The sequence below is a fragment of the Candidatus Halobonum tyrrellensis G22 genome (assembly GCF_000495475.1).
Classification (GTDB): Archaea; Halobacteriota; Halobacteria; order Halobacteriales; family Haloferacaceae; genus Halobonum; species Halobonum tyrrellense.
Window position 1 is genome coordinate 115,344 of record NZ_ASGZ01000064.1, and the last position, 57,671, is coordinate 173,014.

45 protein-coding genes and 2 pseudogenes (2 of these 47 cut by a window edge) are annotated in these 57,671 nt (G+C 69.5%); 20 read left to right on the top strand and 27 right to left on the bottom strand.

All coding sequences use genetic code 11. The annotated features are described in order from the left end of the window. A protein-coding gene (locus K933_RS15995; RefSeq protein WP_023395795.1) for a carbohydrate ABC transporter permease crosses the window boundary here: on the bottom strand, positions 1–402 show its 5' end (the start). It extends 426 nt beyond the left edge of the window; 402 of the gene's 828 nt are visible here — the first part of the coding sequence; its start codon is at positions 400–402; its stop codon lies beyond the left edge, outside the window. Beyond that, positions 399–1,331 carry a carbohydrate ABC transporter permease gene (locus K933_RS16000; protein WP_023395796.1) on the bottom strand — a complete coding sequence of 311 codons (933 nt, stop codon included), beginning with the start codon at positions 1,329–1,331 and terminating at the stop codon, positions 399–401. The genes K933_RS15995 and K933_RS16000 overlap by 4 nt, the downstream gene beginning before the upstream one ends. A gap of 223 nt (positions 1,332–1,554) precedes the next feature. On the opposite strand from K933_RS16000, the gene K933_RS16005 reads away from it, so the two are divergent. Beyond that, positions 1,555–2,700, top strand: a complete 1,146-nt coding sequence (locus K933_RS16005; protein WP_023395797.1) for an ABC transporter ATP-binding protein — start codon at positions 1,555–1,557, stop codon at positions 2,698–2,700. Positions 2,701–2,770: 70 nt separating this feature from the next. Here K933_RS16005 and K933_RS16010 read toward each other — a convergent pair whose 3' ends face one another. Further along, a complete protein-coding gene (locus K933_RS16010; protein WP_023395798.1) occupies positions 2,771–3,991 on the bottom strand; it encodes a mandelate racemase/muconate lactonizing enzyme family protein in 1,221 nt (406 codons plus the stop codon). Between the two features lie 53 nt (positions 3,992–4,044). After that, positions 4,045–4,914, bottom strand: coding sequence for an NAD-dependent epimerase/dehydratase family protein (locus K933_RS16015; protein ID WP_049947953.1), 870 nt, complete (start codon positions 4,912–4,914; stop codon positions 4,045–4,047). Positions 4,915–5,096: 182 nt separating this feature from the next. On the opposite strand from K933_RS16015, the gene K933_RS16020 reads away from it, so the two are divergent. The 5 genes from K933_RS16020 (at position 5,097) to sod (ending at position 10,265) form a co-directional block, all read left to right on the top strand. After that, on the top strand, positions 5,097–7,280 hold the full coding sequence (locus K933_RS16020; RefSeq protein ID WP_023395800.1) for a glycoside hydrolase family 3 N-terminal domain-containing protein: 2,184 nt from the start codon (positions 5,097–5,099) through the stop codon (positions 7,278–7,280). A 143-nt stretch (positions 7,281–7,423) separates the two neighbouring features. Continuing rightward, on the top strand, positions 7,424–7,765 hold the full coding sequence (locus tag K933_RS16025; RefSeq protein WP_023395801.1) for a cupin domain-containing protein: 342 nt from the start codon (positions 7,424–7,426) through the stop codon (positions 7,763–7,765). A 268-nt stretch (positions 7,766–8,033) separates the two neighbouring features. Then, entirely contained in the window at positions 8,034–8,801 is a 768-nt protein-coding gene (locus K933_RS16030) for an IclR family transcriptional regulator (RefSeq protein WP_023395802.1), read from the top strand. 472 nt (positions 8,802–9,273) lie between these two features. Beyond that, entirely contained in the window at positions 9,274–9,501 is a 228-nt protein-coding gene (locus K933_RS16035) for a DUF7385 family protein (RefSeq protein ID WP_023395803.1), read from the top strand. 161 nt (positions 9,502–9,662) lie between these two features. Further along, positions 9,663–10,265, top strand: a complete 603-nt coding sequence (gene sod, locus K933_RS16040; RefSeq protein ID WP_023393323.1) for a superoxide dismutase — start codon at positions 9,663–9,665, stop codon at positions 10,263–10,265. A 216-nt stretch (positions 10,266–10,481) separates the two neighbouring features. Here sod and K933_RS16045 read toward each other — a convergent pair whose 3' ends face one another. The 9 genes from K933_RS16045 to K933_RS16085 form a co-directional block, all read right to left on the bottom strand. Beyond that, the gene (locus K933_RS16045; protein ID WP_200862336.1) at positions 10,482–10,922 is read right to left on the bottom strand and encodes a DoxX family protein; all 441 of its coding nucleotides are present in this window, start codon (positions 10,920–10,922) and stop codon (positions 10,482–10,484) included. Positions 10,923–11,253: 331 nt separating this feature from the next. Beyond that, on the bottom strand, positions 11,254–15,816 hold the full coding sequence (locus K933_RS16050) for a glycoside hydrolase family 2 TIM barrel-domain containing protein (protein ID WP_023395805.1): 4,563 nt from the start codon (positions 15,814–15,816) through the stop codon (positions 11,254–11,256). A 130-nt stretch (positions 15,817–15,946) separates the two neighbouring features. Further along, the gene (locus K933_RS16055; protein WP_023395806.1) at positions 15,947–17,992 is read right to left on the bottom strand and encodes a beta-galactosidase; all 2,046 of its coding nucleotides are present in this window, start codon (positions 17,990–17,992) and stop codon (positions 15,947–15,949) included. 145 nt (positions 17,993–18,137) lie between these two features. Beyond that, positions 18,138–19,271 carry an ABC transporter ATP-binding protein gene (locus tag K933_RS16060; protein WP_023395807.1) on the bottom strand — a complete coding sequence of 378 codons (1,134 nt, stop codon included), beginning with the start codon at positions 19,269–19,271 and terminating at the stop codon, positions 18,138–18,140. Between the two features lie 10 nt (positions 19,272–19,281). Next, on the bottom strand, positions 19,282–20,118 hold the full coding sequence (locus K933_RS16065; protein WP_023395808.1) for a carbohydrate ABC transporter permease: 837 nt from the start codon (positions 20,116–20,118) through the stop codon (positions 19,282–19,284). Then, positions 20,111–21,136: a carbohydrate ABC transporter permease gene (locus K933_RS16070; RefSeq protein WP_023395809.1), complete on the bottom strand. Its 1,026-nt coding sequence runs from the start codon at positions 21,134–21,136 to the stop codon at positions 20,111–20,113. The genes K933_RS16065 and K933_RS16070 overlap by 8 nt, the downstream gene beginning before the upstream one ends. Positions 21,137–21,377: 241 nt before the next feature. After that, a complete protein-coding gene (locus K933_RS16075) occupies positions 21,378–22,790 on the bottom strand; it encodes an extracellular solute-binding protein (protein ID WP_023395810.1) in 1,413 nt (470 codons plus the stop codon). A 153-nt stretch (positions 22,791–22,943) separates the two neighbouring features. Continuing rightward, positions 22,944–23,696: a hydroxypyruvate isomerase family protein gene (locus K933_RS16080; protein WP_023395811.1), complete on the bottom strand. Its 753-nt coding sequence runs from the start codon at positions 23,694–23,696 to the stop codon at positions 22,944–22,946. Further along, positions 23,696–24,808: a Gfo/Idh/MocA family protein gene (locus K933_RS16085; protein ID WP_023395812.1), complete on the bottom strand. Its 1,113-nt coding sequence runs from the start codon at positions 24,806–24,808 to the stop codon at positions 23,696–23,698. The genes K933_RS16080 and K933_RS16085 overlap by 1 nt, the downstream gene beginning before the upstream one ends. A gap of 93 nt (positions 24,809–24,901) precedes the next feature. Here K933_RS16085 and K933_RS16090 point away from each other — a divergent pair, with 93 nt between their 5' ends. Both K933_RS16090 and K933_RS16095 read left to right on the top strand, forming a co-directional pair. Continuing rightward, positions 24,902–25,792, top strand: a complete 891-nt coding sequence (locus tag K933_RS16090; RefSeq protein ID WP_023395813.1) for a phytanoyl-CoA dioxygenase family protein — start codon at positions 24,902–24,904, stop codon at positions 25,790–25,792. 128 nt (positions 25,793–25,920) lie between these two features. After that, complete coding sequence (locus K933_RS16095; protein ID WP_023395814.1) at positions 25,921–29,187, top strand: glycoside hydrolase family 2 TIM barrel-domain containing protein; 3,267 nt, start codon at positions 25,921–25,923, stop codon at positions 29,185–29,187. A gap of 56 nt (positions 29,188–29,243) precedes the next feature. Here the strand turns inward: K933_RS16095 and dgoD are convergent, their stop codons facing one another. After that, entirely contained in the window at positions 29,244–30,404 is a 1,161-nt protein-coding gene (gene dgoD / locus K933_RS16100; RefSeq protein WP_023395815.1) for a galactonate dehydratase, read from the bottom strand. 394 nt (positions 30,405–30,798) lie between these two features. Here dgoD and K933_RS16105 point away from each other — a divergent pair, with 394 nt between their 5' ends. The 4 genes from K933_RS16105 (at position 30,799) to K933_RS16120 (ending at position 34,433) form a co-directional block, all read left to right on the top strand. Continuing rightward, positions 30,799–31,563 carry an IclR family transcriptional regulator gene (locus K933_RS16105; RefSeq protein WP_023395816.1) on the top strand — a complete coding sequence of 255 codons (765 nt, stop codon included), beginning with the start codon at positions 30,799–30,801 and terminating at the stop codon, positions 31,561–31,563. A 533-nt stretch (positions 31,564–32,096) separates the two neighbouring features. Beyond that, entirely contained in the window at positions 32,097–32,909 is an 813-nt protein-coding gene (locus K933_RS16110; RefSeq protein ID WP_049947954.1) for a DUF7847 domain-containing protein, read from the top strand. 83 nt (positions 32,910–32,992) lie between these two features. Continuing rightward, positions 32,993–33,463: a TRAM domain-containing protein gene (locus K933_RS16115; RefSeq protein ID WP_023395818.1), complete on the top strand. Its 471-nt coding sequence runs from the start codon at positions 32,993–32,995 to the stop codon at positions 33,461–33,463. 145 nt (positions 33,464–33,608) lie between these two features. Then, positions 33,609–34,433, top strand: coding sequence for an undecaprenyl-diphosphate phosphatase (locus K933_RS16120; protein WP_023395819.1), 825 nt, complete (start codon positions 33,609–33,611; stop codon positions 34,431–34,433). A 188-nt stretch (positions 34,434–34,621) separates the two neighbouring features. On the opposite strand, the gene K933_RS16125 is transcribed toward K933_RS16120, so the two are convergent. The 4 genes from K933_RS16125 to K933_RS16140 form a co-directional block, all read right to left on the bottom strand. Then, positions 34,622–37,705 carry a hybrid sensor histidine kinase/response regulator gene (locus K933_RS16125; RefSeq protein WP_023395820.1) on the bottom strand — a complete coding sequence of 1,028 codons (3,084 nt, stop codon included), beginning with the start codon at positions 37,703–37,705 and terminating at the stop codon, positions 34,622–34,624. 92 nt (positions 37,706–37,797) lie between these two features. Next, positions 37,798–38,631, bottom strand: a complete 834-nt coding sequence (locus K933_RS16130; protein ID WP_023395821.1) for a hypothetical protein — start codon at positions 38,629–38,631, stop codon at positions 37,798–37,800. Between the two features lie 2 nt (positions 38,632–38,633). After that, on the bottom strand, positions 38,634–40,133 hold the full coding sequence (locus tag K933_RS16135; protein ID WP_023395822.1) for an MATE family efflux transporter: 1,500 nt from the start codon (positions 40,131–40,133) through the stop codon (positions 38,634–38,636). After that, entirely contained in the window at positions 40,133–40,738 is a 606-nt protein-coding gene (locus K933_RS16140; RefSeq protein ID WP_023395823.1) for a TetR/AcrR family transcriptional regulator, read from the bottom strand. The genes K933_RS16135 and K933_RS16140 overlap by 1 nt, the downstream gene beginning before the upstream one ends. A 175-nt stretch (positions 40,739–40,913) precedes the next feature. Here K933_RS16140 and K933_RS16145 point away from each other — a divergent pair, with 175 nt between their 5' ends. Beyond that, positions 40,914–41,522, top strand: a complete 609-nt coding sequence (locus K933_RS16145) for a TetR/AcrR family transcriptional regulator (RefSeq protein WP_023395824.1) — start codon at positions 40,914–40,916, stop codon at positions 41,520–41,522. Positions 41,523–41,556: 34 nt separating this feature from the next. On the opposite strand, the gene K933_RS16150 is transcribed toward K933_RS16145, so the two are convergent. Both K933_RS16150 and K933_RS16155 read right to left on the bottom strand, forming a co-directional pair. Beyond that, positions 41,557–42,024, bottom strand: coding sequence for a zinc ribbon domain-containing protein (locus K933_RS16150; protein ID WP_023395825.1), 468 nt, complete (start codon positions 42,022–42,024; stop codon positions 41,557–41,559). A gap of 127 nt (positions 42,025–42,151) precedes the next feature. After that, a complete protein-coding gene (locus K933_RS16155) occupies positions 42,152–42,982 on the bottom strand; it encodes an aldo/keto reductase (RefSeq protein WP_023395826.1) in 831 nt (276 codons plus the stop codon). Between the two features lie 153 nt (positions 42,983–43,135). Between K933_RS16155 and K933_RS16160 the strand changes: the two genes are divergently transcribed. Beyond that, the gene (locus tag K933_RS16160; protein ID WP_080509306.1) at positions 43,136–46,825 is read left to right on the top strand and encodes a glucodextranase DOMON-like domain-containing protein; all 3,690 of its coding nucleotides are present in this window, start codon (positions 43,136–43,138) and stop codon (positions 46,823–46,825) included. Between the two features lie 135 nt (positions 46,826–46,960). After that, positions 46,961–47,734: an SDR family NAD(P)-dependent oxidoreductase gene (locus tag K933_RS16165; protein WP_023395828.1), complete on the top strand. Its 774-nt coding sequence runs from the start codon at positions 46,961–46,963 to the stop codon at positions 47,732–47,734. A gap of 42 nt (positions 47,735–47,776) precedes the next feature. On the opposite strand, the gene K933_RS16170 is transcribed toward K933_RS16165, so the two are convergent. The 5 genes from K933_RS16170 to K933_RS16190 all read right to left on the bottom strand — a co-directional run bounded on the left by K933_RS16170 (position 47,777) and on the right by K933_RS16190 (position 51,314). Next, on the bottom strand, positions 47,777–48,067 hold the full coding sequence (locus tag K933_RS16170; RefSeq protein WP_049947972.1) for a hypothetical protein: 291 nt from the start codon (positions 48,065–48,067) through the stop codon (positions 47,777–47,779). 232 nt (positions 48,068–48,299) lie between these two features. Then, positions 48,300–48,533, bottom strand: a complete 234-nt coding sequence (locus K933_RS16175) for a hypothetical protein (protein ID WP_023395830.1) — start codon at positions 48,531–48,533, stop codon at positions 48,300–48,302. 174 nt (positions 48,534–48,707) lie between these two features. After that, positions 48,708–49,370, bottom strand: coding sequence for a TetR/AcrR family transcriptional regulator (locus tag K933_RS16180; RefSeq protein ID WP_023395831.1), 663 nt, complete (start codon positions 49,368–49,370; stop codon positions 48,708–48,710). Position 49,371: 1 nt separating this feature from the next. After that, positions 49,372–50,298, bottom strand: a complete 927-nt coding sequence (locus K933_RS16185) for an ABC transporter permease (protein WP_023395832.1) — start codon at positions 50,296–50,298, stop codon at positions 49,372–49,374. Continuing rightward, positions 50,295–51,314 (bottom strand): daunorubicin resistance protein DrrA family ABC transporter ATP-binding protein, encoded by a 1,020-nt coding sequence (locus K933_RS16190; protein WP_023395833.1) that lies wholly within the window; start codon positions 51,312–51,314, stop codon positions 50,295–50,297. The genes K933_RS16185 and K933_RS16190 overlap by 4 nt, the downstream gene beginning before the upstream one ends. A 625-nt stretch (positions 51,315–51,939) precedes the next feature. Between K933_RS16190 and xacR the strand changes: the two genes are divergently transcribed. Beyond that, positions 51,940–52,695 carry an HTH-type transcriptional regulator XacR gene (xacR, locus tag K933_RS16195; protein WP_023395834.1) on the top strand — a complete coding sequence of 252 codons (756 nt, stop codon included), beginning with the start codon at positions 51,940–51,942 and terminating at the stop codon, positions 52,693–52,695. A 274-nt stretch (positions 52,696–52,969) separates the two neighbouring features. Continuing rightward, complete coding sequence (locus K933_RS16200) at positions 52,970–53,740, top strand: SDR family NAD(P)-dependent oxidoreductase (protein ID WP_023395835.1); 771 nt, start codon at positions 52,970–52,972, stop codon at positions 53,738–53,740. Between the two features lie 158 nt (positions 53,741–53,898). On the opposite strand, the pseudogene K933_RS19420 reads toward K933_RS16200, so the two are convergent. Further along, a pseudogene (locus K933_RS19420) lies at positions 53,899–54,386 on the bottom strand (enolase C-terminal domain-like protein); the annotation flags it as partial. Here K933_RS19420 and K933_RS16210 point away from each other — a divergent pair. From K933_RS16210 to K933_RS16220, 3 genes and pseudogenes are all read left to right on the top strand, one after another. After that, positions 54,382–54,582, top strand: a pseudogene (locus K933_RS16210) (fumarylacetoacetate hydrolase family protein); the annotation flags it as partial. The pseudogenes K933_RS19420 and K933_RS16210 overlap by 5 nt on opposite strands. Positions 54,583–54,667: 85 nt before the next feature. After that, positions 54,668–55,678 (top strand): SGNH/GDSL hydrolase family protein, encoded by a 1,011-nt coding sequence (locus tag K933_RS16215; RefSeq protein ID WP_023395839.1) that lies wholly within the window; start codon positions 54,668–54,670, stop codon positions 55,676–55,678. Positions 55,679–55,921: 243 nt separating this feature from the next. Then, complete coding sequence (locus K933_RS16220) at positions 55,922–56,863, top strand: endo-1,4-beta-xylanase (RefSeq protein WP_023395840.1); 942 nt, start codon at positions 55,922–55,924, stop codon at positions 56,861–56,863. Positions 56,864–57,389: 526 nt separating this feature from the next. Here the strand turns inward: K933_RS16220 and uxaC are convergent. Beyond that, positions 57,390–57,671 carry the end of a glucuronate isomerase gene (gene uxaC / locus K933_RS16230; RefSeq protein ID WP_023395842.1) on the bottom strand. It continues 1,086 nt past the right edge of the window, so 282 of the gene's 1,368 nt are visible here — the last part of the coding sequence; the start codon falls outside the window, past its right edge; its stop codon occupies positions 57,390–57,392.

The window sequence follows — 57,671 nt, forward strand, 5'->3', positions numbered from 1 at the left end:
TTCGTGCCAGAGGGTCAACAGCGGGATGATCAGCCCCACGATGGGGAGGAGCATGATCAGGACGATCATGTAGAATATCTTCCGGCGCCCGGGGAACTCCAAGCGCGCGAACGCGTACGCGCCGGGGATCGCGATGCCCAAGACGAGGATCGACACGCCAACCGCGGTGAACAGGCTGAACACGAGGTTCGGCCCGATCTGGTCGAGAACCGCGACGTACGGTTCGAGGGTCGGTTCGTACGGGATCAGGTGCGGGTCGCCGAACACCTCGCTCCGCGGCCTGACCGACACCGAGAAGCCGTAGATCAGCGGGAGCAGCGTCATCGCCGCGATGACGCCCGCGAGGAAGTTCCTGAACAGCGGCCACCAACTGAACCGGCGGGGTGCGGAATCGGTGCTCATCCCTGGAAGCTCACCCCCGAACTCCGCCGCTCGAACAGGACGATCAGGCCGATGACGACGGTGAACGACAGCAGCGCGAGGAACAGCCCGACGGTGAACGACAGCGCCATCTCCTGGCGGTTCCACGCCAGCCGGTAGAGGACGATGCCGAGGACGGACGTGTCCCAGCCGGGCCCGCCGCGGGTGAGCTGGAGCGGCTGTTCGATCTTCCCGAGGTTCCAGATCACCCGGAGGATCAGCGCGATGATGACCGCCGTCTGGATCTGGGGGAAGATGATCTTCCGGAAGCGCTGCCACCGGCTCGCGCCGTACACCTTCGCCGTCTCGATGTGCGACTTCGGGATGCCGCGCAGGGAGGCGACGACGAGCAGGAACACCAGCGGCCAGAACGTCCACGTTCCGACGAGGGTGATGACGGCGAGCGCCGCGTTGCCCTCGGAGGTCCAGTAGACGGGCTGGTCGAGGATTCCCCACTCCATCAGGTACGCGAAGAACGCCCCCGAGTTGGGGTCGAGGATCTGTTTCCAGAGCGTACCGATGATCAGCGGCGGGAAGACGTACGGCGCGAGGAACGCCCAACTCGCCGCGCCCTCGAACCGGTCCATGTCCCAGACGATGAGCGCCGCGACGACGCCGAGGACCAACTGCGGGATCGTCTGTAACCCGTAGACGACCGTCGCCCGCAGCGAGGTGTAGAAGACGTCCCACGAGAGGATGTACGCGTAGTTGTCCAGCCCGATGAACTCCACCTCGCCGAACAGCGGCCAACTGTGGAAGCTCATCCAGATCCCCCACAGGAACGGCACCCACCACAGGAACACCAAGTAGAACGCCGTCGGGAGGACGAACAGGTACGCCAGCCTGTGTTCGTTGAACGACTCCCGCGCCCGGGTGAGCCGTCCCGGAAGCGTCGTGCTCTCCAAGCTCATCTCGTCTCTCCCCCCTACGCGACCCTGCCGCCCGGGCCGAGGGGCGCTGTGCGCGTTCGTCGGCGACTGTTCGCATCTATCATGTGGATTCGTGTCGAAGCGGACTCCGCAGACACATGAATGTTTCTATGGGGGGGTCGGTCCGCCGACGGGTAGTCGAGCCCCGACCGACGAGCGAGCGTCGCTACGTTTATATCTCCGGTTACTATATTATCAGAGCAGTATGGCAACAGACAACGAGGGGCAGCCGACGGCGCACGCTCGCGCGTCCGCCCCCGAGACGGGCGGGACCGCCATCGAGATCCGGAACCTCGTCAAGACGTTCGCGGACGGGACCATCGTCGCCGTCGACGACGTCGACCTGGCCATCGGCGGAAACGAGTTCGTCGTGCTCGTGGGACCGTCGGGCTGTGGGAAGACCACGACGCTCCGGTGTATCTGCGGGCTCGAAGTGCCCGACTCCGGCAGCGTCACGATCAACGGCGAGGACGTCACCTACCACGAGCCGAAGGACCGCAACCTCGCGTTCGTGTTCCAGGACATCGCACTGTTCCCCCACATGACCGTCCGCGAGAACATCCGGTTCGGACTCGACATGGCGACGAAGCTCTCGGGCGAGGAGAAGGAGACGCGGGTGCGCGAGTCGGCGGAGATGCTCGGTATCGGCGAGATGCTCGACCGGCGGCCGGCGGAGCTATCCGGCGGCCAGCAACAGCGCGTCAGCATCGGGCGGGCGATGGTGACCGAACCCGCCGCGTTCCTCCTCGACGAACCGTTCTCGGCGCTCGACGCCAACCTCCGCGACCGGATGCGGACCGAGGTGAAGCGGCTCCAGCGCGAACTCGAACGCGCGATGATCTTCGTCACCCACGACCAGGAGGAGGCGATGACGCTGGGCGACACCATCGTCGTGATGAACGACGGCGACATCATGCAGCAGGGGACCCCGTACGAGATATACAACGAGCCGGCGAACCGGTTCGTCGCCGACTTCATCGGGTCGCCGTCGACCAACTTCTTCTCCTGTGTCGCGAGCCCCGAGGGCGGCCGGATCGCGGTGGAGTCCGACCTGTTCCGCACCGTCCTCGACGACTCCTGGCCCGACGAACTCCCCGAGGGCGAGACGGTCGAACTCGGGGTGCGGCCCGAACACTTCGTACTCGGCGGCGACGACCCGCTGTTCGAGGCGTCGATCGACGTGATCGAACCGCACGGGCCGAACGACGCCATCTACCTCTCCGCCGGGGGAACGGAGATGACGGCCATCGAGACGCAGAGTCGCGTCGACGTGACGGACAGCCCGCTCCCCGTCGGGTTCGACGAGGACCACGTCTGGCTGTTCGACGGACGCGGCCGCCGGGTGCGCTGAGCGCCGAGCGCGGCCGTCGGCCGCTTCGAGCCACGCACCGCGCGGAAAACGAGCCGGGGTCTCCTCCCTCTCAGTCGAACATCGTGCCCGGGTCGAGTAAGTGCTCGCGGGCGACGTCCTCGTCGAGTTCTATCCCGAGCCCGGGCGCCTCGGGCACCTCGACGTACCCCTCGTCGATCAGCGGGTCGTCGCGCGTCAGCAGGTCGTCCCACCAGTCGACTTCGAGCGCGTGGTACTCCAGGAGGTCGGCGGTCGGCGCGGCGGCACAGAGGTGGACGCACGCCACCGTCCCCACGGGGCTACAGACGTTGTGCGGCGAGAAGACGATGTAGTTCTCCTCCGCGCGGTCGGCGATCCGCATCGACTCGCCCAGCCCGCCACAGGTCGAGGGGTCGGGCGTCACGATGTCGACCGCCTGGTCGTACAGCATCTCCTTGAACTCGTGGACGCGGAAGCGGTTCTCGCCCGCCGCGACCGGCGTCGCCGTCGACCGGGTCACCTCCCGCTGGACGTCCATGTTCTCCGGCGGGATCAGGTCTTCGAGCCACATCAGTTCGTACGGTTCGAGCGCCGTCGCCAGCCGCTTGGCGCTGTCGAGCGAGTAGTCCCAGTGGCAGTCGAACGCCAGGTCGATCTCGTAACCGATCTCGTCGCGGACCGCCTCGACGATATCCGTCTTCAGGTGGATGTCGTCGTTCCGCAGGCGGCCGTTGTACGGGTCGGGGTCGTTGTCCGACTCGATGTCGAGGTCGAACTTGAGCGCGGTGAACCCCATGTCGGCGACCCGGGCGGCCTCGGCGGCGTACGCCTCGGGGGTGTACGCCTCGGCGTCGGCGTACGCCTCGTAGCCGTCGTCGGTCTCGAACGCCTCGCCCGCGTGACAGTCGCAGTAGATCCGCACCGCGTCGCGGTACTTCCCGCCGAGGAGTTGGTAGACCGGGACGTCGAGTACCTTCCCGGCGATGTCCCACAGCGCGATCTCGATGCCGGTGGCCGCGGTTACGACCTTGCCGGTGGTGCCGCCGTGACCCGACGTCTCCTGAACCATCCGTCGGAACAGTCGCTGGACGTCGAGGGGGTTCTCGCCGACGAGGAAGCGCTTCATGTACTCCATGATGCCGGTCACGCCGCCGCCGCGGTACGACTCGCCGAGTCCCGTGACGCCCGCGTCGGTGTGGACCCGCACGAAGTTCCACTCGAAGTTGCCCTCGACGACGCACGTCTCGATGTCGGTTATCTCGACGTCGCGTTCGGGCGCTCGGTTCACCGCGTGGTTGGAGAAGTCACGCATGCCACGCACTGGGTGAACGACCGTATTAATACTGTAGGTTCCGACGGGTCGGGCTACTCGGGCGGCGCGTCCCACTCCTCGGCGTTGTCCTGCGGGTCGTAGCCGACCACCTCCCGCGCGTGGTCGATGTCGAGCCACCGCCGGTCGTTGTCGCTCACGCCGTAGAACACGTCGAACGTCACGTCGTCGTCGCGGAGACAGCAGTCGAACTGGTGGGCGCAGTCGCGCCGCGACTGCCACGTCGACTTCATCCGGAGCACCTTCCGCCGGTACCGCTCGCTGTCGCGGTCGGGGTTCGCGTCCGCCTCGTCGGTGCCGAGCGTCGCCGACACCGAGAAGCCGCTCTCGGCGTCGCCGTACGGGTGGTCGTCGTCGGGCATCCGGACGCTGCCGATCCGGAGCGCGTAAAACCGCGTCGGGTAGTCGAAGTTCTCCGTGTAGTAGCGGCCGTACGCCTCGCCGAACACCTTCGTCGCGGCGTAGTGGGAGTCGGGCCGGACGGGGTCGGTGTGGTCTATCACGAGACCGAAGTCGGGGTCGTATATCTCCGGGGCGTTGTCCGTCTCGTACATCCCGACGACGTGGTGGGTGGAGCCGAAGACGAACGTCCCAACCTCGGCCTCCCGCGCCGCCTTCAGGACGTTGTTCATCCCGACCAGGTTGGGTTCGAACACGTCCTCCCACCTCCCGTCGGTGGTCGGGTACGCCGCGAGGTGGACCACGGCGTCCTGGCCGTCGAACGCCGGCCGGATCGCGTCGTAGTTCGCCACGTCGGCCACCACCGTGTCGTGGCCGCCGTAGGGGTGGTCGGCCGGCCGGTCCGACCGGTTGAGGTAGGTGAACTCGTACGCCTCGCGGTCGGCGAGGTGGTCTATCAGCGCGGTTCCCACCCGACCGTACGCACCCGTGACTAGGACCTTCACGCCGTCCGGTTCGGCGCGCTACTACAAGCTTCTTTCGTGTAGGTTCGGACGGGAAACGCGCCTCTCGACGGCGCTGGCGACGGCGACGGGGACGACGGCGGCCGGTGGAAGATGGACGGACGAGCCGGCACGGAGGTGGGGCAACCGAAACGGCTTTAGTAACGATCGACCGTGTGTGTCCTATGGTGACACGCCGGTTCGACCACCAGGTGGAGGAGTTGCTCGAACGGATGACGCTGGAGGAGAAGGTGGGGCAGATGGTGGGGACGCCGCCTCACGAGGACGTCGCGGAGATGGAGTCGGAGATCCGCGACCACCACGTCGGCTCGGTCCACTTCGGGGGGACGCCGCACAACACGCCCGAGGCGAAGGCGGAGGTGGCGAACGCGGCCCAGCGAGTCGCCGTAGAGGAGTCGCGGCTGGGGGTCCCGGTGTTCCTGCGCGCGATGGCCGAACACGGCCACGCGGCGGTCGCGGGCAGCACCGTCTTCCCCCAGCAACTCGGCATGGCGGCGACGCGCAACCCCGACCTGGCGCGCGAGGCGGCGAGCGTCGCGGCGACCGAGATGCGCGCGACCGGCGTCCAGTCGACCTCCAGCCCAATCGGCGACGTGGCGCGCGACCAGCGGTGGGGGCGGATCGCCGAGACGTTCGGCGAGAGTCCGTACCTCTCGGCGCGGATGACCGCGGCGATGGTCGAGGGGTACCAGGGCGACGACCCGAGCGACCCCGAGAGCGTGCTCGCGGTCACGAAACACTTCCCGATGTACAGCGAGGGCGTTCGCGGCGAGGACACCGCGCCCAACGAGGTGTCGACGTACACGATGCGACGGGTCCACGTCCCGCCGTACCAGGCGGGCATCGACGCGGGGACCGGCGGGGTGATGCCGTGTTACAACTCCATCAACGGCGAACCGGTCCACGGGTCGAAGCGGATACTCACGGGACTGCTCCGCGAGGAACTGGGGTTCGAGGGGTTCGTGCTCGCCGACTACCGCGGCGCCGAGGACCTCCACCGCGCGCACGACACGACCGCCGACCTCGAACAGTCCATCTGGCAGAGCGTCTCCGCGGGGATGGACCTCCTCCCTTCGGGCGGGAGCACGTACACCGACGCCATCGTGAACCTGGTCGAGTCGGGCGAACTCTCCGAGCGCCGGGTCGAGGAGAGCGCGCGGCGCGTCCTCCGCGCGAAGTTCGAACTCGGCCTGTTCGACGACCCCTACGTCGACGTCGACGAGGCGACGCGGACCCTCGGCAGCGACGACCACCGCGAGATAGCCCGGCGGGTCGCCCGCGAGACGATGACCCTGCTGAAGAACGACGACGACGTGCTGCCGCTGTCACCCGACCTCGGGGAGGTGCTCGTCACGGGGCCGAACGCGGACGACATCGCCCACCAGCACGGCGGCTGGGGGAACGTCCGCGACCCCGACCCGATGGGCGACACCGTCCTCGACGGCATCGAGGCGGCCGTCGGCGACGACACCACCGTCACGCACGAACCCGGGAGCGGGATCAACGAGGCGGGGGACGTCGACGCCGCCGCGGACGCCGCGGCCGACGCCGACGCCGCGGTCGTGGTGCTCGGCGAACCCGACTACGTCCACGAGTTCTCCCGGAGCACGCTCGGCGACACCGCCGACGAGTTCCCCAAGCGGACGCAACTCACGCTGCCGGACGCCCAACTCGACCTCGCGAAGGCGGTCCACGAGACCGGAACGCCGACCGTCGTCGTGTTCGTGACGGGTCGGGTGTTGGCGACGCCGTGGGTCGCCGAACACGTCCCGGGCGTCCTGATGGCGTACCAGCCGGGGTCGGAGGGCGGGGCGGTCGCGGACGTGCTGTTCGGCGCGTACAACCCCCACGGGAAGCTCCCCATCTCGGTGCCCCGGTCGGAGGGGCAGGTGCCGGTCAGGTTCAACTACCTCCCCCACCCCCGCCACCACGGCGCCGAGGAGTCGCACGTCGACAGCTACGACCCGCTGTTCGCCTACGGACACGGCCTGAGCTACACGGAGTTCGCGTACGACGACCTGACGCTGTCGGCCGAGACGGTCGGTCCCGGCGACACCGTCGACGCGGAGGTGACCGTCACGAACGCGGGCGAGCGGGCCGGCGTCGAGACGGTCGAGGTGTTCGTCCGGGACGTGTTGAGTTCGCGCGTCACCCCCGTGCGGGAGCTCGCCGGGTTCGCGCGGGTCGAACTCGACGCGGGCGAGACCGACGTCGCCACGGTCCCGCTCGCCGTCGAGGACGCCGGCGTGATAGGCGACGACGGCGACCGGACCCCGGAGGCGGGGACACACCGGGTGTTCGCCGGCGACCTCAGCGCCGAGTTCGACGTCGAGCGGCGCTACTCGTAACCCCGACCCGTGACGCGACCCCCCGACCACCCCGGTGACGGCTCTCCCACCGCGCGGCGCTCGGGGGGACCGGGCGGTCGCGATTGATTCCCGGATTCCTAACTGTTAATACAGATACTCGCGAAGGTGCGGTGGTGCTCTGAATGAAGAGCGAGAAATTCGACGGCGCCGAGACGTACGAACCCGACGAGGGGTGGCGACGGGTCGCACTCGCCGGCAGCGACCGGTTCAGCTTCGAGTGGTTCGAGAAGCCGCCCGGACACAGTTCGCCACTGCACGACCACGAGAACGAGCAGGTGTGTCTGGTCCTCGACGGGGAACTCACCGTCGCGACGGAGACGGACGAGGTGACCCTCGGGCGGTACGACTCGGTGTGGCTGGCGTCGGGCGAGTCACACCGCGTGGAGAACAGCGGCGACAGCCTCGCGACCGGTCTCGACGTGTTCGCGCCGGGTCGGTCGTTCGACTTCTGGACCGACCGGTAGCGCGGCCGGCGGGCGCGCGTTTCCGGAAACGAGACGATCGATCGTTCGATATATCGGAACTCGACCCCGGTGGCCCCGGACGCGGCGTTCACGACGGGAATCGAGTTCGGAACCAGCCCCGGCCGTCGAGCGACGGCCGTCTCACACGCGAGCCGGTAGGACGGGCGGCTACCGCCGCGTTCGTCCGGATCGCGCCGCGTTCCACGGGTGTGTGGTTTGGTAATACGGAACAATGCTTTTGTTCGCTCGGTCCCGACTCCCGGACGCGATGGGAGACCAAGCGAAGAACCCGATCAAAGGAACCGAGAAGACCATCCTCATCGTCGAGGCGTTGAAGGAGATGGACGGCGCGGGCGTGAGCGAGCTCGCGGAGCGGGTCGGACTCTCGAAGGGGACGGTCCACGACTACCTCAGCACCCTCAGACAGCACAACTACGTCGTCAAGGAGGGGAACACCTACTACGTCGGGTTGGGCTTCTTCGAACTCGGCGAGTACGCGCGCAACCGGCTCCACATCTACCACGTCGCCAAGTCGGAGGTGGACAACCTGGCCGCCGAGACCGGTGAGCTGGCGAACCTGCTATACGAGGAACACGGTCTCGGCGTCTACCTCTACCGCGCTCGCGGCGAGAACGCCGTGACGCTCGACACCCACACCGGGAAGCGACGCTACCTCCACAACACGGCGCTGGGGAAGGCGATTCTCGCGTACATGCCCGACCACCGGGTCGAGGCGATCCTCGACCAACACGGCCTCCCGCGGGCGACCGAGCGAACGATCACGGACCGCGAGGAACTGTACGAGGAACTCGCCGCGGTACGCGACCGGGGGTACGCCTACTGCAACCAGGAGCGCGTCGAGGGCCTGCAGTGTATCGCGACGCCGCTGATCAGCCGCGCCGACGGTGCGGTGCTAGGGGCGATCAGCGTCGCGGGACCGACGACCCGGATGACGAACGACCGAGTGGGCGAGGAGATATTGGACCGACTCCTCCAGGCCGCGAACGTCGTCGAGATCAACGTCAACTACGCGTGAACGGTCGTCCCCCGGCGTTCCCACTCCCATCGCTCGTGTCGTCGCTCAGAACGAGCGTTCGACATTCCGGAACGAACTGACCGACACCCTCTCGTCGTCCCGGTTCGTGGAGTAGACGCGTACGATTACAGACGTACGCGTGTAATCGTATGGGCGAGACGACCGTCGCGGCCGCAGGTGCTGCCCGGCCGGGTCGTTCTCACCCTCTCCGCCCCGGACGAGAACGACCGTCCGACCCTCCCGAATCATCAACGTCCGACACTGTAGGACCTAATATACGAAGTTCGATATGATTTCAGAACCGAACTCCCGTGTCCGACGCGGGAGCGGGTTCGTACAGAACCGGCGACAGAACTCGGCTGTGGCCGGCGGAACTCGGTGGATCCGGGCGGTTTCCGCGGTCGATACGGATGTCCGACCGATCCCGCGCGAGCGCCCGGAGATTGATAAGGGTTCGGCCGTAGTCGGACGCATGGACATCGACACCGAAGAACTCCGCGCCTCGCTCACCCCTCGCGAGGAGAACGAGGCCATCAAGTCGTACCAGAACACCGTCTCGGTCGCGTGTCCCGCGTGCGGGGAACCGTTCGACGACCTCGTGGTCTGTAAGCAGAACCCGACGAGTCTCGACCTCTCGAAGCGACTCGACCTGTGTGTCGGCGTCGACGACGACAAGGCGTACATCTTCACTCACAGCTAACCGGCCCCTAGCTCCGCCAGGGTGCCGCCCGCCGTTGGAGTTGGCCCGCGAACTGATATCGGGTAGTTGATATGACGGAACGGGATGCATGTATCGTATCTTTCTGAAATCGGTTCCAGCGAAAGTTCATACGGCTCCCGGCCCTGGGTCCGAACGCGCAAATGTCCGAATACGAACTGCCGCCGCTCCCGTACGACTATGACGCGCTCGAACCGCACATCTCCGAACAGGTGCTGACGTGGCATCACGACACCCACCACCAGGGCTACGTCAACGGCTGGAATTCCGCCGAGGAGACGCTCGAACAGAATCGCGAGGAAGGAGAGTTCGGTTCCTCGGGGAGCGCCCTGCGGAACGTCACCCACAACGGGTCGGGACACATGCTCCACACGCTGTTCTGGCAGAGCATGAGCCCCGAGGGCGGCGACGAACCTTCCGGTGAACTCGCCGACCGGATCGAGGAGGACTTCGGCTCGTACGACGCCTGGAAGGGCGAGTTCGAGGCCGCAGCCAAGAACGCCAGCGGTTGGGCGCTGCTCGTGTACGACTCGTTCTCGAACGAACTCCACAACGTCGTCGTGGACAAACACGACCAGGGCGCCCTCTGGGGCAGCCACCCCGTCCTCGCGCTCGACGTCTGGGAGCACTCCTACTACTACGACTACGGCCCCGCCCGCGGCGACTTCATCGACGCCTTCTTCGAAGTCGTCGACTGGACCGAACCCGCCGAGCGGTACGAGCAGGCCACCCAACTGTTCGAGTAGTCGAGCGATAGAACCGACGGACGACCGGTCCGTCGGGCAGTCGGCCCCGAACGCGGCACCCGACCGTGGGCACCGGAACCGGGTCCCGCACCCCGACGTTCGCGGTACCGTTCTCCGAGCCGCCGAACCGCCGTGAGCCGGGCGTCCGAGACGCGGCCCGGTGTTCGAACTCGACGGGGTCGACCGTCAGACGCGTGAACGAACGCGTCCGCGCCGTCAGTGCTGTTCGAGCCCCTGCCGCAGGAGGTCGATGACCGCGCCGAGGATGACGACGTTCTTCACGAACTGGTACAGTTCGACCTGTCGCTGCTGGTCGTCCTCCTCGTTCCAGAAGTCGTGCATCGTCGGGGTGACGCCGAGCAGGAACGACCCGACGGCCCCCGCCGCGAGGACGGGCATCCGCCAGAGCAGGACGCCGATGCTCCCGACGCCGAGCATCCCGCTCCCGAACGGAACCAGTTTGTCCGCGAGCGGGACCCCGTTCGCCTCGGCGTACCCTATCTGTCCCTCCAAGTCACGGAGATTCTCGAACGCGGTGTACGCGAGCAACCCTCCGACGAGGAGCCGTCCGATCCTCGACGGCGGGTTCCGCTCGGTTTTGCGCAGCGAGCGCCCCCCATCCGACTCCTCCTCTTTTTGATCGGTTTCGACAGCCATCGTCCCCCTTACGTCGGCGTTGATTGACAAGGCTGTCGGTCCCGTTCTCGTACTCGCGTCGTCACGTTCGGCGGAACATCGCCCCGATACGCCGTGACAGATAGTATACGATATCTGCCTGTTGTCGCATATCTGTCCCCGCTACGCCCGTGTACGCGCTGCTCGAAGGCCGGAGCGCTTCCCGGGATATTATTCGATGTCCGATAGGAGATGCGGTCTCGACGTACGCTCACGACGGCGAAACGACCCCGCCGGCCGGCCGTCGTCCGTGCGGTCGGGGGTCGGCGCGGCCCGGCCGGCCCGACGGCGGCGGGACCGCGCTTCGGGGTCGCTACTCGCTCGGCAGGTCGACGGTGACCGTGTGTTCGCCGGGACCGAAGGTTCCGGTCGTGCTCTCGAGTAGGACCTGTTCGTCCGCGGTGTCGGCGTCGAACGTCTCGTCCGACATCGAGTAGACTGCGAGCGACAGCGTCATCTCGTCGCAGCCGTCCGCGACGGTGAAGGTGACGCTCGCGGTGCCGTCGTCGTGTTCGCGGATGTGGCCGTAGTCGAGACAGTCCCGTATCTCAGCGCTCGGCCACGCGGTGTCCTTCTCCGTGATGCCCTCCTCGGCCGACCCGAACGCGAACCGCATCAGGCGGTCTTGGGCGGCGTACAGGCCGTCCTCGCCGAGTTCCTCGATCGGTTCGCCCGCGGCGAAGTCCACCTGGTAGTACGATTCGGCGTCGGTCGCCTCGGCGGCCCGGAGCGTCACGGCCGATTCGACCGTCTGGCCGGCTTCGAGCGTCGGCTCTTGGCCCAGGGCGGGCTGGCGGTTCATCCAGCCGTAGGGGTTGGTCCCCGAGATGGAGCGGTCGAGGACGAGCAGGTCGACCGACTCGGTCCGGGCTTGCGCGCGGACGTGCTGTTCGCGGTCGGCGTCCGACGCCGCGCGCAGGCCGGTTCCGGCGCCGTCGGTGAGGTCGACGCGGTGGACGTTCCGCTTCGTGCTCCGGAAGTCGTTCGACCCGTACGCCGTGGTGTCGTCCTTCCACGGCTGTCCCGTCTGGATGTCGATCGCCGGACTCTCCGGCCGCGTCCCGTCGGGGAACGCCGAGGCCGTCCCCGTCTCGCGGCCGACGTGGTCGGCGGGGTAGGCGCTCCAGAGACCGTCCCGGTCCCACGACAGCGTCGTGAACCCGGGGCGGGCGGGGAACGCGACGCCCGCCTCGCGTGCGTCGACCGCCTCGGTGAGCGTGAACGCGTAGCCCACGCGCAGGCCCTCGGCGGCGGGTTCGAGCGTGAACGTCCCCTCGGCGGTGTCGTACGCGACGTCGACCAACACACGGTCGCCGTCCCGGCGGACGCCCGTCACCGTCCGCCCCGACAGGCGGTGGTCGATGGCGGTCTCGTACTCGCGGCCGGCCTCGTCTTGGGTGGGTGTGACGGCGAACTCCAGGCCGTCGACGAGTGAGTCACCGTCGGCCGACCGGACCTCGACGGCGCCCGTCTCGCTATCGACGTGCGCCGCGACCGACCCGGCGTCGACGGTGAACGACCCGTCGCCGGTCTCGACGCCCGTGCCCTCGGCGCCGCCGTCGTCGGCCGCCGCTGCGTCGGCGTCGTCGGGTTCGGCGACGAACTCGTTGACCGTCCACCCGTCGTGGACCGCCTCGACCCGGACCGACTCGCCCGGTGCGGGGACGGTCACCCGCGTCTCCTCGCCGGGCGCGAGCGAGACGTCGAGGTCGGTTTCGTCCCCGTCGCTGTCGGCGGTCAGCGTCACCTCCGAGAGGTCGGTGAACTCGTAGCGGTTCTCGACGGTCAGCGTGACGCTCCCGCCGTCGGCCGCCCACGCGGCGTCGGAGAACGTGACCGGCGCGTACACCTTTCTGACGTGCCAGAACTCCGGGCGGTGCCGGCGGTTGCGGTCGAGCATCCCCCAGAGGTACTCGCCCCACTGTTCGAGGTGGTCGCCGCCGGCCCACAGCGCCGCCCCGGCGACCGACTCCGCGTTCCGGCACCGCTCCCAGATGGTCTCGAACACCCGCCCCCACTCGTCGCGCAGGCCGGGGTCCGTGACGAGTTCCTCGTCGTTGTAACAGTAGGTGTGGGCGTACTCGTCGTACAGCAGCGGCGCGTCGGTGCCGGAGTACTCCTCGACGGTCGACCCCGACCGCAGCGCCGGGTAGTGGTGCGCGCGGAGTTCGTACTCGTCGTGCCACGGGTCCGACGGGTCGTACACGTCGTGGTTGAATATCTTGGGTCGCGTCGGGTCGAACTCGTCGACCAGACCCGCGACCGTGTCGAACACGTCGTACCACTCCGACTCGTTGGCGATCGACCAGATGCAGACCGACGCCCGGTTGCGGTCGCGCTCGACCGTCTCCAGCGTCTGTTGGACCACCACGTCCGGATAGGGGTCGCCGCGGTCGCGCCCGACGAACATGTGCGGCGCCTCCATCTCGACGACGATGCCGAGTTCGTCACACGCCTCGAGGAACGCCTCCGAGGTGGGGTGGTGGGCGGTGCGGACGTAGTTGACGTTCGCCTCCTTCAGCCGGCGGGCGTCCTCGCGGGTGATCGCCGGCGGGATGGCCTGGCCGTACTGCGGGAGGTGGATCTCCTCCCAGTTGACGCCCCGGAGCGTCACGGACGTGCCGTTGATCAGGAGTTGGTTCCCGCTCACCTCCACGTCGCGGATGCCGACCGACTCGGTGACCCGTTCGGTCGTCTCCCCCGCGTTCAGTTCGACCGCGACGTCGTACAGTCGGGGGTGTTCGGGGTCCCACGTCCGCGGGTCGGAGACGGGAATCTCGACCGACAGCTCCTCGGTCGCGCCCGCAGCGAGCGAGGTGACCTCCGCCTCGGCCGACCCCGCGGTCGACCCGTCGGGACCGGTCAGCGTGACCGTGGCCGTCGCGGCGTCGAGGGCCGCGTCGCCCGCGTTGGTGACCGGGGCGTCGACGTGCACCGTCGCGCTCCCGGCGTCGAGGTCGGTCCGGACGACCAGGTCCGAGAGGTGCGCGTCGGGCAGGCCGACGAGCGTCACGTCGCGCGTGATGCCGCCGGTGACGTTCTGCCAGCCCATGTCGTCGGACGCCGACCGCTGGGCCACGCCGACCGCGAGGTCGGTCGACCCGTCGGGGTCGACGGCGTCGGTGATATCCACCTCGAAGGGGGTGTAGCCGCCGACGTGTTCGGTCACGAGCGTCCCGTCGACGTACACCCACGCGTGGCTGTACACCGCGCCGAAGTGGAGTTTGACCCGCCCCTCCCAGCCGTCGGGCACCTCGAACTCCCGGCGGTACCAGCCGCGTTGGCCCTCCGGCGGGTACCACTCCGAGGACCCACTGGGGACGTAGTAGTCCTCGTACGCCCACTGGCCGGGCACGGCCTCCTCGCGCCACTCGACGCTGCGGTCCTCCAGCGAGTCGTACGTCAGCCACAGCACCGCGTTCGACGGCACCGACGAGAACCCCTCCGCGACCTGCGCGTCGGTCAGCGCCGTATCGAGCGCCGCGGTCGACCTGACGGAGACGTCGAGGTCGTCGCCGCCGACCACGAACGGCGCGTCGCTGCTCGCCAGCCCCGACGCGCCGTGGGAAATCGCCCCGCGGAACTCGCCGTCGACGTAGATGCGGTTCTCGTCGGCGGCGACCACGACGGTCAGCCGGTGCCACTCGCCGGTCGAGACGTCGGTCTGGACCGAGTCGGGGTAGCTCCCGTCGGCGGTCTGCATGTAGAAGGAGGCGGTCCCGTCGTAGATGCCGAGTCCGAACTGCTCGGTGCCGGTGGAGACGGGACTGCTCCCCTTGTCGACGACGAGACCGCTCCCGCCGTCGTACTTGACCGTCGCTTCGAGCGTGAACCCGGTCGACGCGAGGTCCAGACTCTCCGGTGACCCCGCCGAGACGTACGGCGCGCCCGCCAGGTCGAGCGCCTGCCCGCCCTCGCCGGCGACGAACGCGGGGTCGCCGACGAGTTCGCCGTCGTTGCCCGACCCCGACTCGTCGGCGACCACGCCGCCCGACGCGGAGTCGAACCCGAGCCACGCCACCGCGCTGTCGGGCACCGAGTCGAACCCGCCGGCCACCTGCTCGGCCGACAGCGCCGCGTCGAACGCCGCGAACGCGTCGACCACCGGCGTCCCCTGCGTGCCGTCCGCGGAGTTGTAGCCGACGTGGAGCGGCGAGTCCGTGTGCGGGAGCGACGAGACGCCGTGTTCGAGCGAGCCGACCGCCTCGCCGTCGACGTAGAGACGCATCGCGTCCGGTCCCATCACGAACGTCGCGGTGTACCACTGGCCGGGAGTGAGGTCGCCGCCGGTCACCGTCGGCCAGTCGCCCTCGCCTTGCGTCCAAAAGGAGAGTTCGCCCCCGTAGACGCCCGCGGAGTACTGGCTCCCGCCTTTCGAGAACAGCAGCGTGTCCGCGGAGTACTTGAACGTCAACTGGACCGTGAAGCCGGGTTCGGTGAAGTCGAGACCCCCGGCGTCGCCGACCGCGACGTACGCGTCGCCCGCGAGGTCGACCGCTCGGGCCGACTCGTCGGTGACGACCGGCGGGTCGTTCGCGAGGGTCGCGTCGTTACCCGCGGGCGAGGAGTCGGGCGTGACGACCCGCGACCCGTCCGCGCTGCTCGGCGGGCCGTCGCTCCCCGAGAGCGCGAACTCCCACGTCCCGTTGAGCGACCGCGTCCCGCCCGCATCCGTCTCGGCCGGGCGCGGCGTCGTCCCGACCGACTCCACGATGTCGGCGTACTCGCCCTCCGCGGCGGCCCGTGCCGCCTCCTCGGCCGCGCTCGCCCCGACCGGTAGTGTCGATCCGAGCGTGATCCCAGCGACCCCCGAAAGGACCGTTCGGCGGGTCGGCGCTACCGCTCTCCGTGACGGTGTCTCGTGTTCCTTCGACATGCCAGGTGATTCCGAGTGAACATCTACGTGCCGGGACAATAACTTCGATGGTTGATCATACGGGTACTCCGTCGAATCTATTCCGGAGCGACAGGTGTCGCGGTGGTCCGCGGCGGGTTCGGCGGCCGACTTACGCGTCGTTCGGTCGGTCGCCGAACGCCAGCGACGAGGGGGCGGCGTCGGTGACGGCCACGTCGTACGGGTCGACGGCGTCGTCGCCGACGTGCCACGTCGCGCCGTCGGGGGCGTCGACGGGGACGGGGTCGGCGGAGAAGTTCGCCACCCACGTCAGACCGCCTCGGTTGGCGAGCCGAACCCCCGCGGGGAGCGGGTCGGTCGTCTCGACGCCCGCGCGGTCGAGCACGTCGCCCACGAGCGTCCGCGCGAGTTCCTCGCCCGGCCACGTGCCGACGTAGGTGGCCGCCCCCTCGCCGACCGCGTTCCGGACGACGGCCGCCTCGCCGTCCGCGCGCCCGCCGTCGTAGCGGGCCACCACCTCGGCGCCGTCGTCGGCCGGCGACAGCCACTCGTTCCAGACGCGGGCGTCGAACCGCTCGCCGTCGACGACGACGCCGCTCTCCAGCGAGTCGGGGACGCTCTCGTGGTCGTCCACCGTCGCGCCCACCAGCGTCGCGAGCGGCCCGGGCTGGGGGGCGTCGTGGAGCTTGTTGTACGGGTCCTTCACGCCCGAGCGCATCCCGACGAGGAGTTCGCCGCCGCCCTCGACGTACGACCCGAGCGCGTCGGCGAGGTCGTCGTCCGCGAGATAGAGGGAGGGGGCGACCGCCGCGTCGTACCCCGAGAGGTCGGCGGTCGGCCGCACCACGTCGACGCCGACGGACCGCTCGCGGAGCGCGGCGTAGTACGTCTCGACGTGGAGCCAGTAGTCGAAGTCGGGCGTCATCGGCTCGATTCCCAGCGCCCAGAGGTCGTCGTAGCTGTGCAGCAGCGCCACGTCCGCGTCCGGCACGGCGAGCGACTCCCCGTCGTCGGCGTCCCGTTCGCCCCCGATATCGTCGAACTCCGCGGCCGCGTCGCTCGCGTCGTGGTAGCCCGCGTCGGGTTCGCCGTCGCGTTCGAGCAGGCCCGCGTGGTACTGCTCTTGGCCAGTCAGACACCGCCGCCACCGGAAGTAGCTCACCACGTCCGCGCCGTGGGCGGCCGCGTACTGCGCCCACAGCCGCATCGCCCCCGCCGCGGGCTGTGGCGAGTAGGGCGGCCAGTTGATGTCGCCGGGCTGCTGTTCCATCACCCAGAACGGCTCGCCGGTCGCGCTCCGGTAGAGGTCGTGGTCGAGTCCCAGGTTGTCGGGGTTGCCCGCGCGGTACTCCGCCTCCGAGACGTGCTCGCGGCGCTCCTGGACGTGCCCCGTCGGGTAGGAGTCCCACGACGCGAAGTCGAGGTCCGCACAGACGTCGTACGCGTCGAGTTCGCCGTAGTGGGACATGAAGTTGTGCGTGACGAACCAGTCGTCGTCCGCCTCCCGCAGGAGGCGGGTCTGGATGCGGTTGTACTCGACGGCGGAGTCGCTACAGAACCGGTAGTAGTCGAGCAGCCGCGAGGGGTGGTGGTCGGCGGCGGTGTGCCGCGGCGGGTCCGCCTGCGCGAACGAGTTCAGCTCCTGACTCCAGAACGCGGTCCCCCACCGCCCGTTGAGCGTCTCCACGTCGCCGTACGTCTCGCGGAGCCAGCCCCGGAACGCGCTCGCGCAGTCGTCACAGTAACACCGGAGCGTGCCGTGACAGCCGTACTCGTTGTCGGTCTGCCAGCCCGCGACCGCGGGGTGGTCCGCGAAGCGTTCGGCGAGAGCGCCGACGATACGACGGGTCTCCCGCCGGTAGGTGGGGGAGTTGAAACAGTAGTGCCGGCGGCCGCCGTACTGGCGGGTCGTCCCGTCGGCCTCCGCCTGGAGGATGTCGGGGTGTTCGTCGACGAGCCACTTCGGCGGCGCCGCAGTCGGCGTACACAGCACCGCCTGCATGCCGTACTCGCCGACCAGGTCGACCGCGCGTTCGAGCCAGTCGAACTCGAACTCGCCGGGTTCGGGTTCGAACCGCGACCACGCGAACTCGCCCATGCGGACGTACTCGATGCCCGCCTCCGCCATCCGCTCGACGTCCGCCTCGGCTCGCTCGGCCGGCCAGTGCTCCGGGAAGTAACAGACTCCGACGTTCACGCGTGGAGGTCACCCCGGACCGCCGTAAGTCGATCGGTGGTCGACGGCGCGCGACCCCGTCGGCGTCCCGCGGGTCCGGGTCGGCTCGCCCCCGCGGCGGCGTCCCCGTCTCGGCTCGGAGTCGGACGCGGGAGCCGGGGCGGGCTCACTGGTCGGGTCCCGGCTGGACGTACTGCTCGTAGCTGATGTCCGTCTCGCTCGTCTTGGTCTTGATCGACTCACTCGTCTTCGGGTCGAACAGGTAGAGGTCCTCCTCGTCGAAGCCGAACGCGACGGTCACGCCCTCCTCGGGGTGGATCTCGCTTTCGATGCGCGCGGTCAGGTCGACGTCGCCCATCCGGGCGTACAGGAAGTTCTCGTTGCCCATCTCCTCGACGACGGTCACCTCGCTGGGCATCGCCCCGTCGACCTCCGGCCGGAGGTCCTCGGGCCTGACGCCGACGCGGACGCGGTCGTACCCCTCGACCAGCGAGGGGTCGTCGAGCGCGTACTCGAACCCGCCGGGACCGGTGAGCAGCCCCCCGTCGACGTCCGCGGTGAACGCGTTGATGCTGGGGCTGCCGATGAACCCCGCGACGAACTCGTTTGCGGGCGAGCGGTACACGTCGCTCGGCGTTCCCACCTGCTGGAGTTCGCCGCCCTCCAGGATGACGATCCGGTCGCCCATCGCCATCGCCTCCGTCTGGTCGTGGGTGACGTACGCCGTCGTCACGCCGAGTTCCGACTGGAGCTCCTGTAGCTCGGTACGCATCGTCGACCGGAGCTTCGCGTCCAGGTTGGAGAGCGGTTCGTCCATCAGGAACACCTCGGGGTCGCGGATGATCGCGCGGCCGAGCGCGACCCGCTGCTGTTGGCCGCCCGAGAGTTCGCGCGGCTTCTGTTCGAGCAGCGTGTCGATGCCGAGCAGACCCGCTATCTCCTCGACGCGGGCGTCTATCTCGTCGCTCGACTGCTTGGTCGACAGCCGCAGCGGGAAACCGATGTTCTTCCGGACCGTCATGTGGGGGTACAGCGCGTAGTTCTGGAACACCATCGCCACGTCGCGTTCGCGCGCCCGCCGGTCGGTCACGTCGCGGCCGTCGAACTCGATGGTCCCCGAGGTGACGTCCTCCAGTCCGGCGATACACCGGAGCGTCGTCGTCTTCCCACAGCCGCTGGGGCCGACGAACACGAGGAACTCCCCGTCCTCGACCGTCAAGTCGAGGTCGTCGACCGCGACTATCTCACCGTTCTCGTCGCCGAACACCTTGCGAAGTTTCGTGATGTCGATTGTTGCCATTCGTGGTCACCTACTGTTTGACCGACCCCGAGAGGATGCCCTTGATGAAGTACTGCTGCATCGTCAGGAAGACGACGAAGATGGGCGTCACCGCCAACGACGTCGCCACCATGATCTGGTCGAAGTACACCCGCTGTTGGCCGACCAGTTCGGCCAGCGCGAGCGGGATCGTGTACATCTGCGGGTCCTGCAGGATCACCAGCGGGTAGAGGAACGCCTGCCACTGGTTCAAAAACAGGATGATCGACAGCGCCGCCAGCGACGGTAGCATCGTCGGCAGCGCGATCTTGTAGTACAGCTGGAACTCCGTGGCGCCGTCCATCCGCGCGGATTCGAGCAGCGATTCGGGGATCGCCTGCATGTTCTGGCGCATCAGGAAGATCCCCAGCGGGTTCGCCGCCCACGGCAAGATCACGGCGAGATACGAGTTCGTCCACCCGATCTGCACCATCAGCAGGAACAGCGGGATGATCAACAGCTGGATCGGCAACACCAGCGTCGCGAGGATGAAGTAGAACAGCGGCTCCTTGAACCGGAACTCGTACTTCGCGAACGCGAAGCCGGCCATCGAACACAGCACCAGCGACAGCGCGGTGTACGCCACCGCGATGATGATGCTGTTGCCGATGCTGTTGAGGAAGTCGACGTTCTCCTGGAGCGCCTGGAAGTTGTCGAACCACTGGAGCCCCGGGATCAGCCGCGGCGGCCAACTGAAGAACTCCGACTGCGGGATGGTCGCGGCGACGATCATCCAGTACAGCGGGATCAACACGAGGACGACGATCACCATCAGGAAGATGTACGCGCCGAAGCGCCACAGCGCCTCGTTGCGCTCCTCCTCACGCATCCTGGTCACCCCCGTAGTGGATCTGGACGATGGACATCGCGCTCACGATGAGCACGAGGATGACCGAGACGGCGCTTGCGTACCCCAGGTTGAGCTGGAGGAACGCCTGGTTGTAGATGTACTGCACGATGGTTATTGTCGCGTTCGACGGGCCGCCGCCGGTGATCACGTACGGCTCCGAGAAGATCTGGAACGTCCCGATCGTCGACGAGACGACGACGAACAGCAGCACCGGCCGAAGCTGCGGGAGCGTGACGTAGCGGAACTTCTGCCAGCGGCTCGCGCCGTCGATCTCGGCGGCCTCGTACAACTGCTGCGGGACGGTCTGGAGCCCCGCCAGCAGGATGATCATGTTGTAGCCGAGCCAGCGCCACGTGACCGCGATCACGAGCGTTATCCGCGCGCCCCACGCGCTACCGAGCCACGCGACCGGCGAGAGCCCGAGTTGGACGAGCGCGTAGTTGATCAGCCCGACCTGGTCGTTGAACAGCAGCAGGAAGATGGTCGAGTACGCGACCAGCCCGGTGGCGACGGGCAGGGCGATGAGCGTCCGGAACAGCCCCTTCGCGCGGATGAACTTCGAGTCCAACACGAGCGCCGTCGCCAGCCCCAGGCCCACCATCAACGGCACCTGCACCAGGAAGATGAACGAGGTGTTGAACAGCGACGTGTGGAACAGCGAGTCGCGGAATATCAGCCGCTCGTAGTGGGAGAGCCCCACGAACTCCAGGTTCGCGATCGCGGGGATCGAGACCGTCAGCGGCCCCGCTTGGATCTGGAGCAGGATGTCGTTCGAGACCCCGACGTAGTTGAAAAATGACAGGTACAGCGTGTACAGCGTCGGGAACAGCAGGAAGACCCCGAACAGGATGAAGAACGGCGAGATGTACGCGTACGGCAGCCCCGGGATCGTGGGGACGTTGTCCGAGATGCCCTGCCGGGTGTAGCGGACCTGGTCGGAGAGCTGTCGGTACGCGGTCGACGAGCGGACGCGCGACTGGATGGCGGCGAGCACCATCCGCCGGTTACCCCCGCCTCCGGTCGGGGTCCGCGGACCCGGCTGGGTCGCGGGTCGGCTCCGTCGCTCGGGCGGTACGGGTTCGGCCGTCGCGTCGTCCGCGGCGGTGGTCGGCCGTCCCGGAACGGGGGCCGGCCCGCCGTCGCGGCCGTGGCGTGGTGGTCGGGTGTGGGGTGGGGCGTGTCATGAGGTCGGTGTCGTGAACACGGTGTTCGGGAGCGGTTGACGGGTCACCGTCGGCTCAGGCGACTTCCCGGTCGGTCCGGTCGGCGACGGTCTCGGCGGCGTCCTCCATCGCCCGCTGGGGGGACTTGTCGCCGTCGAGCATGTTGCCGAGTTCCGTCTCGATGGCGTCCTGCACCTCGGGAGTGTCGGTGGTGTAGTTGTACGGTTCGATCTCCTGTGCCACCTCGGCGAACAGGCCGAAGACGGGCTGGCCGCCGTAGAACTCCTGTTCTTGGTCGTAGATGTCGGCCTCGTACGCCGTCGTCAGCGACGGGAACAGCCCGTAGTCTTCGAGCATCCGGTTCTGTGCCTCGGGGGTCGTCATCGCCCACAGGCAGTAGTCGTACGCCCGGTTGACGACCGCGTCGTCGTCGATCTGTGAGGGGATCGCCATGTTCGACCCGCCGCGGTTCGACGCCCGGGTGCCGCCCTCCTCGAACGCCGGAAGCTTGTACACCCCCCAGTTGCCCGACGTGTCGGGCAGTTCCGCCCGTAGGGTGCCGTCCATCCACGCCGCGGTCGCGACCGACGCGAGCGTCCCCTCGGCGAACGCGGTGAACCAGCCGCCCGACCACGTCTCGATGCGGGTCGTGATGCCCGCGTCCTGCATGTCCATCATCAGTTGGGCGACGGCGACGCTGTCCTCGCTCCCGACGGCGACGGCGCCGTCGTCGGTGAACGCCTGCCCGCCCCGCTGGCGGATGAGCATCCGCCAGAGCTGCGCCATGTCCTGCGTCGGGAGGTTGATCATCGCCACGTCGTCGGGGAGCTGCGAGCCGGCCTCGATGAACGCGTCCCACGTGGTGAGGCTCTCGGGGTCGATGCCCGCCTCCTCGTAGCGGTCGCGCTTGTAGAAGACGCCCGTCGGGCCGATGTCCCACGGGATGGCGTAGTAGGAGTCCTCGTAGCTGACCGTCTGCCACTTCCCCTCGACGATGTCCTCGGTGATGCCCGCCTCCTCGATGCGGGAGGTGAGGTCCGTCAGGCCGTCGATGCTCGCGTAGTTGGTCACGTCGTAGTTCTGGACCACCGAGAAGTCGGGCGCGCCGCTCCCGCTGGTGACGGCCGTCTGGAACCGCTGTTCCCAGGCGTCGCCGCCGAGTTCCTCGACGGTGACCTCCGCGTCCGCCTCCTCGTTGTACGTCTCGGCGGCGTCTTGGAGCGCCCGGGCCGCGATGTTCCACCCCCAGCCGTTTGCGGCCGACGCCATCTGTGAGCCGGACCCGCCGTCGGTCCCGGTTCCGCCGTCGCCGGTGCCGCCGTCGCCGGTACCGCCGTCGCCGGTACCGCCGTCTCCACTGTCGCCGTCCCCGTTCCCGTCGCCCCCGCCGGTGCTGACACTGCAGCCCGCGAGGCTCGCTGTCCCCGCGACTCCGAGTGCTTGGAGGAACTGTCGACGGCGCGCGTCCGGATCGGTAGGCTTCGCCATGATCCTCTGTGAGTCTATTACAATCGTATATGAAGGTATCGGTCGTCCGTTCCCCTCGACCGTCGCCGATCGGCCGCAGGCAGGGCGGCCCGCACGTCGAGAGCCGTCGAACGACCGGGTGCCGACGCCCGACGGGCGGGGGGTCGGGACCGCTCAGGCCAGGTCGAGAACCGACGCCACCGCCGCGTCGGGGTCGCCCGTCGGGGAGAACTCACAGCCCACGTAGCCGTCGTACCCCGCGTCGTCGAGCGCCTCGAACACGTTCGCGTAGTTCAACTCTCCCGTCCCCGGTTCGTGCCGGCCGGGCACGTCCGCGACGTGGACGTGCGCCACGTCGTCGACGTTCCCGGTCACGGTCTGGATGACGTTCCCCTCCGTCACCTGCTGGTGGTAGACGTCGTAGAGGAGTCCGACGCTCGGCGAGTCGACTTCGTCGACGATGGCGAACCCCTCGTCGCTGGTCTCCAGGTAGTTGTCGGGGTGGTCGACCGCCCGGTTCAGCGGTTCGAGCGCTATCGTGACGCCCGCCTCCTCGGCGTCGGGCGCGACGCGCGAGAGGGCGTCCACGATGGCGTCGTGTTGGGCGTCGTCGTCGACGCCCGCCTGGTCGGGACCGCTCGTCGCGATCAGGGTCGGAATCCCCCGGTCGGCCGCCGTCCGGATCGACTCGCGGACCGTCTCGACCGCCTCGTCGGTGCCGTCGGGGTCGGTCAGCGTCCCCCCCGCGACACAGCCCGCCACGTCGACGCCCGCCTCGTCGGCCGCCGCCGCGACGGCGTCGAGGTCCTTCTCGCGCCAGCCCCAGAACTCCACGGCGTCGACGCCCGCCTCGCCGGCGCGGCGGACCCGCGCCTCGAACGGGTCGTCGTCGTACACCATCTCGACGCAGACCGACAGTCGCACCATCAGTCGTCACCCGACGACGTCGGCGCCGGCGAGAGGTCGCCCGAGTCGAGCATCGACTGGAGCGGGTTGTCGTCGATGTCGAGCGGGAGGTCGACCCGACCGCGGCGGCGCGACGACTCCCAGGCGGCGAAGATGAGTTCGGTCGCCCGGAGCGCGTTGTCCGAGCCGAGTTCGGGTTCGTCGCCCTCCCGGAGACACCGGACGTTCTCCGCGAGCGCGCGGTCGATGAACTCCCAGCCGTGGAGTCCGTCGTCCGTCTCGACCGTCTCCCACCCCTCGCCGTCGCGGCGGATGCGGAGCGGCGGGAGCTCCTCCCCTTCGTCGTGGGCGCCCACCTCGATGACGCCGTCGCTCCCGACCAGACGGTTGTGACACGCGACCGCCGCGGTGGGTCCGCCCCCGCCGCCGAAGTCGCTGTCGGAGGTGCCGACGCCGTGGACGCCGCTGTCGTACTCCCAGTGGACGACCGCCTGGTTCTCGTTGTGCGTCCCGAACAGGACGTTCTCCTCGGAGTAGTCGATCTGTGCCAACACCCACTTCGCCGGCGACTCGTCGGCGAAGTAGTTACAGAGGTCGAACGAGTGGCTCCCGTAGTCGAACAGGCCCACGGGCGCCGCGAACTCGACGCGTTCGAGGTCGCCGATCTCGCCGTCGTCGAGCAGTTGCTTCGCGGTCCGGACCGCGTCGCTGAACCGTCGCTGGTGGTTGATCGTGAGTTGGACGCCGTGGCGGTCCGCCGCCTCCGCCATCGCCCGCGCGTCGCCGTAGGTGTCGGCCATCGGCTTCTCGCAGTGGACCGCCTGCACGACGCCGCTCTCGATGCAGTCGACGGTGATGTCGGCGTGGACCGCGGGCGGCACGCAGACCGAGACGATGTCGGGTTCGACGGCCGACAGCATCGCGCCGTACTCCTCGAACACCGCGTCGTCGCTCAGGCCGAACTCGTCGGCGAACGCCTCGGCGTTCTCGCGGACGATGTCGGCGCAGGCGACCAACTCGCAGTCGTCTAGCTTCTCGTACCCCGCCGCGTGGTGGTACGCCATCGCGTACCCGTCGCGTCCCGGGTCGTCTGGCTCGGTTCCGGTTCCCACGATGGCGACTGTGTACGTCACGTCCTCGGGTTCGGTCGTTAATATAAAATCCTTTCTGATACCCCGCCGGCCCGTTGGGTAACGGCTATACTCGCGCGACTGTACTGATCGATCATGAACAGCGTGTCCGTCGGCGAGCACGAACTCGAAGCGGGCGACGACCTGGTCGAACTCCGCGACAGCACCGACCTGCTCGGCGACCCGGGGGCGCTCCGGACGCGTCTGGCCGCCGACGGCTACCTCTACCTCCGGGGGTTCCACGACCCGGACCTCGTTCGCGCGGCGCGCCGCGACGTGTTGGAACACCTCGCCGAGGAGGGGGTACTCGACCCCGAGGAACCCGTCGAGGCGGGCGTCGTCCACCCCGACTACTTCGGCGGCGAGTTCGACATGAGCGCGGCGTCGTGGACCCACTACCCCAACCTGGAGGAACTCGCCGAGGGCGAACGGGTCATGGAGTTCTTCGCGGAGTTTCTCGACGCGAAGCCGCTCGCGCTCGACCGCAAACTCGGGCGCGCGAAGGCCACGGGCGAGTTCACCGGCTTTCACGTCGACCGGATATTCGTGGGCCGGGGGACGGAGCAACTGTACACCGTCTGGCGCCCCATCGGCGACTGCCCGCTCGAACAGGGACCGCTCGTGGTCTGTCCGGGGTCGCACCGACACGACCGCCTCCGCGAGACGTACGGCCGGATGGACGTCGACCGCGACGTGTTCGAGGCGCCGTTCTCGGAGGACCCCCACGACGTGATGGCGACCGTCGGCGGACCGCTCGCGACCACCGACTTCGCGGCGGGGGACGCGCTCGTCTTCGGGCCGTACCTGCTACACGGCTCGCTGTCGAACCGAACCGACCGGTTCCGGATCAGCGTCGACACCCGCTACCAGTCGGTCGAGGAACCCGTCGACGGTCGCTGGGTCGGCGCCGACCCCATCGGCCACTACGACTGGCCCTCGGACGACGAGACGCCGATGGCCGACCTCCGCGCGGAGTGGGGGCTGTAACCGGGACGCGTCGACTCGACCGGCCGGTCGGAACGGGTCCCGTCGGGAACGACCGATCCCCACCCGGAGTCCGGGGCCGACTTGGTCCACCCGAAAGAATAAGCGCGCGGGTGGGGAGTCGACGCACGATGCCAGACTGGACCGACCCGGAGGTCACCGGCCGAAACCGCCTCGAACCGCACGTCGACGTCATCCCGTACGCGGACCGCCGGACCGCCTCGGCCGGCGACCGCGCCGCCTCGCCGTGGGTCCGGTCGCTCGACGGCGCGTGGCGGTTCGACCTGGCGCCGACGCCCGGCGACGCGCCCGACGGGTTCGCCGACCCCGGGTTCGACGCCGACGGCTGGGACTCCATCCGCGTGCCGTCGAACTGGCAGACCGAGGGGTACGGCCACCCCCACTACACGAACGTCGTCTACCCGTTCCCGGTCGACCCGCCGAACGTGCCGACGGAGAACCCCACCGCCTCGTACCGCCGGTCGCTGTACGTCCCCGACGACTGGGACGGCCGGCGGGTCCGCCTCCACTTCGAGGGGGTCGACTCGGCGTTCCACCTCCGGGTCAACGGCGAGCGGGTCGGCTACAGCGAGGGGGCGCGCCTCCCCTCGGAGTTCGACGTGACCGAGTACCTCGACCCCGGCGAGAACACCGTCGCTCTCCGCGTCTACAAGTGGACCAACGGGAGCTACCTCGAAGACCAGGACATGTGGTGGCTCAGCGGCGTCTTCCGGGACGTGTACGCGTACGCCCTCCCGACGACCCACGTCGCCGACGTCGACGTTCGGACCGAACTGGACGACGACTACCGCGACGCCCGCCTCGCCGCGAGCGTCGACGTTCACAACGCGGGCGACGACCCAGAGACCGTCACCGTCGACGCCGAACTGTTCGACCCCGACGGCGACCCGGTTCCGCTCGGCGACGACGGGTCGTCGGTCGATGCGTCGGTCGCCGTCGACCCCGGAGCGACCGTCACCGTCGATATCGACACCGCCGTGTCCGACCCGGCGAAGTGGACGGCCGAGACGCCGAACCGCTACCGGCTCGCGGTCACGCTCTCGGAGAGCGACGCGAACGAGGGGGACGACGCCGACGGGAGCGCCGGGGCGGAGGACGGCGACGGCGACGTGAGCGCCGGGGCGGGCGACGCGGCCGACCCGGTGGTCGTCACCCAGCCGGTCGGCTTCCGCGAGGTCGAAATCGCAGGCGGGCAGTTGCTCGTCAACGGCGAGGCGGTCACGATCAGGGGGGTGAACCGCCACGACTTCCACGCCGACTACGGCCGCGCGGTGCCGCTGGAGACGATGCGCGAGGACGTCGAACTGATGAAGCGGCACAACCTCAACGCCGTGCGGACCGCCCACTACCCCAACGACAGCCGCTTTTACGACCTCTGTGACGAGTACGGGCTGTACGTCGTCGACGAGACGGACCTGGAGTGTCACGGGATGGGCGCGGCCGACCCGCCGTACCACATCAGCGACGACCCCGAGTGGGAGGCCGCGTACGTCGACCGGATGGTCCGAATGCTCGAACGCGACAAGAACCACCCCAGCGTCGTGGTCTGGTCGCTCGGCAACGAGTCGGGCTTCGGCGACAACCACCGCACGATGGCCGAGGTGACCCGCGAGCGCGACCCCACCCGCCCGCTCCACTACGAGGAGGACTACGACCAGGAGGTCGTCGACATCGTCGGGCCGATGTACCCGCCGTTGGAGCAACTCGAAGAGTGGGCCGAAGCGGACGACCCCGAGTGTCCGGTGATCCCCTGTGAGTACGCCCACGCCATGGGGAACGGGCCGGGCAGCCTCCGCGACTACTGGGACCTGTTCGACGAACACGACCGCCTCCAGGGCGGGTTCGTCTGGGACTGGATCGACCAGGGCCTCCGGCAGTACGACGACGTCGGCGAGGAGTGGTTCGCCTACGGCGGCGACTTCGGCGACGAACCCAACGACGGCAACTTCAACATCAACGGCCTGGTGTTCCCCGACCGCGAGCCGTCGCCGGGCCTGGTCGAGTTGAAGAAAGTGGTCGAACCGGTCGTCCTCTCGGGCGACGCCGCCGACGGCGAACTCGCGGTCGAGAACCGCTACGACTTCCGCCGGTTGGACGCGGTCGACGCGACCTGGCGACTCCTCGTCGACGGTCGCTCCGTCGAGAGCGGGACGCTCGACCTCCCGTCGCTCGACGCGGGCGAAACCGGCGGCGTCGACCTCCCGTCGGCGCTCGACGGGGTCGGCTCGCTCGATTCGCCCGGCGGGTCCGACGCCGAGGGCGAACGCGTGCTCTCGGTCGACGTGTCGCTCGCGCGCGACACCGCGTGGGCAAAGCGGGGACACGTCGTCTCGACCGCCGAGTTCGCGCTCCCGGACGGGGACGAGGCGAACGACGGGACGGCCGCGCCGCCGACGCCGTCGACGGGGACGGCCGCGCCGCTGACGTGCGAGGAGACGGACGAGGGGGCCGTCGTCTCGGGCGACGGCTTCGAACTCGCGTTCGACGACACCGCGGGCGCCGTCGACTCGCTCGCCTACCGCGGGCGCGAGGTGGTCGAGTCCGGTCCCCGGGTGGGGCTGTGGCGCGCGCCGACCGACAACGACCGCGGACTGCCGCTGGCGCGGACGTTCCTCTCGACTGCGGTCGAGCGCCACCGCGCGGGGACGCCGCTCGACGCCGACGACGTGCGGACGGTCGGATTCGCACAGCTCTGGCGCGAGCACGGACTCGACGACCTGCGCCTCCGCGTCGACGATGTCGACCGCGAGGTGAGCGACGACGAGGTGCGGATCCGGGTCGAGGGTCGGCTCGCGCCGCCGATGTTCGCTCACGGGTTCGACGTCCGACAGGAGTACACCGTCGCCTCCGACGGGTCGGTCAGCGTCGACACCCGGCTGGAGCCGCAGGGCGACCTCTCGGTGTTGCCGTCGCTGCCGCGCGTGGGACTCGACCTCAGGCTCGGCGGCGCGTTCGACCGCGTGGCGTGGTACGGCCGCGGGCCGGGCGAGGCGTACGCCGACAGCAGCGAGGCCGCCCGACTCGGCCAGTACGAAGGGTCGGTCGACGAGCTCCACACGCCGTACGTCCGCCCGCAGGAGAACGGCAATCGGACGGACACGCGGTGGGCGACGTTCGCCGACGGCCGCGGCGTCGGCGTCCGCGTGCGCGGCGACGACCCGTTCGACTTCGCCGCACACCGCTACAGCACCGCCGACCTGGAGGCTGCGGCCCACCGGAACGAACTCCCGCGTCGGGACGGCGTCTGGGTGTCGCTCGACGCCGCCCACTGCGGGCTGGGGTCGAACAGTTGCGGGCCCGCGACGCTCCCCGAGTACCGCGTCCCGGTCGAACCGACGGGGTTCTCGTTCGAACTCCGACCGTTCGACTCGGAGTGAGGGGTCGCGGCGGGTCGGCCCGCGGCGCGGGTCGCGGGCGGAAATAATCCGCCGCGCTACCACTCGGCGATGCTGCCGTCGCCGTGCCGCCACACCGGGTTGTGCCAGTTGACGGTCTTCTCCGCCTGCTCGCGGACGTACTCCTCGTTGATCTCGATGCCGAGCCCCGGCGCGTCGGGCACCGAGACGTAGCCGTCCTCGTAGTCGAAGACGGTCGGGTCGTCGAGGTAGTCGGTCACGTCCGTCGTCTCGTTGTAGTGGATGTTGAGGCTCTGCTCTTGGATCAGCGCGTTCGGCGTGCACGCGTCGACCTGGATGCACGACGCGAGCGCGATCGGACCAAGCGGACAGTGGGGCGCGAGCGCGACGTCGTACGCCTCGGCCATCGTCGCTATCTTCCGGGTCTCGGTGATGCCGCCCGCGTGGCTCACGTCCGGTTGGATCACGTCGACCGCGCCGCTCTCGAACACCTGCTTGAAGTCCCACCGGGAGTACATCCGCTCGCCCGTCGCGATGGGGATGGTGGTGTGGGCCGCGATGTCCGGGAGCGCCTCGTTGTGTTCGGGGAGGACGGGCTCCTCGATGAACATGGGCTCGTGCGGTTCGAGCGCCTTCGCCAGCCGCTTCGCCATCGGCTTCGTCACCCGACCGTGGAAGTCGACGCCGATGTCAACCTCGTCGCCGACCGCCTCCCGCACCTCGCGGAGTCGGTCCACCGCGTCCTGGACGGTCCGGGGGTCGTCGACGCGCTCCAACTCCTCGGTCGCGTTCATCTTGAGCGCGGTGAAGCCCGCGTCGACCATCCCCTCGGCCTCGTCGGCCACCTCCGAGGGGCGGTCGCCGCCGATCCACTGGTAGACGCGGATCCGGTCGCGCGCCGCGCCGCCGAGCAGTTCGTACACCGGCACGCCGAGTCCCTTCCCCTTGAGGTCCCACAGCGCCTGGTCGATGCCGGCGATGGCGCTCATCAGGATCGGACCGCCGCGGTAGAAGCCGCCGCGGTACATCGTCCCCCAGTGGTCCTCGATGGGGTCGACCGGTTCGCCGACGAGGTAGTTGTCGAGCAGTTCCTCCACGGCGGTCCGGACGGTCCGCGACCGCCCCTCGACGACCGGCTCCCCCCACCCGACCAGCCCCTCGCTGGTTTCGAGTCGCAGGAACAGCCACCGCGGCGGCACCTCGAACAGTTCGTAGTCGACGATGCGGTTGGTCGTCATCGGCGCCGCCCCGCCGCCGCGACGGCAGCCGCGCCCGTACTCGCCCCCGCCGCTCGGTCCGAACGTACGCTCGCAGTCATGGTGTGCGTCGTCGTACAACGGCGACGGACCGTATAAACCCCCCGGGCCCGGAGTCGCGCCCCCGTCGCCCGCTCGGAGTCCCCGCGCCGCGCTCCCGTCCCCCGTGCCGCTCGGTTCAGAACCTATCAGATGGCTTTTATTCGGCAAGAGATGCCATCGTTCACCATCGGAGAACGGACGGTCGACCCCCTCGTCGTCTGCTGATCTCCGTTCATTATCACGATAGTTCATCGAAATTTCGGCCGGTCCCGTAGCGCCGGCGTTCACTATCGGTGAACAGCCTTTTGTTCCGGCCGCGCGTTACACTCGACCGATGAACGCAGACGGCGAACAGTTGGGGGTGAAGTCGACCGGGACGTGCTTCGGGCTACTCGAACGGGTCCGCGTCCGGGGCGGGGCCGGGATCAGCGAACTCGCGCGCGACACCGGCCTCTCGAAGAGCGCGGTCCACAAACACGTCCAGACGCTCTCGACGCTCGGCTTCCTCGTCCGGGAGGGGGACCGGTACCACCTCAGCTTCCGCTTTCTCGCGTTCGCCCGCCAGGCGCGCGACCGCCTCCCGTTCGCGAGAGTCGAATCGACCGTCCGCGACCTCGCGGAGACGACGGACCACACGACCGACTTTCTGGTCCGGGAGAACGACGCCGTCGTCTGCGCCGTCCAGACCCCGGCGGGAACGGGCGCGGGACCGGAACACGGCGAGGGGTCGGTCGTCCCGGCGCACGCCACCGCGGGCGGGAAAGCCGTCCTGGCGTACCTCGACGAGGCGGAACGCGACGCCCTCCTCGAACGTCGGGGGCTACCGCGGTACACCGAGAAGACGATAACCGACCGCGCGCGCCTGGAGGAGGAACTCCAGTCCGTACGCGACAGGCGCGTCGCGTTCGGCCGCGAGGAGTTCACGCCCGGCGTCCACGCCGTGGCGTCGCCGGTGTTAGGCACCGACGGCCGGCCGGTCGGGTCCGTCAGCGTCGTCGGCGACACCAGACAGATGTCCGGCAAGCGACTCGAAGAGGACGTGGTCGGGCTGGTGACCTCCGCCGCCAAGACCATCGAACGGGCGGTACGGACCGCCTGAACCGCTCAAGCGGCGGATCGGCACGTCACCTCCCCGCTCGTGTGACAAGAGTACCGCTGTAAAGATCGCCCACCCTCGACGACCGTTCCGACGCACCGTTCGGTCACGGCGGGTGCGGTCGAGTACGAGAGACGGTGTGACAGTACTCGACACCCGAACGGTTGTGAGTCTAATGTGATAGATACGGACTCCGTACAACTCCGTGACCCGTACGAGTACGGGTAAATCCGATGCGTACGAGGCGCTCCGCCCGGTGCGCCGGCGAAGTTGGCAGTCCCAGCATCGAGAGGCGTATTTCGAGTCGTCTCCGGGGATCCCTGTGCCGGTTCTCGACGCCCGATATCGGACCGATAGTTCCCCGTATACGTATTCGTTGATAGTATAATTATTTTCTTATATGTACGTGTGGCTGGTTGTCCCTGCGGCGGCCCGGAATCCGGATGAGGTGGTTCGGACGGCCGGGGGTCCCCCCGCCGCTCGGTCGCTCGGCGCGGACCGGAAACCTTCTTGCGGGGGCCGGACCAACCGCCGGTGTGGCAGTCCTCCAAGCCCTCCGGCGGTCACCCGGCGCGGTCGCCCGGGTGCCCGCGCTCGTCGTTCCCGCGGTACTCCTGTTCGCGCTCCAGTTCCCGCAACTGGCGCTCCAGTCGACGAACCCGCTCGTGGCGTCGCTCGTCTCGCTGGGCGCGTCGCTGCTCATGCTGGCCGCGCTCCCGTTCTTCCAGGCGGGGATGGTCGGGATGGCCGACGACGCGCTCGACGGCGACAGTTCGCTCGGGGCGTTCGTCGACTACGGGCGGTCGAACTACGTGCAGATGCTGGTCGCGTACCTGCTGGTGCTGGCGGTGAACCTCGTGTTGGGCGTCGTCGTCGCCGTCGTCGTCTTCGGCACCGTCCTGTTCGGCCTGGTACCCGTCGGACCGGTCGTGCTCGCCCTCGTCGCCGTCGTGGGGCTGGTCGCCGCGCTCGCGTACGTCGCGTTCGCGTTCGTCGTCCAGTTCTACGGACAGGCGGTCGTCCTCGAAGGCCGGTCGGGGGTCGACGCGCTCACGCGGAGCTACGGCGTCGTGCGCTCGAACCTCGCCGCGACGGCCGGCTACACGCTCGTCGCGTTCGTCGTCGGCGGCGGGATTGGCCTCCTCTTCGGCGGGCTGTCGCTCCTGACGACACCCGAGGCCGCGGCGGCGTACGGCCTCCCCGTGCTCTCGACGGGCGGCGTCGTCGCCGTCGCGGCGGTCCTGACGCTGGTCGGCGCCGTGGTCTCGACGTTCTTCGTCGTCTACTCCGTGGCGTTCTACCGGCAGGTCACGACCGAGGCGTCGCCGATGTCGACCGCGGCGCGGTGACGACCCGTCCCGCTCCCGGTGGCCGGGCGAGCGCGGCCCACACCCGGAGGAGATAAGGCACCCACCCCCCAGATCCGGTGTAGATGGTCGACCTTCCCCGGACGCTCCGTTCCGTCTACGCCGCGACGCTCCGCGAACGCGACGGGTCGTACGTCGTCGAAGTACCGAAACGAGAGGTCGAACACGGCTCCGTCTCGGCGGGCGACGTCTACCGGGTCGCGCTGATCGAGCAGGTCGCCGCCGCGGACGACCAGACCGACCCCGCGACCGCGTCCGACGGTCGAACCGACGCCCGCTCGAACGGCGCGCCCGAGTCCGCCGGCCGCTCGTCCGAGCCGTCGCCCCCCGAGCCGCCGGTGTCGGAGGGGGAGGTCCGCCGGGTGAGCGTCGAGTCGCTGGGCGACCAGGGCGACGGGATCGCGAAAGTCGAGCGCGGCTACGTGGTGATCGTCCCCGACGCCCACCCGGGCGACGAGCCGACGGTCCGGATCGACCGGACGAAGGAGAACGTCGCGTTCGCGAGCGTCGTCGACCGGGACGACCGGACGCCGTGACCCCGGGCCGGCCGGCGCGGCGAACCCCGGCTCCGCGGAGCCGGCGGTAGCGACGGACGGCCGCTCGTCGCCGCGTCCCGACTCGCGCGGAGCCACCCGCCCCGAACCGGGAACAGTCAACTACCCCGCCGCCGGAGGGGGCGGTATGGTCTCCGTCTCGGTACGGGTCGCGCTCGCGCTCGGCGCGCTCCAGGGCGTCCTCGAGTGGCTGCCGGTGTCGAGCGAGGGGAACGTCGCGCTCGTGTTGACCGTGCTGTTCGGGTTCTCGGCGGTCGACGCCGTCGGCCTCTCGCTGTTCCTCCACGCCGGGACGGCGCTCGCGGCCGGGGTCTACTACCGGGGGACGCTCGCCGACCTGCTCCGGTCGGTCCCCGACTGGCGGCCACGGACGGCGTTCGACGACCGGAACGCCGAGCTGTCGTTTCTCGCGGTCGGCACGCTCGTCTCCGGCGTCGTCGGCGTCGGCGCGTACGCGACGCTCGACTCGCTGGTCTCCGCGCTGACGGGCGGCGGCTTCGTCGCGGTGATCGGCGCGCTGCTGGTCGCGAGCGGGCTGTTCCAGCGGCTGGTCGGCGCCGACGCGCTCGGCCGCCGGACGGAGCCGGGACCGCTCGACGCGGTGCTCGTCGGCGTCCTCCAGGGGATCGCCGTCCTCCCCGGCGTCTCGCGGTCGGGCGCGACGACGGGCGGGCTGCTCCTCCGCGGGCACGACGGCGGCGAGGCGTTCCGGCTCTCGTTTCTCCTGTCGATCCCGGCGGCGCTCGGCGCGGGCGGACTCGCGGTCGTCGAGGCGGGCGGGCCGCCGTCGCTCGCGCCCGTCCCGGCGCTCGCCGCGCTCGGCGCGAGCGCGCTCGTCGGGCTGGCGACCATCGACGCCCTGCTCCGGGTCGTCGAGCGGCTGCCGTTCTGGGCGGTCTGCGTCGGACTCGGTGGGGTCGCCCTCCTCGGAGCGGGGCTACTCCTCCCGTGAGTCGCGACCCGCCCCGGACTCGCTCACCGGCCGGGGACGCGAGCCACGGTCGGGAGCTATGCCGGCTGGTCGCCGTCGTCGACATGCCGCTCGCGGGGCGGATCCTCGGCGGGTGAGCCCCGTCCGCCCACCGGGTTCGTATCCACCCGCGACGCGTTCGGCGCGCCGTCCGGCACGGACGCGACCGGTCAGTCGGCCGCCGACGGGTCGTCGACGGCCGCCGCGACGCCGGTGACCTCGAACCGCGCCCCGCCGTCGCCGTCCACGAGTTCGACCGTCCAGCCGTGGGCGTCGGCGACCTGTTCGACGATGTGGAGTCCGAACCCGGTGCCGTCACACGACGTGGTGTAGCCCGCCTCGAACACCGACCCGCGCTCGTCGGCCGGGACGCCCGGCCCGTCGTCTTCGACGTAGAACCCGTCGGTCAGGTCGCCGACCTCGACCCGGACGCCGTCGCCGCCGTGTTCGACCGCGTTGCGGAACAGGTTCTCGAACACCTGCTGGAGGCGGCTCCGGTCGGCCCGTATCGCCCCCGTGCTCGCGGCGTCGAGCGTCGCCGCTCCGGTCTCGACGGTGTCCCAGCAGTCGCGGGCCACCGTCGCGAGGTCGACCGACTCCACCTCCCGGACCGCCTCGCCCTCGCGGGCGGTCGCGAGCAGGTCCTCGGTCAGCGCCCCCATCCGGTCGAGCGCGCGCGCGACGGCTCCGAGGTGCTCGTCGTCGCGGTCCTCGCGTGCGAGTGCGAGCCGACCCTGTGCGACGTTCAGCGGGTTGCGCAGGTCGTGGCTGACGACGCTGACGAACCCGTCGAGTCGGTCGTTCTGCCGGGTGAGTTCCGACTCGCGCGCGCGGAGTTGGTCCGTCCGCCGCACCTGTTCGAGTGCGGCGGCGACGTTACCCGCCAGGATCTCCCCGAGCGCGACGTCCCGTTGGTCGAACGCGTCGGGCACCGTCGACCCGGCGAGCAGGATGCCCTCGTCGCGAACCGGGAGGTAGAGTTCGCTCCGGACGGCCGTGTCGGGGTTGTGGACGTCCGCGTCGGCGTGGACGTCGTCGACCGTCCGCGCCTCCCCCCGCTCGTAGACGCGCCAGGCGATGCTGTCGTCGCCCGTGAACGTCGGCAGGTCGCCGACGAGGTCGCGCGCGGCGTCCGTGCTCGCGACCGGCGGCAGCCCCTCCCGTTCCTCGTCGCGGAGGTGGATCGCGTTCACCCCGTGACCCAGGATGTCGCGGGCGGCCTCGACGGCGATGCGGCCGATCGCCTCGCGGCTCTCGGCGGCCACGAGTTCCTGGGTGGTCCGGTTGAGCGCCTGGAGCCGTCGCTCGTACTCCGCCCGGTCGGTGACGTCGCGGTACGTCCAGAGCCGCCCGGTCCCGTCGGGCAGGTCGAACGGCTCGTGACTCCACGCGAGCGTCCGGCCGTCCCGGAGGCGGAGTTCGTTCTCCCGGACGGAGGCGTTCTCCGCGACGGTCCGTTCGGCGTCGGCGACGAACCCCTCGGGGTCGACGAACAGGTCGCTCGCGGCGTCCCTCAGGCGTCGGCAGTCGGCGCCGACGAGCCTCGCCGCGTCGGAGACGCCGAACAGGCGGTCGAGTTGCTGGTTGGTCGCGAGCGCGGTCCGCGACCCGTCCTCCGCGAGCACGCCGACCGGCAGGGTGTCGAACAGCGTCGACAACACCGCGTTCGTCCGTTCGAGTTCGCGCTTCCGTCGCCGCTGCTCGGTGGTCTCGCGCGCCGAGACGATGACCGAGACCACCTCCCCGTCGTCGGCGGCGACCGGTCGGAACACCCCCTCGACGATACAGAGGTCGCCGTCGCCGGACAGGTCGATCTCGAAGGGGACGTACTCGCCGTCCGCGGCGCGCTCAACCCGCCGTCGGATCTCGTCGGCGACGACGGCCGACGAGTCGAACCACGGCAGTTCCCAGACGGGCGCGCCGACCACCTCCTCGCGGGGGAGGTCGAGACAGTCCATCGCCGTTCGGTTGAGGTCGAGGACGGTTCCGTCGGTGTCGACGACCCCGACGCGGTTGTCCGGGTCGTCGAACACCGCGTCGTACCGCCGCTCCTTCCGCCGGAGTTCGACCTCGAGTTCCTTCCGCTCGGTGACGTCCCGCGAGATGCCGACCGCTCGGAGACCGTTGCGGTCGTCGGCGTCCGACTCCGTCGACCCCTTCACGTGGACGTGCGCGTGTATCCACCGGCACTCCCCCCGCTCGGGGTTCGTCCGGTACTCGATGTCGCCGCGCTCGCGGTCGCCGTCGATCAGTTCGCGGTGGAACCGCCGGAACGCCGGGCGGTCGTCCGGGTGGACCGCGTGCTCGCAGTGGTCCTCCCACGTCGGCAGGTCCTCGGGCGCGAACGCGAAGGCGCGCTCGTACCTCCCGTGGCGCACCACCTCGCCGGTCTCGAAGTCGACCTCGAAGGCGATCGAGTCTGTCCGGTCGAGCGCGAGTGCCATCCGCTCGCGCGCCCGTTCGGCCTCCCGCTCCCGGTCGCTGCGTTCGGTCACGTCGAGCGCCAGCCCGACCACCGCCCGCTCGTCGCCCTCGACGGAGTCGGACGGCGACAGTCGGGGGCGGAGCACGCGCCGCCGACCGTCGGAGTCGACCGTCTCCATCTCGGCCGTCCGCTCGGGTTCGCCGGAGTCGAGCACGTCCGCCACGTCCGCGCGGACCCGGCGTGCTGTCGCGTCGTCGAACGCGTCCGCGACGGACGACCCCTCCAGGTCGGCGACGGTCGCGCCGTGAACGTCGGCGAGCGCCTCGTTCGCCAGCAGGAACCGCCCGGACTCGTCGACGACGGACAGCGGGTGCGGGACGGCGTCGACTACCTCCCGGAGGCGTCGTTCGCTCCGCTCGACCGACCGCCGCGAGCGGCCGTGGTCGACGGCGTCGGTCAGCCGGTTCGCCAACGCGGCGTGCTGGTCGGCGTCGGACTCCTTCCGGAGGTAGTCGGTCACGCCCGCCGAGATCGCCTCGCTCGCCACCGCCTCGCTCCCCGTCCCGGTGAGGAGGACGAACGGGAGGTCGGGGTACTCCGCGCGGACCGCCCGGAGGAACTCGATCCCGTCCCGGCCGGGCAGACCGTACTCGGCGACGACGCAGTCGAACTCGGCGGCGCCGAGCCTGTCGAGACCGGCGGCCGCGCTCGTCGCCGTCTCAACGGCGAGCCGGTCGTCCTCGCGTTCGAGCAGCCGCGCGGTCAGTTCGGCGAAGTCGGCGTCGTCGTCGACGTGGAGGACGCGGACCGGCGCCGAACGGTTGGTCATGACTCGTTCGGATGGAGGAACTGGTAATAACCGTTCGGCTACAAATATCGGGGGTGAAAACTGTCGTCCGGCGTCGGCAGTACCGCCGGGGATCAGTTCGGGGCGGAGGAGCGGTCCGTCCCGCCCGCCCGGCGGCGCGGCGAGACCAGTTCCCGGAGCGGCGCCGAGGGGGCGACCGAGACGGCGTCGAGCGCTCGCTCGGTGTCGGCACACCGACGCCGTGCGACCCGGTCGAGCGCCTCCCCGTCCGGGAGCGGCGCCGCGACGCGGACGGTCCGGGGCTCGGCGTCGGCCGTCCGCCGGAGCTGTCGCGCCGCGCTCGCGGCCCGACCGAGCGTCGCGAACCGCTCGACGCGCGGTCCGTCGGCGCCCGCGACGGTCGCCCCGATGGCGGCCGCCGCCGCCCCGAGACTCCCCGCCGTGCGGTCGGCGAACGCGCCGTACTCCTCCGCCGAGGGAATCGACCCGGCGCCGCGTCCGGCGAACGCCTCCACGATCCGACTCGCGGCGGTCGTGAGTCGCTCGACGCAGTCACCGCGGTGGTCGTCGTCGACCGCCGACAGCGCCGCGTACGCCGACGTGTGGAGGTAGTCGCTCGACAGGAGCGCCGCGGTCGGGTCGTGGGTCAGCGAGTGGGCCACCTCGTCGGCGAGTTGGACCAGTAGCTCGCTCCGCAGCCGGCAGTACTCGCGGAGGAGTTCGACCGCCGTCGCCGCCGGGAGGACCGCATCGACGTCGGCATCGGTGTCCGGACGCACGGCGGACTCGTACGAGACCGCCGCCAACTGACCGTACCACCGGTCGCTGCGCTCACGGACCGCCGCGACCGCGGGGGCGAGCGACGCCCCCTCGGCCGTCGCGAGCGCGTCGTCCAGCCGTCGGTCGAGCGCCGCGCGTCGTTCCGCCCGGGAGTGGTAACGCGACATCGTCAGTCGTCCGTCGGCGCCCCCTCGACGGCGGTGTCCTCGACGTCGACGCTCGACTCGGTGAGGTCCGACTCCCGCCACGTCCCCCGGCGGTACCAGCCGTACGCGATGGCGGCGCCGAGGACGTTCGAGACGGCGAACGACAGCCAGATGCCGTTCTCGGCCATCGGCCCCGACAGCAGCCACGCGAGCGGGAAGCGGACGACGCCGAGCATCAGCACCGAGATGGCCGCCGCGGTGAGCGTCTTGCCCGCGCCGCGGAGGCTCCCCGTGAACGCCCGCATGATCCCGATGAACCCGAACGTCAGCGCCACGTACCGCAGGAACGTCGCGCTCACGTCGACGACCGCGGGGTCGGTCGTGAACACGTCCGCGATGGGCGCGGCGGCGAACCAGACCACGACGCCCGCGACCGAGAGGATGCCGAACAGCACTTTCGACGCCAGCCCCGCGGCCGCCGCCGCGCGGTCGGGTTTGCCCGCGCCGATGTTCTGGCCGGTCATGGTCTCGACGCCGCGTGCCACCGCGATGGCGGGCAGGAAGATGACCGAGAACACGCGCGTCCCGATGCCGTACCCCGCGACCACCGCGGGCGAGAACGAGGCGACGATGAACAGCAGGAGGTTCATCGACACCGCGCGACCCGTCCCCTCGATGGAGGCGGGGACGCCGATCCGGGCGAGTCGACGGAGGTAGTCCAGGTCGGGCGCCATGTCGCGGAGGTGGATCTGGACGCCGCGGGTGCCGCGGAACATGACCGCGAGACCGACCACGAGCGCGAGCGCCCGCGAGAAGACGGTCGCCACCGCCGCGCCGGTGATCCCCGACCCGGTGTAGCCGGTCGCCGCGAACAGCGTCGCCTCCACCCCGCCCAGTCCGAGCATCGAGAACAGCGGGTTCGACTCGAACCCGAAGATCAGGAACGGGTCGAGGACGATGTTGAGCACGACCGACCCGAACATCACGAGCATCGGGGTGATCGTGTCGCCGTACCCCCGCATCAGCGAGATGAACACCGCGAACCCGAACATGAACAGCAGGCCGACCGAGATGACCTCCATGTACTGCGTCGCCAGCGGCAACACGTCGGGCGAGGCGCCCATGAGCGCGAGGAACTGATCGACGAAGACGTAGCCGACACCGCCCAGTACGACCGAGGCGATGGCGGCGAACGTGACGGTCTGGGAGGCGGCGTACTCGGCCTCGCGCTCCTTGCCGCTCCCGGTAAACTGCGCGACGAGGACGCTCCCCGCCACACTGATCCCCATCCCCAGCGAGATGAGCAGGAACACCATCGGGAACGCGAAACTGATCGCCGCCAGCGCGTCCGTGTTGTACTGGCCGAGCCAGAACGTGTCCGCGAGGTTGTACGCGGTCTGGAACAGGTTCGTGACGACGATCGGCATCGACAGGAAGAACAGCGGTTTGCCGATGCCGCCCGCGGTGAGGTCGAACTCCTCTTGGCCCTTGAACAGCGAGCCGATGCGGTCGAAGACCCCCATCAGCGCTCGACCTCCAGCGACCCGCTCGCGTCCGCGAGTAGGTGCCGCTCGGCGTAGTCTATCAGCGTCTCGTACAACTCGTCGGTCGAGCCGTCGATCGCGACCCGCCGGGCGTGCGCCCCCTGTACGGTCGCCGTGAGACACTCGGCGACCCGGGCGGGGTCGACGCTCGGGTCGAACTCGCCCGACTCGACGCCGTCGGCGACGACGGTCTCCAACCGGTCGAACAGCGCGGCGTCGAACTCGACGAGGTGTTCGCGGATCGTGTCGTTGTACGGCGCCTGCGCTTTCACCTCCAAGAGTGCGGTGCGGAACCCTCGACCGGACGACGCCCCCTCGTCGGTGAGCAGGACCGCCAACAGCGAGCGGAACCGCTCGGTCGCGGTGTCGCCCGTCGCCGCGTCGATGCGGTCGGTGTACTCCTCGTAGAGCAGTTCGAGGAACGCGTCGAACAGGTCGCGTTTCCCGTCGTAGTAGTAGTGGATCAGCGCCTTGCTTCGGTCGGACTCCGCGGCGATCTCCTTGAGCGTGAGGTCCGCGTAGCCGTGTTCACAGAGCGCGCGATACGTCGCCCGCAGTATCTCCCTCTCCGGTCCGTCGTCCATCTGATCGACTGTACTTACTAACCGGTTAGTCAAAAACCTTCGGATGCCGCTGAGGACCCGCCTCGGGCGGTTCGGGCGGTCGTTCCGGGCGTATCGAGGCTGATCGGCGCGTAGACAGTTCCGGCGGCGACGGAGGGGGAAACGGTTATCCAACCGGAGAGTAAGTACCTACAGAATGGCCGACCCACCGGAGGGGACTACCTCGGAGGCGGACGAGGAGATCATGGGCGCGACGTACCGCGCGCTCCAGGAGTACGGCTACGCCGACCTGACCGTCAGGCGGATCGCCGACGAGTACGGCAAGTCGACCGCCGCGGTCCACTACCACTACGACACGAAGGACGACCTGCTTGCGGCGTTCCTCGACTACCTCCTCGCGCGGTTCGTCGACGCGATCCACGAAGTCGAGACCACCGACCCCGAGCGACGGCTGGACCTGCTACTCGACAAACTCCTCGTCGACCCCGAGGGCCACCGCGACCTGCTGGTGGCGATGCTGGAGATGCGGAGCCAGGCGCCGTACAAGGAGCGGTTCCAAGAGCGGTTCGACCAGAACGACGAGTACGTCCGCTACGTCCTCCGGACGGTCGTCGACGACGGCATCGACCGCGGCGTCTTCGCCGACGTCGACTCCGACCACGTCTCGCGCGCGCTCATGACCATCGTCGACGGGGCGCGCACCCGCGCGGCCGTCCAACCGGAGGGGGCCGACCCCGGGGCGCTCGCGACCGCGCGCCGGACCGCCGACGAGTACGTCGACGCGGTGCTCCTCCGCGACGACTGAGCCGACCGGTCCACCCTCCGACTCCCGCGCCGCCTCACCGCTCCTCGGCGGACCGGTCGCGCGGAGGCCGGTCCCCCTCGGGTTCTCGGTCGGCGGCCCGGTCGAGTTCCGCCGTACACCAGTGACAGAACTCCAGGTCCGGGTCGAGTTCCCGCCCGCAGTGCGGGCACGCGACGGGGGCGGACCCTGCCTCCGGTTCGGTGGTCCGCGCGGCGACCATCCGCGCGACGGCGTTGTTGACGCGCGCCAGCAGGTAGGCGTCGACGACGCTGACCGCAGCCACGGCCAGCGTCGGGGCGAACGCCAGCGGGTCGGCGACGGTTCCGTTCGCGGCCGCCTCGACGGCGGCCGGGTCGACGAACAGGACTGTCGTCGCGACAGTGAGGACGACCCACGCGAGCGCGCGTCCCCACCGCCGCAGGTAGAGGTGGCCGAACCCCGTGGCCAGCGCCGCCAACAGCGCCGCGAGCCACGGTCGCTTCCGGGAGACCGATCGGTTCACGCCTTGACTAATCGGTTAGTAAGTTATAAGCCTTCTTCCCCGCCGGTCGACGATCGGGAGTGGGTCGCCCATCGCGCGCGGCCGAAATCGGGCCGACGGACGGCGCGAAGCCCCGGTACCGCGCGAACTACCAGTTCCAGGGGCCGTGGTCGGGGTCGATCTCGCGGTACTCGCGGTCGATGGAGTCGATCAGTTCGCGGTCGTCGTCGTCGAGTTCGAGTTCTCGGGCCGCGAGGTTGTCTTCCATGTGCTCGCGACTGCTCGCCTTCGGGATGGCGGCGACGTTGTCGTGGTCGAGCAGCCACGCGAGACAGACCTGCGCGGGCGAGGCGTCGTGTCTCTCCGCGACCTCCTGTATCTCGGGTACGTCGAGCGCCTCGCCCTTCCCGAGCGGCGAGTACGCGACCAGCCAGTGGTCGTGCGTTTGGGCGTACTCGACGAGTTCCTCCTGGGGGAGCAGCGGGTGCATCTCGACTTGGTTGGCGAACAGCGGCGCGTCGAGGTGCTCGCGCGCCTCGTCGAGCAGTTCGGGTGTGAAGTTGGCGACGCCGACGTTGCGCGCCTTCCCCTCGTCGTAGGCGTCGTCGAACGCCGACAGCACGGGTTCGTGTTCGTACGCGCCCGACGGCCAGTGGACGTACAGCAGGTCGACGGCGTCGACGCCGAGGCGGTCGAGACAGCCGTCGATGGCCTCGGGCACGTCCGCGGGGTCGTCGGGCACGTCGACGTGCATCGTCTTGGTCGCGAGGAACACGTCCTCGCGGTCGACCTCCGACGAGCGTATCCCCTCGCCGACGTACTCCTCGTTCTCGTACACCTGCGCCGTGTCGACGTGCCGGTAGCCCACGTCGAGGGCGGTCCGGACGTTCTCGGTCCACTGGTCGCGGTCGTCGGCCGAGTACGTGCCGAGACCGAGTCGCGGCATCTCGTCTGCGACGTCGGGGGAGTCTCCGGGCATCACCACACCTTCTCCGCGCGCCCGCATCAATACCACGGCCCCGGCACTCGATTCGAGTCCCCCGGATTCGCACGGGTCGTGTTGACGAATTAGTCACTACGTTCGTTGTTAGTCACGAACTTTTTCAACGGTGCCGCGGCTGGGTCGGGACGGATGAGACGACGAACCCTGTTGAAAGGCGTGGGCGCGGCGGGGCTGGTCCCGTTCGCGACGACACGAGCGGCGGCGGCACCGTCGGGCGGCGACGACGCGACGTGGACGACCGGGAAGAAGTACGGCGTCGGCACCGTCGCGGACCACCGGACCGACGACGCCTCCCGGGTGTGGTTCACGCTGACCGAGGGGGCGCTGACGGAGGTGCGCTTCCCGCGGATCGACCTGCTGAACGTCCGGACGCTCGACTTCGTGGTGGCCGACCCCGACGCGGGCTACGCGAAGCGGACGTTCGACGAGAACCGCACCGACGAGGGGACCGTCGAGCGGTCGGTCGAACTCGTCGACGACCGCGCGCTCCTGTTCGAACAGACGGTGACCGAGACGGCGTCCGGCCGCGGCTGGACGCTCACCGCGGAGTACGTCGCGGCTCCCGGCGGGGACGCCCTGCTCGCCGACGTGACGTTCGAGGCGACGGACGGCGGGTCGTACGACGTGTACGCGGTGCTCGACGCCTCCGTGGCCCAAAGCGGGATGGCCGACACCGCCGCGGTCCGCGGCACCGAGGGCGACCGCGTCCTGACCGCGACGGACACCGAGGCCAACGACGGGGACGCCGTCATCGTCGACGAGGCGGGGAACGCGTACAACCCCGCGCTCGCGATGGCCTCGGCGTCCGGGTTCGAGTTCGCGAGCGCCGACGTGGCCGGCGGCGACGGTCTCTCGGGGCTACTCTCGAACGGGTCGCTCGGCGACCCCCACGGCGAGTCGGAGGGCAACGTCGCGCTGGTGGGTCGGCTCGGCTCGGGCGTCTCGTCGGCGAGCGAGACGCTGTCGCTCGGCTTCGCGACCGGCCGCGACGTCGACGCCGCGGTCGGGGTGGCCCGGGACGCGCTCTCGACGGGGTACGCCGCGGCGCGGAGCGGCTACCGCGAGTCGTGGCACGCCTACCTCGACGAACTCGACGCGCCGTCGAGCGTGAGCGGCGACCTCCGCACCCAGTACGACGTGTCGGCGATGGCGCTCCGGGCGGCCGACTCGAAGAACTACCCCGGCGCGGGCATCGCCAGCCCCTCGGTGCCGTGGGGCGACGCGACGGAGGCGAACAACCCCTCCGACTACGGCTACAACTTCGTCTGGTCGCGCGACCTCTATCAGGCGTACACCGCGATGCTGGCGATGGGGGACGTGGAGGGTGCGCGCGACGCGACGGAGTACATCTACGACTACCAGCAGCGCGAGAACGGGTTCGTCCCCCAGAACACGTTCGTCGACGGGCGGACCCGCTGGGGCGGCGAGCAGATGGACAACGTCTCGTGGCCGCAGGTGATGGCGTACCAACTGTGGGAGCGTGAGGACGTGGGCTTCGACGACGCCGACTACGACTACGAGAACGTCCGGCTGTCGGCGACGTACGTGGCGACGAACGGCCCGCACACCGACCAGGAGCGGTGGGAGGAGGAGAGCGGCTACTCGCCGTCGACGACGGCCGCCGAGATAGCCGGGCTGGCGTGTGCGGCGGCGCTCGCGGACGCCGCGGGCGAGCGGACCGACGCGCTGCTGTTCCTCGGCGTCGCCGACCGCTGGCAGTCGACCACCGAGGAGTGGATGGCGACCACCCAGCCGCCGGAGCTCGAAGAGCCGGACGACATCGGCGACGACTACGACGTCGACTACACCACGGCGACGACGCCGTACTACTTCCGGGTCAACGACGACACCGACCCGAACGACGGCGCGCCGCTCGACATCAACAACGGCGGGCCGTCGCTCGACGAGCGGTCGGTGATAGACGCCGGCTTCCTCGAACTTGTCCGCCTGGGGGTGAAGCCGTGGGACGACCCGGTGGTCGAGAACTCGCTCGACCTGGTCGACCGCACCATCCAGGTCGACACGCCGAACGGCCCGGCGTGGTACCGCTACACCGAGGACGGCTACGGCGAACAGGGCCGCGACGACGCCGACGACCTGCCGGCGGGCGCGCCGTGGGGCGCGAACGGCGACAACGCCGGCCGGGGGCGACTGTGGCCCATCTTCTCGGGCGAACGCGGCGAGTACGAACTCCTCTCGGACGCCGACGAGTACGACCCCGCCGAACTGCTCGAGTCGATGCACCGGTTCGGCAACTCGGGGTACATGATCCCCGAACAGGTGTGGGACCGCACCGAACCGACGGCGTACGGCTGGGAGTTCGGCGAGGGAACCGGGTCGGCCACGCCGCTGTCGTGGTCGATGGCGCAGTTCGTCCGGCTAGCGTGGGGTATCGACGCGGGCGAACCCGTCGAGACGCCCGCGTTCGTCGCCGACCGCTACGTCGAGAGCGCGGTTCCCGAGGGTCCCGACCTGTCCGTCGAGTTCCCCTCGGAGACGGTCCGGAGCGACACCGTGACCGTGTCGGGGACGACGGACGGTGCGACGGTCGTCGTCGCCACGACCGAGGAGACGGTCGCGGTCGAGCCGTCGGGCGGGTCGTTCGAGACGGAGGTGACCGTCGCCGACGGCACGAGCGATCTGACGGTCGTCGCCGCGACGGACGCCGCCGACCTCTCGGGGGTCGGGACGACGGCGCGGACGGGCGAGGTACGGTCGGTGTCGCTCGGCGACCGGGTCGCCCTCTTCGACGACGAGACGGGCGACGACCACGGCCCCGGGTCGTACACGTACCCGACGGCCGACGCGTTCGTCGACGGCGCGTTCGACGTCGACTCGGTGGGCATCTACGAGACGGACGAGCGCTACCAGTTCCTCTACACGCTCGCGGGTCCGCTGACGAACCCGTTCGGCGGCGCGGCGGGCTTCTCGCTGCAGGCGCTGCAGGTGTACGTCCGCGACCCGAGCGCCGACGGCGGCGCGACGGCGGCCCGCGAGGGGGTCAACGCGGAGTTCGCCGCCCCCTACCAGCGGCGCGTCGTCGCCGACGGGTTCACCGGCGAGTTCGCGCCCCGCGTCGAGGACGCCGCCGGCGGCGTCGTCACCGAGGACGTCTCGCTCACGGCGTACCCGGAGGCGAGCGCCGTCAAGGTCGGCGTGCCGAAGTCGTCGCTCGGCGGCGACGTCCGGACCCTCCAGTTCGCGCCGCTGCTCATGGGTCAAGACGGGTTCAGCCCCGGGCGGATCCGCCCGGTGAACGCCGCCAACGGCGGCTACGTCTTCGGCGGCGGCCGCGACGACGACCGCAACCCGAACGTCATCGACCTGGTGGTGCCCGACGGCACCACCCAGGCGGACACGCTGAGCTACGACGACGACCCACGGGGGACGGTCCCGTACCTCTCGGTGGGGACGCGGTACCAGGTGGACTTCGCCGCGGGCGAACCGATAGAGGAACTCGGCGATGACGGCCTGTACGCCGACCAGGACCGGCTGATGCGGTTCGCGTTCGGGTCGGTCGAGGAGGGCATCACGGAGAAGGACACCGCGTGGCCGAGCGCTGAGATACGCGACTGTCTCGACTACGGCCACATCGTCGAACACGACGACGGCACCGCGAGCGTCACCTTCACCGTCGCCGACGACTGCGACGAGACGACGCTGTCGCTGGCGGTCTACTCCATGCCCGGCGACGAGTTCACCGCCGACACCGCCGACGAACAGGTCCTACTCGACAGCACGACCGGAACCTTCGGACCCGGCGACCACACCATCACCGTCGACCTACCCGGCGGCGGCGCCGACGACGGGAACGGCTGACCGCGACGGTCAGCACGCTCCCGGTCGCGGTACTCGGGCGTCGTTCGGCCGTCGTCGCGTATTGCTCCGCCGTCCCGACCGCCGAGAATGGGGTAAAAGCTTATACTGACTAAACGGTTAGTTACCACTCACACCATGAACGGGATCAGCGGGAAGACGGCGGTAGTGACGGGCGCCGGGTCCGGTATCGGGCGCGCGACGGCCGAGCGGTTCGCCGCGGAGGGGGCGAACGTCGTCGTCGCGGACGTAGTCGAGGAGACGGGGCGCGAGACGGTCGAGTCCATCGAGGACGACGGCGGCGAGGCGACGTTCGTCGAGGTGGACGTCAGCGACACCGAGTCGGTCGAGCGGATGGTCGACACCGCGGTGGAGGAGTACGGCGGCCTCGACTTCGCGAACAACAACGCGGGCATCCTCACCGGGTTCGCGGGAGTGACGGACATCGAGGAGGAGCAGTGGGACCGACTGATCGACATCAACCTGAAGGGCGTCTGGGCGTGTATGAAGGCCGAACTCCCCGTGATGGAAGCGCAGGGGAGCGGCGCCATCGTCAACACCGCCTCCGAGGCCGGGCTGGTCGGCATGGGCGGGCTAGCCAGCTACTCGGCCAGCAAGCACGGCGTGGTCGGTCTGACCAAGACGGTCGCACTGGAGTACGCCTCCCGGGGCATCCGGGTCAACGCGGTCGCACCGGGACCCACCGACACGAACATCCAATCGGGGATGAGCGGCGGGAGCGGCGACCCGTCGTCGATGCCGTTCGACACGTCCGCGATGGTCGACGTACCGATGGGGCGGACCGCCGAACCGGAGGAGATGGCCGGCGTGGTGGCGTTCCTCTGCTCGGAGGACGCCTCGTACGTCACCGGCCACACGCTCCCGGTCGACGGCGGACAGGCCGCGGACTGAGGCCGCGACCGCACCGGTTCGGTGCCGGCGCTTCCGCCCGCCCTACTCGGCGCCGTCGCCCCAGTACGACGCCAGTCCGAGCGCGAACGCGACGCCCGTGAGGAACGCGACGGCGAGCGTCGACCGGTCGACGGCGTCCCGGTGGGTCCACGCGAGGACCCCGGCGACGGCGGCGTTCGCGCTCCCCCAGAGGACGTTCGTCTCGGGGCTCGAATCCTCGCCCGCGGGGGACACGTGTCGCTCGCCGGTCACACCCTTGACGAAGTGAGGGACCGCGTTCGTTCCGAACAGCCCGACGCCCGCGAACGCGAGCAGTTGTTTCGGTGTCGCCATCGACTCCACCTCGGGGAGCCAGGGTGATAGCTCGTGTGAACTGTACGACCCGTTCGTCCGCGTCGACCGGAGGGACGCGGCTGGGGGTGTACTGTGTCGTGCACCCACGTCGTCCGTCGCCCGCGCGTCGCCTCCGTCACGCGCCCGCCGTTCGGCGACTCGGCCGTGAGCCGTCGGGCCGACCGTGGGCCGACCCGCGTATCGACTGGTGGGTCGACCGCGAGCGGGCGGGTCAGTCGCCCGACGACGGGTCGGCGGCCGGCGACCCCGCCGCGGTCGACCCCGGCTCTTCCACCTGGGTGTAGACGAGCACGAAGCCGACGAGCGCGAGCACCGCGCCGAAGACGAACGGCGTCGCGTACGGTTGGCCGACGGAGAGGTCGATCCCGGCGAGGTAGCTCGCCGACAGCGGGCCGATGGCGACGCCGAGCGCGATGCTCCGGCGGTCGGTGTCGAGAACCCCCACTACTCGCTCCCCCCGAGCGCCGGGGACCACCCCGGCCCGGTCGGCGAACGGTTCCGCGCGGCGGATATAACTAACCAGTCAGTCAGCAGGCGTGAACCCGGTCGGGCACCCGTATAACACTGGTGTGAGACTTCACACACGGTCCGCGCAGGGCCGGTCGGGACGCCACGAGAGTCACGGGGAGATCCCCCCTCCGTCCGGCGAGAGCACCGCGTCGAGGTAGCGGCCGAGTTCGGCGCGGACGACGGCCACGTCGTCGATGTCCGAGGTGGGGCGGTGGGTGCGGACCCCCCCGATGACGGTGAACACGAACGCCGCGACCCGGTCGGGGTCGACCGAACGGAACGCCCCCCGTTCGACGCCGGCGCGGACGGCCCGCGCGATGCGGTCGCGGAAGAACCGGTCGTGGCGCGTGAACTCCGCGCGGTAGCGGGCGTCGTGGGCGGCCTGCGCGCGGAGTTCGACCATCGCGGCGCCGAACTCGCGGCGGTCGTCGGGGAGGTCGGGTGCGAGCACGTGGTCGAGCATCGACTCGAAGTGGGCGGCGGGGTCGTCGCCCGGGTCGGCGTCGATGGTGCGTTCGAACTCCTCGAGCATGAACGAGAGGAAGTCGAGGAGGAGTTCGTCCTTCCCGTCGTAGTGGTGGTACAGCAGCGACTTGCTCTTGGCGAAGCGATCGCCGATCCGCTGGATGGTGAGGTCGGCGTACCCGTGGTCACACAGCGCCCGGTAGGTCGCCTGCATGATCTCCTCGCGGGTCCCCCGCGGGTCGTCGAGCGCCGAGTGCGCTCTCGCCTCGGAGTCGTCCGGGTCGGTGCCGTTCCCGTCGGCGTCCATCTCACCGCGCCTCCGCGCTCGTTGCGCGCGCCATGTAGTAGACGGCGACCGCGCCGAACGCGATATCGAGCGTTACGAGCACCGCGAGCGCGGGCACCAGCGTGTTCCAGACCCCGCCGAACGCCGTCACCTCGACCACGCTCATCACGTCGCGGCCGAACATCAGCGCGCGCGCCGCGTCGATGCCGTACGTGATCGGGTTGAGGCTGGCGACCACCCGCACCCACCCCGGGAGCGACTCCAGCGGGAGGAACGCGCTCGACAGAAAGAGGAGCGGGAACTGGAGGATGTTGACCGACAGCATCGTCGACTCCTGGTCGCGCGTGACGAGCGCCATGATGTTCGAGAAGGCCGTGAACCACACCGAGAAGACGATGCCGACGACGACGATACCCACCGCGCCGGGGAGACCCGTGGCGACGTACGGTCCCGTGTTCCCGCCGGTGTCGAGCCACAGCAGGACGTAGCCGAACGTGAGGACGATACACACCTGGACGACGATCCGGAGCACCTCCGAGAGCGACTTGCCGAGAAACACCGCCCCGCGGTGCATCGGCGACACCAGCGCCTTCTCGAACATGCCGCTCTCGATGTCCTCGACCAACCCGATGCCGGAGGTGGTCGCGCTGACGAGCGACACCTGGATCGCGATGGCGGGGACGAGGTAGGTGGTGTAGTTCACGTCCGCGCCGACGCTGCCGCCGATGGCGCCGCCGGTGACCCCGCCGAACACCTCGGTGAACAGCACGAGGAACATAAGCGGGTTCAACAGCGAGAACGTCAACACGAACGGGTTGCGGGCCGTCTTCAGCATCCACCGCTTGAGGTTGACCCACGTGTCCGTGAGGAAGCCGTTGCCCGACGCCTCGGCCCGCGAGTTCCCCGTCCCGGCGGCGGTGCCGGCGTCGGACTCCGTCTCGGCGCTCATCGGGACGCCCCCGGGGCGCGCTCGGGGTCGGCAGTCGCGTCGGCGTCCGTATCGTCGCCGTCCACGTCGTACTCCTCGCCGGTGATGGCGAGGAACACGTCGTCGAGCGTCGGACTCCGCACGTTGAACCCCGTGATCGTCAGGCCGGCATCGCGGAGCGACACCAGCAGGTCCGTGCCGCGGCTGCGCGCCACCGAGGAGGTGACGACGATGCCGTCGTCGGTGGTCTCGACCGCCGCCGCGTCGTCGACGAGCGCGGAGTCGGCCGCGATGGCGCGCGCGCGTTCGACGTCGCGGTCGGTGGGGTCGTCGAGTTCGAGTTCGAGTACGTCGCCGCCGACCCGCGACTTCAACTCGGCGGGCGACCCCGAGACGGCTATCTCGCCGCCTTTGATCACGCCGATGCGCTCGCAGAGTTGGTCCGCCTCTTCGAGGTACTGCGTCGTGAGGAACACGGTGGTCCCGCGGTCGTTGATCCGCCGGAAGTAGTCCCACAGCCGGTTTCGCGCCTTCGGGTCGAGACCCGTCGTCGGTTCGTCGAGGAAGACGACCGGCGGTTCGTGAACCAGCGCGGTGGCGACGTCGAGCCGCTTCTTCATCCCGCCCGAGAAGTCCTTCGCCCGTTTGTCGGCCACGTCCGCCAGGTCGACCAGGTCGAGCAGGTCGTCGATCCGACCCGCCCGCTCCCCGCGGGGGACGCCGTACGCCTCGCAGGCGAACCGGACGTTCTCGCGGGCGGTGAGTTCGGTGTCGATGCTGGTCTCTTGGGCCATGTAGCCGATCGACTCGCGGACCCGCCGGGGGGCGTCCGCCACGTCGTAGCCGTTGACGCGAACGCTGCCCTCGGTCGGACGCAACAGCGTCACGAGCATCTTGATCGTCGTGGTCTTGCCCGCGCCGTTCGCGCCGAGGAAGCCGAAGAACTCCCCCTCGGGGATGTCGAGCGAGACGTCCTCGACCGCCTCCGTCCCGTCCGCGTACGTCAACGCGAGGTGTCGGGCGTCGATAGCGCTCACGGGGGACGGGAACACGTCGGACCACTTAGCGTTTTTGAATGAATATTCAATCAAGGTAGCCACCCACACGGATCGACGCCGCTCCCGATATAATACCAATTTAAGTAGTATTATACTGAGAATATGATTATTCGCCCGTACGGTTTCTCAGGTTCCGATAGTCGGCGTGCAACGAAATAAACGTTATACTGTCCGATACAATCGGATTTTACCCCGTATCTGCCGACGAGTACGACCTCTCTCGTGATCGATTCTCGCGTGGTGAAATGACGATCGCGATTAATATCACAATAGTAGCCATCCTACCGACTGTTTGTACAGCTAGCGGTCGAACCCGAAGCGACTGACTAACCGGTCCGGGCAGGACCACTCGCCGACGGATCCCACCCCGCCTGAAGCCGGGAGTCGTCGACTCGCGAAACCCGCCGGATGACCGGCTCGCAGTTCCTAACGGCGGGCGTCCCCGTCGCCGGGAGTTCCGGCCGTTCAACCCTCTCCGCCCGTGGCCAACCGCCGGAGGCCCCGTCGTCGGAGAGCGAACGCGCGTCGGGGAGCGCGGGTCGAAGGAGGAGGCTGTTCTGGTCTCCAGAACGTTTATCATCGTTACACACGAACGCAGGTGTAGATGAACGCCAAACACCCGGTGCGAACCACCGAGAAGACGCTCGCCCTCGTCGAGGAGTTGATGGACCGGGGGCCGTGCGGCGTGACCGAACTGGCGGAGGGGCTGGACATGGGGAAGAGCGCGGTGCACAACCACCTGACGACGCTCCGCGAACACGGCTACGTGCTCAAGAGCGGCGACGAGTACCAACTCGGCTTGAAGTTCCTCGAAGTCGGCGGACACACGCGGAAGTCGATGGAGTTCTACCAGGTGGCCGAGTCGGAGATCAAGTCGCTGGCGGTCGAGACGGGCGAACTCGCCAACCTGCTGGTCGAAGAGCAGGGGATGGGCGTCTACCTGATGCGTTCGAAGGGGGACAAGGCGGTCGACCTCGACACGTACGCCGGTCTCCGCACGTACCTCCACACAACCGGGCTTGGCAAGGCCATCCTCGCGAACCTGCCCGAGTCGCGCGTCGACGAGATCATCGAGCAACGGGGGCTCAAACAGGAGACGCCGCGGAGCATCGGAACTCGGGGGGAACTGTTCGACGCCCTCGACGAGATCCGCGAGCGTGGGTACGCCATCGACGACGGCGAGCGACTCGAGGGACTGCGCTGTATCGCGGCGCCCGTCAAGTCGTCGACGGGCGAGGTGCTCGGGTCGATCAGCGTCTCGGCGCCCGCCAGCCGGGTCAGCGACGAGGACCTCCACGGCGAACTCGCCGAACTCGTCCTCAGCGCGGCGAACGTCGTCGAACTCAACATCAACTACTGACTCACCGACCCGTTCTGAATCGCCGAACGGGCGCTCGCCCCACACGCTACCTTCGGTCGTCCTCCCGCCCCCGTTTCCGACCGTCCGAGCTCTCGATTACAGTCGTACCGACGTAAACGCCGTGTTCGATAGTTATACAGCGTGATCGATCCGCACCGACTTGGACGGTGGGGCAACTCGCGTTCTGTATCCCACAACGGAGCCGTCACGCGCTCCCGGCGGGCGTCGGAGCGGATCAGACAGACCTAAACGGAGTGTGCGGTTCTAGCCGCTCATGGTCAACGACTCCACTGCTGGTGTTCAGCTCGCGGACAGGAACGCGGTCGTCGTCGGCGGGACGACGGGTATCGGGCGCGCGATAGCGCTCGCGTTCGCCGACGAGGGTGCGAACGTGGTCGCGACGAGTCGGTCGGACGATGCCGTCGAGGACGTGACCGCGGAACTCCGCGAACGGGGCGCCGACACCGCGGCGGTCACCTGCGACGTCCGCGACCGCGAATCGCTCGAACGCCTCCGCGACGCCGCCGAGGAGGCGATGGGGTCGGTCGACGTGCTCGTCAACTCCGCGGGGTCGGTCGCGAAGGCGTCGGTCACGGAGATGTCCGAGGAGGAGTGGAACCGCGACATCGACGTCTGTCTCACGGGCGTGTTCCGCGCGTGTCAGGTGTTCGGCGCCGCGATGGACGAGGGGAGCATCGTCAACATCTCCTCGATGTCGGCAGACCAGGCGCGCGAGGAGCGGCCGGCCTACTGTGCGGCCAAGAGCGGCCTCAACGGACTCACCCGCGCCGCGGCCGCGGACCTCGCGCCCGAGGTTCGGGTCAACGCGGTCGCCCCGGGGTTCGTCAAGACGCCGCTGGCGGGCGAGAAGATGGAGGAGGGCTCCGCGTTCCGCGAGGCGGTCGACGACCGCACCCCGATGGGCCGGGTCGCCGATCCCGACGAGATAGCGGGGTCCGTCGTCCACCTCGCGAGCGACGCCGCGGCGTTCACCACCGGACAGGTCGTCACCGTCGACGGCGGCTACGACATCAGCGCGAAGTAGGCGTCGCGACCTGACTGCTCGAATCGGGGGTCGCGAAGGCGGCCCCGCTCACGCCGGATCGAACCGGGCGAGAGCGAAGCTCTCGCTGGCTCGACGAGGCGTCACTCCGTCACCCCTCGTCGAACTACGCTGACTGCGTTCAGCGAGTTCGACCCGGCTCACGCCGGGTCGAACAGTTCCTCACCCTCCTTCAGGTGGGCTTCGACCGTGTCGAGGTCGAGTTCGACGCCGAGACCCGGGTCGTCCGGGACGGCGATCCGACCGGGTTCGAGCACGTCCTCTTCGACCACGTCACCCCACCAGTCGACGTCGCGCGCGCGTGGTACTCGAGCGCCAGGAAGTTGGACGCGGCCGCGCCGACGTGGACGCTGGCCACCGTTCCGACCGGCGAGGCGACGTTGTGGAGCGCGAGCGGAATGTGGTACGCCTTCGCCATGTCGGCTGCCTTCTTCGTCTCGTACATCCCGCTGGTCTTCGGGACGTCGGGGTGGATGACATCGACCCCTTGATTCTCGACGAGGCGGCGTGCCCCCTCGACGCGGTAGGCGTTCTCGCCCGCGACGACGGTCACGTCCGTCTCGTTGGCCACCTCGATCTGGAGGTCCTGATTCTCCGGGGGAACGGGGTCTTCGAGCCACCAGACGTCGACGGGGGAGATGGCGACGCGGTGTGAGACGCTCGTCGAGTACCTCTACCGACACAACGAACTGCCCGAAACGGTCGTCCTGCTCACCGGAACCGCACTCGTGCCGGACGACGACTTCACGCTTCAGGAGGGCGACCGGATCGCCATCGACATCGACCGGATCGGCCGCCTCGTCAACGACACCGTCACCGTCTGAGAGTGTTGTGTCGGGTGCGTCGCCGGAGAGCGGGGTTCGGTCCACCAGAGCTATATCCGCGCTCGCCGACAGACGGACACCGACCATGCGTTCGGAGACTCACCCGTCCGTCTCGCTGCACAACGTCGCGGAGACGACCGACCCCGACTGGACGACGGGCGGCGACCAACTGTGCCGCGTTCCCGCCTCGGTCCGGGCCGAGTTGAACGACGGCGCGAGCGACCGGCTGGCGCACGCGACCAACGCCGAACTCCGGTTCGTCCCCGAGAGCGACGGGAGCGTAGTCGAGGTGACGGTGTCCGCCGCCGAACCGGCGCGAGCGTGGGTGTTCTGGGGGTCGTTCCAGCCGTGGCAGGCCGTCGAGGTCGGGCCGACGCCCGAGACGTTCGAACTCGGCGTGCCCGAGCGACTGCGCGAACTCGACGCGAGCGTGGATACGGGGCGGTTCGACCCGCGGCTCTGTCGAGTGCGGTTCGACCGGTTCGCGCCCGTCGCACTCCACGGCGTCGCCGGCGACTGCCGCCCCCCGACGCCGGGGGAACTCCCGGACGAGCGCTACCTCGCGTACGGCACCTCCATCACCGAGGGCGCGAAGGCGTCGGCGGCGCACCTGAGCTACGTCTCCCACGCCGCACAGCACCGGGGGTACGACGCGGTGAACCTCGGCTGTTCGGGGTCGGCGTACTGCGAGCCGGCGCTGGCCGACTACGTCGCCGCCCGCGACGACTGGGACGTCGCGTCGCTCGCGCTCTCGGTCAACATGGCGAACGGCGGCTTCTCGCCCGCCGAGTTCCGCGAGCGCGCGGACTACTTCGTGAACACCGTCGCCGGGCACCACCCGGAGAGCCCGGTCGTCTGCGTCACGCTGTTCCCGTACTTCGCCGACGTGACCGACGGCGGCGACGCCGCCCACGCGGGCGCCTACCGGGACGCACTCCGGTCGGTCGTCGCCGACTCCCCCCACGACAACGTCTCGCTCGTGGCGGGACCCGACCTCCTGTCGGCGTCGGACCTGACGTGGGACGTGCTCCACCCCGGCGACGCCGGGATGCGGTCGATCGGCGACGGACTGGCCGAACACCTCGACACCTCGTAGGGCCGGACAGCCGACCGGCGCTAGTCCGGCGACCGTCGCCCGGTCGACACCCGCCCGATCCGTCTTCCGATGGAGAACTACGCACCGTCCACACGTCGGTTCTACGACCGGTGATCGCGGGCAGATCTGACGTACTCCGCGGCGGCGTCCAAACCCGGACCAGGGCGGCCGGTCGGAACTAGCCCGGAGCGACCCGGCCGCGGTCGGCTGAAGCTTTAAGATCCGGCGCCGCCATCGACGGGTGTGACGACACTCCGAGACGCCGCAGCCGACGCCGGGGTCCACGTCGGCGCCGCCGTCGACGCCGACTCGCTCCGCACCGACACCGACTACCGGGAGACGCTCGCCCGCGAGTTCGACGCCGTGGTCGCCGAAAACGCGATGAAGTGGGGACGGCTCGCGACCGGCGAAGGGGGGTACGACTTCGCCGACGCCGACGACATCGTCGAGTTCGCGGAACGGCACGACATGTACGTCCGGGGGCACACGCTGGTCTGGCACCGGATGTACCCCGAGTGGCTCCGGCCGTGGTCGCGGTCGGAGGCGGAGGCGCGCCGCCTCCTCCGGACACACGTCCAGACGGTCGCCGGGCGCTACCGCGGCCGTGTCGACGCGTGGGACGTGGTGAACGAGGCGGTGGCGGACGACGGCGGCCTCCGCGAGACACAGTGGCTCGAAGCGCTCGGTCCCGACTACGTCGCGGAGGCGTTCGAGTGGGCCGACGCCGTCTCGGACGCCGACCTCTTCTACAACGACTACGGCGCGGACGGCCGCTCGGAGAAGGCCGACGAGGTGTACGAACTCGTCTCCGACTTCGTCGCGCGCGGCGTCCCCATCGACGGCGTCGGCCTCCAACTCCACGTGTTCGACGAACAGGTGCCGCCCGCGGACGTGGCCGCGAACGTCGACCGGTTGACCGACCTCGGGTTGAAAGTCCACGTCACCGAACTCGACGTTGGTATCGGCGCCGCGGTCGACGACCGCGCGGAACAGGCCGACTACTACCGCGACGTGGTGTCGGCGGCCGTCGACGCCGGCGCCGACACCGTGGTGACGTGGGGCGTCGACGACGGCCAGTCGTGGCTGCCCGTGGCGAGCGGCGGCGGCGAGAACCCCCTCCTGTTCGACGAGCAGTTCCGTCCCAAGCCCGCGCGCGACGCCGTCGTCGACGCGCTCTCGCGGTAGCGCGTCGAGTACGCGGGACGGCCCGCGACGGGCGGTCGCGAACCGACGGCGGGGACTCGCCGCGGGCGAATCTCCGGCCGCCGGGTCCGACGTTGGGTCCGATGCCATTCTGATTATCAGAACGGGCTTTTGGTTCGGAGTTCCGCGGCGCGTGCGGTCGTCCGACACCCGACGGGGAGGGGGCGGGACGCCCGCTTCGGCCGACGCCGGCGGTCGAGGGTCACGGGCCACGGGCGCTCGTCGACCGACCCGGTCGCGTCGGGGAGCGCGGTGTGATCACCGACGAGAGCCCTGCGGCCGTTCGCGTACCGACGCTCCGTGTACCGGTCGAGGGGGAGCGCACCGCTCGCCACCCCGGTCGAAACCGTTCCGAGCCACCGAACCCACTCCCCTCGACCGCGATGGTCTCGGCGCTCTCCCGAGTTCCTCCGGCGGCCGTCGGGGTTCGATTACAGCGGTACCGTCGTAATTCCGCGACAGTGTTCGGCCGATGGAGTTCTGAGATAGGGAACAGATTCGCGTGGGGTTACAGCCCGTACAGTTCCTTCGGCCGGTCGTACGCGACGTGTTCGACGAGTCGCTCGGCGTTGTCGTACGGGACCCGGCCGCGGTCGACCATCCGTCCCACCAGGTTCGCGAGCGTCCGGCGGAACATCTCGAACCGCGAGCCGTACGAGACGAGTTTCCGCGAGTCGCTCACCATCCCGGCGTGGTTCGCCAGCAGGTCGACCGACGCCACCCGCTCTAACTGGTTCGCCATCCCCATCGGACTGTCGTTGAACCACCACGCCGGCCCGACCGAGACGTT

Excerpts from the sequence above, each read along its gene's own strand:
- K933_RS16170 (WP_049947972.1), bottom strand. The coding sequence starts at position 48,067 with ATGGCGACACCGAAACAACTGCTCGCGTTCGCGGGCGTCGGGCTGTTC.
- K933_RS16020 (WP_023395800.1), top strand. The coding sequence starts at position 5,097 with ATGGTGACACGCCGGTTCGACCACCAGGTGGAGGAGTTGCTCGAACGG.
- K933_RS16070 (WP_023395809.1), bottom strand. The coding sequence starts at position 21,136 with ATGGTGCTCGCCGCCATCCAGTCGCGCGTCCGCTCGTCGACCGCGTAC.
- K933_RS16035 (WP_023395803.1), top strand. The coding sequence starts at position 9,274 with ATGGACATCGACACCGAAGAACTCCGCGCCTCGCTCACCCCTCGCGAG.
- K933_RS16060 (WP_023395807.1), bottom strand. The coding sequence starts at position 19,271 with ATGGCAACAATCGACATCACGAAACTTCGCAAGGTGTTCGGCGACGAG.
- K933_RS16200 (WP_023395835.1), top strand. The coding sequence starts at position 52,970 with ATGGTCAACGACTCCACTGCTGGTGTTCAGCTCGCGGACAGGAACGCG.
- K933_RS16005 (WP_023395797.1), top strand. The coding sequence starts at position 1,555 with ATGGCAACAGACAACGAGGGGCAGCCGACGGCGCACGCTCGCGCGTCC.
- K933_RS16080 (WP_023395811.1), bottom strand. The coding sequence starts at position 23,696 with ATGGTGCGACTGTCGGTCTGCGTCGAGATGGTGTACGACGACGACCCG.
- K933_RS16105 (WP_023395816.1), top strand. The coding sequence starts at position 30,799 with ATGAACGCAGACGGCGAACAGTTGGGGGTGAAGTCGACCGGGACGTGC.
- sod (WP_023393323.1), top strand. The coding sequence starts at position 9,663 with ATGTCCGAATACGAACTGCCGCCGCTCCCGTACGACTATGACGCGCTC.
- K933_RS16010 (WP_023395798.1), bottom strand. The coding sequence starts at position 3,991 with ATGCGTGACTTCTCCAACCACGCGGTGAACCGAGCGCCCGAACGCGAC.
- K933_RS16155 (WP_023395826.1), bottom strand. The coding sequence starts at position 42,982 with ATGCCCGGAGACTCCCCCGACGTCGCAGACGAGATGCCGCGACTCGGT.
- K933_RS16215 (WP_023395839.1), top strand. The coding sequence starts at position 54,668 with ATGCGTTCGGAGACTCACCCGTCCGTCTCGCTGCACAACGTCGCGGAG.
- K933_RS16045 (WP_200862336.1), bottom strand. The coding sequence starts at position 10,922 with ATGGCTGTCGAAACCGATCAAAAAGAGGAGGAGTCGGATGGGGGGCGC.
- K933_RS16000 (WP_023395796.1), bottom strand. The coding sequence starts at position 1,331 with ATGAGCTTGGAGAGCACGACGCTTCCGGGACGGCTCACCCGGGCGCGG.
- K933_RS16165 (WP_023395828.1), top strand. The coding sequence starts at position 46,961 with ATGAACGGGATCAGCGGGAAGACGGCGGTAGTGACGGGCGCCGGGTCC.
- K933_RS16120 (WP_023395819.1), top strand. The coding sequence starts at position 33,609 with ATGGTCTCCGTCTCGGTACGGGTCGCGCTCGCGCTCGGCGCGCTCCAG.
- K933_RS16145 (WP_023395824.1), top strand. The coding sequence starts at position 40,914 with ATGGCCGACCCACCGGAGGGGACTACCTCGGAGGCGGACGAGGAGATC.
- K933_RS16180 (WP_023395831.1), bottom strand. The coding sequence starts at position 49,370 with ATGGACGCCGACGGGAACGGCACCGACCCGGACGACTCCGAGGCGAGA.
- K933_RS16095 (WP_023395814.1), top strand. The coding sequence starts at position 25,921 with ATGCCAGACTGGACCGACCCGGAGGTCACCGGCCGAAACCGCCTCGAA.
- K933_RS16135 (WP_023395822.1), bottom strand. The coding sequence starts at position 40,133 with ATGGGGGTCTTCGACCGCATCGGCTCGCTGTTCAAGGGCCAAGAGGAG.
- K933_RS16140 (WP_023395823.1), bottom strand. The coding sequence starts at position 40,738 with ATGGACGACGGACCGGAGAGGGAGATACTGCGGGCGACGTATCGCGCG.
- K933_RS16090 (WP_023395813.1), top strand. The coding sequence starts at position 24,902 with ATGAACAGCGTGTCCGTCGGCGAGCACGAACTCGAAGCGGGCGACGAC.
- K933_RS16050 (WP_023395805.1), bottom strand. The coding sequence starts at position 15,816 with ATGTCGAAGGAACACGAGACACCGTCACGGAGAGCGGTAGCGCCGACC.
- K933_RS16025 (WP_023395801.1), top strand. The coding sequence starts at position 7,424 with ATGAAGAGCGAGAAATTCGACGGCGCCGAGACGTACGAACCCGACGAG.
- K933_RS16030 (WP_023395802.1), top strand. The coding sequence starts at position 8,034 with ATGGGAGACCAAGCGAAGAACCCGATCAAAGGAACCGAGAAGACCATC.
- K933_RS16185 (WP_023395832.1), bottom strand. The coding sequence starts at position 50,298 with ATGAGCGCCGAGACGGAGTCCGACGCCGGCACCGCCGCCGGGACGGGG.
- K933_RS16130 (WP_023395821.1), bottom strand. The coding sequence starts at position 38,631 with ATGTCGCGTTACCACTCCCGGGCGGAACGACGCGCGGCGCTCGACCGA.
- K933_RS16160 (WP_080509306.1), top strand. The coding sequence starts at position 43,136 with ATGAGACGACGAACCCTGTTGAAAGGCGTGGGCGCGGCGGGGCTGGTC.
- K933_RS16075 (WP_023395810.1), bottom strand. The coding sequence starts at position 22,790 with ATGGCGAAGCCTACCGATCCGGACGCGCGCCGTCGACAGTTCCTCCAA.
- K933_RS16125 (WP_023395820.1), bottom strand. The coding sequence starts at position 37,705 with ATGACCAACCGTTCGGCGCCGGTCCGCGTCCTCCACGTCGACGACGAC.
- dgoD (WP_023395815.1), bottom strand. The coding sequence starts at position 30,404 with ATGACGACCAACCGCATCGTCGACTACGAACTGTTCGAGGTGCCGCCG.
- K933_RS16065 (WP_023395808.1), bottom strand. The coding sequence starts at position 20,118 with ATGCGTGAGGAGGAGCGCAACGAGGCGCTGTGGCGCTTCGGCGCGTAC.
- K933_RS16115 (WP_023395818.1), top strand. The coding sequence starts at position 32,993 with ATGGTCGACCTTCCCCGGACGCTCCGTTCCGTCTACGCCGCGACGCTC.
- xacR (WP_023395834.1), top strand. The coding sequence starts at position 51,940 with ATGAACGCCAAACACCCGGTGCGAACCACCGAGAAGACGCTCGCCCTC.